At 44.2% G+C, this 47,326-nt stretch carries 40 protein-coding genes; 17 read left to right on the top strand and 23 right to left on the bottom strand.

Annotated features, from left to right (window positions below; all coding sequences use genetic code 11):
* The first annotated feature begins 409 nt into the window (after window positions 1-409).
* The 5 genes from SWH54_15585 (at window position 410) to SWH54_15565 (ending at window position 4,918) form a co-directional block, all read left to right on the top strand.
* A complete protein-coding gene (locus SWH54_15585; protein MDY6792683.1) occupies window positions 410-754 on the top strand; it encodes a Dabb family protein in 345 nt (114 codons plus the stop codon).
* Between the two features lie 180 nt (window positions 755-934).
* Window positions 935-1,654: a hypothetical protein gene (locus tag SWH54_15580; protein ID MDY6792682.1), complete on the top strand. Its 720-nt coding sequence runs from the start codon at window positions 935-937 to the stop codon at window positions 1,652-1,654.
* Window positions 1,655-1,938: 284 nt separating this feature from the next.
* Window positions 1,939-2,421 carry a DUF1566 domain-containing protein gene (locus SWH54_15575; GenBank protein MDY6792681.1) on the top strand — a complete coding sequence of 161 codons (483 nt, stop codon included), beginning with the start codon at window positions 1,939-1,941 and terminating at the stop codon, window positions 2,419-2,421.
* Window positions 2,422-2,449: 28 nt separating this feature from the next.
* Window positions 2,450-4,021, top strand: coding sequence for an adenylate/guanylate cyclase domain-containing protein (locus SWH54_15570; GenBank protein ID MDY6792680.1), 1,572 nt, complete (start codon window positions 2,450-2,452; stop codon window positions 4,019-4,021).
* Window positions 4,022-4,171: 150 nt separating this feature from the next.
* The gene (locus SWH54_15565; protein MDY6792679.1) at window positions 4,172-4,918 is read left to right on the top strand and encodes an alpha/beta hydrolase; all 747 of its coding nucleotides are present in this window, start codon (window positions 4,172-4,174) and stop codon (window positions 4,916-4,918) included.
* A gap of 521 nt (window positions 4,919-5,439) precedes the next feature.
* Here the strand turns inward: SWH54_15565 and SWH54_15560 are convergent.
* Window positions 5,440-6,483, bottom strand: coding sequence for an alpha/beta hydrolase (locus tag SWH54_15560; GenBank protein ID MDY6792678.1), 1,044 nt, complete (start codon window positions 6,481-6,483; stop codon window positions 5,440-5,442).
* A gap of 347 nt (window positions 6,484-6,830) precedes the next feature.
* Here SWH54_15560 and SWH54_15555 point away from each other — a divergent pair, with 347 nt between their 5' ends.
* On the top strand, window positions 6,831-8,030 hold the full coding sequence (locus SWH54_15555) for an aminopeptidase (protein ID MDY6792677.1): 1,200 nt from the start codon (window positions 6,831-6,833) through the stop codon (window positions 8,028-8,030).
* Between the two features lie 255 nt (window positions 8,031-8,285).
* On the opposite strand, the gene SWH54_15550 is transcribed toward SWH54_15555, so the two are convergent.
* From SWH54_15550 to SWH54_15530, 5 genes are all read right to left on the bottom strand, one after another.
* A complete protein-coding gene (locus SWH54_15550; GenBank protein MDY6792676.1) occupies window positions 8,286-8,657 on the bottom strand; it encodes a response regulator in 372 nt (123 codons plus the stop codon).
* 598 nt (window positions 8,658-9,255) lie between these two features.
* A complete protein-coding gene (locus SWH54_15545; GenBank protein ID MDY6792675.1) occupies window positions 9,256-10,107 on the bottom strand; it encodes a histidinol-phosphatase in 852 nt (283 codons plus the stop codon).
* 230 nt (window positions 10,108-10,337) lie between these two features.
* Window positions 10,338-10,835 (bottom strand): bifunctional nuclease family protein, encoded by a 498-nt coding sequence (locus tag SWH54_15540; protein MDY6792674.1) that lies wholly within the window; start codon window positions 10,833-10,835, stop codon window positions 10,338-10,340.
* On the bottom strand, window positions 10,825-12,276 hold the full coding sequence (miaB, locus tag SWH54_15535; GenBank protein MDY6792673.1) for a tRNA (N6-isopentenyl adenosine(37)-C2)-methylthiotransferase MiaB: 1,452 nt from the start codon (window positions 12,274-12,276) through the stop codon (window positions 10,825-10,827). The genes SWH54_15540 and miaB overlap by 11 nt, the downstream gene beginning before the upstream one ends.
* A 5-nt stretch (window positions 12,277-12,281) precedes the next feature.
* A complete protein-coding gene (locus SWH54_15530; protein MDY6792672.1) occupies window positions 12,282-12,509 on the bottom strand; it encodes a DUF4911 domain-containing protein in 228 nt (75 codons plus the stop codon).
* Between the two features lie 557 nt (window positions 12,510-13,066).
* Between SWH54_15530 and recJ the strand changes: the two genes are divergently transcribed.
* From recJ to SWH54_15495, 7 genes are all read left to right on the top strand, one after another.
* Window positions 13,067-14,791, top strand: coding sequence for a single-stranded-DNA-specific exonuclease RecJ (gene recJ, locus SWH54_15525; protein ID MDY6792671.1), 1,725 nt, complete (start codon window positions 13,067-13,069; stop codon window positions 14,789-14,791).
* 213 nt (window positions 14,792-15,004) lie between these two features.
* Window positions 15,005-15,427 carry a hypothetical protein gene (locus tag SWH54_15520; protein ID MDY6792670.1) on the top strand — a complete coding sequence of 141 codons (423 nt, stop codon included), beginning with the start codon at window positions 15,005-15,007 and terminating at the stop codon, window positions 15,425-15,427.
* Window positions 15,427-16,440, top strand: a complete 1,014-nt coding sequence (locus SWH54_15515) for an MBL fold metallo-hydrolase (GenBank protein ID MDY6792669.1) — start codon at window positions 15,427-15,429, stop codon at window positions 16,438-16,440. Before SWH54_15520 ends, SWH54_15515 begins: the two co-directional genes overlap by 1 nt.
* 314 nt (window positions 16,441-16,754) lie before the next feature.
* Complete coding sequence (locus SWH54_15510) at window positions 16,755-17,321, top strand: hypothetical protein (protein ID MDY6792668.1); 567 nt, start codon at window positions 16,755-16,757, stop codon at window positions 17,319-17,321.
* Window positions 17,322-17,374: 53 nt separating this feature from the next.
* On the top strand, window positions 17,375-17,989 hold the full coding sequence (locus SWH54_15505) for a hypothetical protein (GenBank protein ID MDY6792667.1): 615 nt from the start codon (window positions 17,375-17,377) through the stop codon (window positions 17,987-17,989).
* Between the two features lie 471 nt (window positions 17,990-18,460).
* A complete protein-coding gene (locus SWH54_15500; protein MDY6792666.1) occupies window positions 18,461-18,823 on the top strand; it encodes a PilZ domain-containing protein in 363 nt (120 codons plus the stop codon).
* Between the two features lie 146 nt (window positions 18,824-18,969).
* Window positions 18,970-21,825 carry a LamG-like jellyroll fold domain-containing protein gene (locus tag SWH54_15495; GenBank protein MDY6792665.1) on the top strand — a complete coding sequence of 952 codons (2,856 nt, stop codon included), beginning with the start codon at window positions 18,970-18,972 and terminating at the stop codon, window positions 21,823-21,825.
* A 93-nt stretch (window positions 21,826-21,918) separates the two neighbouring features.
* Here the strand turns inward: SWH54_15495 and SWH54_15490 are convergent, their stop codons facing one another.
* From SWH54_15490 to SWH54_15435, 12 genes are all read right to left on the bottom strand, one after another.
* Window positions 21,919-23,151, bottom strand: coding sequence for a type II secretion system F family protein (locus tag SWH54_15490; GenBank protein ID MDY6792664.1), 1,233 nt, complete (start codon window positions 23,149-23,151; stop codon window positions 21,919-21,921).
* A 111-nt stretch (window positions 23,152-23,262) separates the two neighbouring features.
* The gene (locus tag SWH54_15485) at window positions 23,263-24,924 is read right to left on the bottom strand and encodes a GspE/PulE family protein (GenBank protein MDY6792663.1); all 1,662 of its coding nucleotides are present in this window, start codon (window positions 24,922-24,924) and stop codon (window positions 23,263-23,265) included.
* Window positions 24,921-26,471, bottom strand: a complete 1,551-nt coding sequence (locus tag SWH54_15480; protein ID MDY6792662.1) for an AAA family ATPase — start codon at window positions 26,469-26,471, stop codon at window positions 24,921-24,923. Before SWH54_15480 ends, SWH54_15485 begins: the two co-directional genes overlap by 4 nt.
* A gap of 119 nt (window positions 26,472-26,590) precedes the next feature.
* Window positions 26,591-27,547 (bottom strand): tetratricopeptide repeat protein, encoded by a 957-nt coding sequence (locus tag SWH54_15475; protein ID MDY6792661.1) that lies wholly within the window; start codon window positions 27,545-27,547, stop codon window positions 26,591-26,593.
* Complete coding sequence (gene mshL / locus SWH54_15470) at window positions 27,544-29,073, bottom strand: pilus (MSHA type) biogenesis protein MshL (GenBank protein ID MDY6792660.1); 1,530 nt, start codon at window positions 29,071-29,073, stop codon at window positions 27,544-27,546. The genes SWH54_15475 and mshL overlap by 4 nt, the downstream gene beginning before the upstream one ends.
* Window positions 29,070-29,627, bottom strand: a complete 558-nt coding sequence (locus SWH54_15465) for a hypothetical protein (GenBank protein ID MDY6792659.1) — start codon at window positions 29,625-29,627, stop codon at window positions 29,070-29,072. Before SWH54_15465 ends, mshL begins: the two co-directional genes overlap by 4 nt.
* Complete coding sequence (locus tag SWH54_15460; protein ID MDY6792658.1) at window positions 29,624-30,916, bottom strand: hypothetical protein; 1,293 nt, start codon at window positions 30,914-30,916, stop codon at window positions 29,624-29,626. Before SWH54_15460 ends, SWH54_15465 begins: the two co-directional genes overlap by 4 nt.
* Window positions 30,916-31,266 (bottom strand): hypothetical protein, encoded by a 351-nt coding sequence (locus SWH54_15455; protein ID MDY6792657.1) that lies wholly within the window; start codon window positions 31,264-31,266, stop codon window positions 30,916-30,918. Before SWH54_15455 ends, SWH54_15460 begins: the two co-directional genes overlap by 1 nt.
* 322 nt (window positions 31,267-31,588) lie before the next feature.
* Window positions 31,589-32,245 (bottom strand): prepilin-type N-terminal cleavage/methylation domain-containing protein, encoded by a 657-nt coding sequence (locus tag SWH54_15450; protein MDY6792656.1) that lies wholly within the window; start codon window positions 32,243-32,245, stop codon window positions 31,589-31,591.
* A 695-nt stretch (window positions 32,246-32,940) separates the two neighbouring features.
* Window positions 32,941-34,068 (bottom strand): DegT/DnrJ/EryC1/StrS family aminotransferase, encoded by a 1,128-nt coding sequence (locus tag SWH54_15445; protein MDY6792655.1) that lies wholly within the window; start codon window positions 34,066-34,068, stop codon window positions 32,941-32,943.
* 182 nt (window positions 34,069-34,250) lie between these two features.
* Window positions 34,251-35,333 (bottom strand): mannose-1-phosphate guanylyltransferase, encoded by a 1,083-nt coding sequence (locus SWH54_15440; GenBank protein ID MDY6792654.1) that lies wholly within the window; start codon window positions 35,331-35,333, stop codon window positions 34,251-34,253.
* Complete coding sequence (locus SWH54_15435) at window positions 35,311-38,844, bottom strand: DNA polymerase III subunit alpha (GenBank protein ID MDY6792653.1); 3,534 nt, start codon at window positions 38,842-38,844, stop codon at window positions 35,311-35,313. Before SWH54_15435 ends, SWH54_15440 begins: the two co-directional genes overlap by 23 nt.
* A gap of 483 nt (window positions 38,845-39,327) precedes the next feature.
* Here SWH54_15435 and SWH54_15430 point away from each other — a divergent pair, with 483 nt between their 5' ends.
* Window positions 39,328-39,720, top strand: coding sequence for a hypothetical protein (locus SWH54_15430; protein MDY6792652.1), 393 nt, complete (start codon window positions 39,328-39,330; stop codon window positions 39,718-39,720).
* A gap of 61 nt (window positions 39,721-39,781) precedes the next feature.
* Here the strand turns inward: SWH54_15430 and SWH54_15425 are convergent, their stop codons facing one another.
* From SWH54_15425 to SWH54_15415, 3 genes are all read right to left on the bottom strand, one after another.
* Window positions 39,782-40,108 carry a hypothetical protein gene (locus SWH54_15425; protein MDY6792651.1) on the bottom strand — a complete coding sequence of 109 codons (327 nt, stop codon included), beginning with the start codon at window positions 40,106-40,108 and terminating at the stop codon, window positions 39,782-39,784.
* A 181-nt stretch (window positions 40,109-40,289) separates the two neighbouring features.
* The gene (locus SWH54_15420) at window positions 40,290-41,264 is read right to left on the bottom strand and encodes a THUMP domain-containing protein (protein ID MDY6792650.1); all 975 of its coding nucleotides are present in this window, start codon (window positions 41,262-41,264) and stop codon (window positions 40,290-40,292) included.
* Window positions 41,261-41,434 (bottom strand): hypothetical protein, encoded by a 174-nt coding sequence (locus tag SWH54_15415; GenBank protein ID MDY6792649.1) that lies wholly within the window; start codon window positions 41,432-41,434, stop codon window positions 41,261-41,263. Before SWH54_15415 ends, SWH54_15420 begins: the two co-directional genes overlap by 4 nt.
* A gap of 358 nt (window positions 41,435-41,792) precedes the next feature.
* Between SWH54_15415 and SWH54_15410 the strand changes: the two genes are divergently transcribed.
* The 3 genes from SWH54_15410 (at window position 41,793) to SWH54_15400 (ending at window position 43,879) form a co-directional block, all read left to right on the top strand.
* Window positions 41,793-42,149, top strand: a complete 357-nt coding sequence (locus SWH54_15410) for a helix-turn-helix transcriptional regulator (GenBank protein MDY6792648.1) — start codon at window positions 41,793-41,795, stop codon at window positions 42,147-42,149.
* 13 nt (window positions 42,150-42,162) lie between these two features.
* The gene (locus tag SWH54_15405) at window positions 42,163-43,203 is read left to right on the top strand and encodes a hypothetical protein (GenBank protein ID MDY6792647.1); all 1,041 of its coding nucleotides are present in this window, start codon (window positions 42,163-42,165) and stop codon (window positions 43,201-43,203) included.
* Window positions 43,204-43,288: 85 nt separating this feature from the next.
* Window positions 43,289-43,879 carry a YkgJ family cysteine cluster protein gene (locus tag SWH54_15400; protein ID MDY6792646.1) on the top strand — a complete coding sequence of 197 codons (591 nt, stop codon included), beginning with the start codon at window positions 43,289-43,291 and terminating at the stop codon, window positions 43,877-43,879.
* A gap of 35 nt (window positions 43,880-43,914) precedes the next feature.
* On the opposite strand, the gene SWH54_15395 is transcribed toward SWH54_15400, so the two are convergent.
* On the bottom strand, window positions 43,915-45,684 hold the full coding sequence (locus SWH54_15395) for a cobalamin-dependent protein (protein ID MDY6792645.1): 1,770 nt from the start codon (window positions 45,682-45,684) through the stop codon (window positions 43,915-43,917).
* Between the two features lie 318 nt (window positions 45,685-46,002).
* A complete protein-coding gene (locus SWH54_15390) occupies window positions 46,003-47,244 on the bottom strand; it encodes an MFS transporter (GenBank protein ID MDY6792644.1) in 1,242 nt (413 codons plus the stop codon).
* Window positions 47,245-47,326 lie beyond the last annotated feature (82 nt).

Here is a 47,326-nt window from a genome sequence, read left to right as displayed (position 1 = left end):
CTATGAAAGCCTTTCAGAATTTGGGTTTTTGGTTTCGTCACCATCTGTATACCCTTATTCTAAAGGCTTTTCCAGCTTTTTTAGATGGTTATTACTACTTTTTTTCGCTCAATTGGGGTGATAGTTAACTAGAAAGTATCATATATAAGACGCATTAGATGGGACCTTCTACCTCACCGTCAATAATAGCGGTTGCAGGGATATTTAAACAGTGATAGATTTTTACTGTTGAAATATTAAAAACATCTGATAATACACTCGAATTAAAAAATCAATCCCATTTAAGGGAAAATATAGTCTATTACGGGTTAAGGCGTGCGAGGTCCGAGTCACGTGTTGATAGTTGAAAACCACCCCTGATTATACCCTGTATCCTGTGTAACCCGAAACTCGAAAAAGGAGATCCATAATGATCAATCACGTTGTTTTGTTGAAGTTTAAACCGGAAGTCAAAGAAGCCGACATCGAGAATCTTGAAAAACTTATGGACAATCTGCCCAACAGTATTACTGAAATTCATTCATATGAATTCGGCCGGGATGTGGTACGTTCCGACAGGTCCTATGATTTTGGCCTGGTTGCGCTATTTGCCAATACTGAAGCACTCGGTCGGTATCAGGTTCACCCGGATCATTTGGTTGTACTTGAAAAGGTGAAAAATATGTGCAATAGCGTTATTACTGTTGACTTTGAAGGTTTGGATTTAAGTTCGCTGAGAAAAAAAACACCTGAATCGGATCGTATTGACTGGTAACGACTCATGCAGGCAGGCTGAAGCTGGTTGGGCTGAAAGTTGAAAGGACAAGCATCACACAATTGCCGCATTCTGGCGGAAATGTCTGATTTTTGTAACCAACATGGCTTCAAAATGCGCTTTTCCTGACCGTCGCAACCTTCAACTTATGTACCCGGGTATTTGCTGGTAACCTATGTTATGGAAATAATAAACATCCGCTATATTTTCACCTTGCCGGACAAAACAAAAGAAATTTTTAATCTTCAACTCGATGCTGAGTCGTTAAAATTACAGGGAAACATGCTTGACGATCTCCCCTCCTGGACCCGACTCGATTTCCACCAGTGCCCTCACTGTCCGCTTACCGCTGATCTTTATCCAAACTGCCCGTTATCTGTAAACCTGGTTAACATTGTCGAACGCCTTGGTCTCCTTATTTCCTACGATAAAATTCATGTCGAAGTTTCTACCAAGGAGAGGACGGTATCACACCATACAACTGCCCAGGAAGGGATAAGTTCACTGATGGGTCTGGTGATCGCGGTAAGCGAATGTCCACATACCGATTTTTTAAAACCAATGGCCCGTTTTCACCTTCCCTTTGCAAACGAGGAGGAGACAATATGGCGGGCCACCTCCACCTACTTGCTGGCCCAATATTTCCTGATTCTCCAAGGACATCGGATTGAGCTTGAGTTGGATGGACTTACCAGAATATACAACAATATTGAAAAGCTCAACGCCTCCATTGTTAAAAGATTACGCACCGCAGGCAAGAAAGATTCAACCATAAATGCCCTGGTGCATCTTGATATGTTTGCCAAGTACATCGCACCCGGTGTTGAGGAATCTTTACATAAAATCCGCCATATTTTTACACCGTTTTTAAAAAAGCAAATAGGAACCCAATATAAATAAAGTGCCATTAAATAAATAAGTTACTCCTTGACTCTTTTGTCACAATATAATAAAATTTAGCTTGCATTCAGTAAGAGAACTTTGCATAACAGCGATTTTTGCCATATTTCTGTGCCTGATAACATTTTTTTATTCCGCGAAATATTTTATAAATTCATATGGTTAATGTTTTTTCTTCTCCTGTTCGCATCCCGGGATGCTCGGCCTAAACTCGAATGCGAAATGGCAGATTGGGAAAATACCATTGTCGAATATTTCAGTAATTTTATAACAACAGAACAACTATGTGTCGAAAAATATTCTTTTACAGCCTAATGATTACCTGTCTGGTATTTTCATGCCATACCGTTATGGCCGGAGAACGTTTCACCGATAATGGCAACGGAACCCTCACAGACCATAAAATGGGATTGATGTGGGCTAAAGCTGACAATCAGGGAGATATCAACTGGAAAGATGCTAATGCCTGGGCCAAATACAACTTTGCATATACTGTGAGTCCCAATTATGACAACTGGCGCCTCCCGACCCTTGAAGAGCTTAAAAGCCTTTATGTAACGGATCCGAAATACAAAGGATACATGTCAGAATGTGGATTTTTAGTAAAAATCGTTCCGGAAATAAAGTTAAGCTGTATTTTGCTCTGGACTTCGGAAAAGTCAACAGGACCCGGAGTGGCTTTCAACTTCAGCAATGGAAATTCTTTTGCCATACCTGCCTATGATATCAATGGCTGCCGCGGGCTTCCTGTTCGTTCGTTAGAATGACCATTTTCAACCTTCGAAAGATTGGATCATGCCAAAGCTTATTATATTCTCCAGAAGCGGCAGAAACGAGGTTGAAATTAACGAACACTGCATTATCGGCCGCCACACCAATAATCATATCACCATACTCGACCCCGGCATTTCCTCCGTTCACTGCCTCATTACCTTCGAATTCAAACAGGGCTTCGTCATCAGAGATCTTGGAAGCCTTAACGGCACTTTTGTAAATAATAAAAAGATAGACGGAAAACTTTCGCTAAATGACGGTGATGAGATCACGCTGGGAAACACACGCTGCATCTTCAGCTCCAAAACTCCCGGCACAGCAGTACAAATTGTTGATGAGAATTCCCGAACCATACACAGTCATTTTAGCCCCGTAACTGAATCCGCCACAGAAAGGCCGTTTTTAAGTGAAAGGGACATACCTGACAAAGCGGTATTGCGTGCGGATTATGAAAAACTGCGAATCACACACGAACTGCAGCGCAGGATCAGCTTTGACATGGGCATGGACCATATCCTTAAACACGTCCTCAACTGTGCCTTTGAGGTTCTCGAATGTGATCGTGGAATCATACTCATGTCCCATAAAAATGGAATGTTAAAACCTTATGCTTACAAAACTAAATCTCCGGAAAACAGGTTTGTCATCTCCAAAACGCTGATTCGTTACCTGCAAAAAAATAAAAAAGGAATAGTATCTACAGACGCCATGACGGATGATCGCTTCAACGGTGCGAAATCGATTATAGAAAAAGGTACCCGCAGCACCATTGCAGTTCCTATTCTTGATCAGGCCACCATGATTGGTACCATCATTCTCGAATCCTCCACTGCGGTGAGTGCATACAATGCAAAAGACCTGTTCCTCCTGACAAACATTGCCAACCAAACCTACCAGTTTATCAAAACTTCAGAGATGGCAAAAAAGATTAGAGAAGATGCGATCACCCGGAAACGATTCCAAAGGCTTCTTTCACCCAATCTGGCCGAGATGGTCGTGTCTGGCCAGTTAAAGGTGGAAAAGGGTGGGGAAAGCCGCGTTGCCACCGTCCTGTTTGTCGACATTCGTGATTTTACCCTTTTAAGTGAAAACGCCCATGCAACTGAAGTGCTGAGGATGCTCAACGACTACTTCGAGATCATCGTGGATATTGTTTTTCATCATGAAGGTACGGTAGACAAGTTTATTGGAGATTCAATGATGGCAATATGGGGTGCACCGGTTGCTCACGGTGACGATCCGATCCGCGCCGTCAAAGCGGCCATAGACATACAGCACTCGCTGATTGAATTCAATAAAACCCGTGAGGCCGAAGGACAGTTCCAGATTCAAACCGGAATTGGCATAAATACCGGCACCCTGGTGGCAGGATACATCGGCTCCTCCCGTACCATGAGTTACTCGGTGGTGGGTAAAACGGTCAACACGGCATACAGGCTGTGCAGTGCAGCAAAACCCGGCCAGATACTTATTTCCCAGCAAACCCTTGAGCAGTTGGAGAATACGTTCGATATCACCGAGCTCGAACCGATTCCCGCCAAGGGCAAGTATGAACCTGTTCACACATTCAACGTACTTAATTTGAAACCTTAAATCATCAGCACAAAGGGTTTGGATACGGGTTTCCGGCTCAGACATTTGAAAAAACACTTTTCGACGGTCTCGAGTCGAAGCAGCAACATAAATATAGAGATGAGCATACACTCAACTAGCTATACATCCCTGGATCGGCCTGAGATCTTAATGGCCTTATTCCATCCGAGAGGGGAAGTAAAAACCAGCGAAACCGGGACCCACGGTATAGATATCATGATTCCGGTTGAAAAAGATGATAAAATAGGTGCCCGTTTTCATATGGCAGAAAAACAGGGTTCGAATATCCTCTTTTTTCATGGAAACGGTGAAATCGTTGCAGATTATAACGATCTCGGCCCCTTGTATAATAAAATGGGAATTAATTTTTTGCCTGTAGATTACAGAGGTTACGGCAGGTCCACCGGCAGGCCCACCGTTGCAGCCATGATGCATGACTCCCATACCATATTTCACTTCGTCAACAACTGGCTAGTTAAACATGGTTACACCGGCCCTATGATTGTTATGGGCAGATCTCTCGGAAGTGCGCCGGCTCTGGAAATTGCTGACCGCCATAAAGCGGACATCAGCGGGCTTATTTTAGAAAGCGGATTTGCCTGGACCGAGCCTTTGTTGCAAACTTTGGGTATTGATGCGGAAATGATCGGTTTTAAAAAAAAGACAGGCTTTCAAAACGTGGACAAAATCAAAACCTTTGACAAGCCGGTCTTAATTATCCACGCTACGCAAGATCATATCATACCTTTTTCTCATGGAGAAACCCTGTATAATGCATGCAGCGCATCCGACAAAACCTTGCTGAAAATTCCCGGGGCGAATCACAATGACATTTTCATACACGGTCTGACAGAATATATGACCGCGGTTAAGGCTCTTGCAGACCGGTTATGCTGAAGTAAATATTCACGTCCAGATGCCAACAGGCTAACCACCGCAAATGACGGGCAACTGGATCCTGGGTCCGCGATCCCACCAAAGAATTATTCCCGAATATGCTGTTTCTTATTAATTTTCCTGCCCGACTGTGCACAACGATGAAGCAAACCTAAGGTTTGACCGGGGAATCGCCTATTGGCCCGGTACCAGACATAACAACTGAGATCGGAATTCTACACGCCCCCTGTCTTCTTGGTTAAACCGATACAGGCAGAGACGATCAGCGCCGCCGTGGGATTCTTTCCCCTGGGGCTGGCTCAAATCTTATTGAAGCGAGATAGCTGCCGCATGTTCATTCATAGATAAGATTGTTATGTCTGGTACCGGGCCAATAGGCGATTCCCCGGTCGAACCGAGCTAAGATTGAAAAATGACTGTTTATTTCCCATGAATATATTCCGTTTTAAACGATGAAAAAATCGTCACCCCTAACAGGTAAACCGAATCCCCGGACAGCTGCCGCCGATCCCTGTTGGCGTTTACCCCTCAAGATACTCTGCGATCATCTGTAAAACTTTCGATTTTACCGATTCGTTTTCATTTAAGAGCTGATGTTTTGCGTTTTGAATCCATTTGACTTCCAACTTAGATAATTTCTTGTCTAAAAACTCCAGGTTATATTTCCAGTCAACCACTTTGTCTCCGGTTCCCTGAATGACCAGAACCGGCTTTGAAACAGACTTATACCCTTTTATACGCCTGTCCCACTTATAAATCGCATCCAACCATTTTAAGGGAAATCTTTCCGTCCTTAGCGGATCATTTCGGTATTTTTTAAGAAAGGCGGTATCTGAAGAATTTTTTCTGAATTTTCTCGGCAGGGATTTTACAAAAGGCCTGGCCAAAAAATAACCGACTTTGGTCATTTTCCATGATGTAAAGTGAATCAAAGGGGCCAATAGAATGACCTTTTTAAATATTAAATCCTGGGCACTGTTCAGGTATTCAAAGGCAATCGCACCTCCTGTGCTGTGCCCGATCAGGTGAAACGGTCCGGGCAGATCATGCCGACACATTTTTATAAAATCCTCCAGTACGATGACATACTCGGAAAAATCATTGATGGTCAGGCTCTGGCCTGAAGAAAAACCGTGGCCGGGCAAATCGTAAACCGCAACAGTATATTGTCGGTCCAGACAGTGCCGGATAAGATTTTTCATAATCCCGGTATGATCAAAAAAACCATGCAATAAAAAAACGCTCCCCTTTGAATCAACCGGTCTAAAAATATGGGCCGCTATTTTTTTTTCACCACTACTAAATGTCCCCCAAAAATGCTTGGTTTGTTTATAATCAAAATTATAATAACGAAAATAGCTGACTTCCAAAGGTGTATGCAAAGGATGTTGCAGAAAATTTAACGGCTTCATTTTTTCCTTTACCTGATCAATATTGCTTTCAAACTGGATGGGGCAATTGGTTATCGATTCACCGGAGGCGATTTTTGACAGAAGCAGAATTATTATGGCCAATACCAAAATGATGGTCCGGACAGCCCATGATTTTTCATATTTTATGTTCATATGAAAACCCTAACGACCAGAATATTATAAAACGCACATCGGGCAATACGTTGAATTGCCTTATATCCCAATTTGGATAAAAAAGCAAAACCGGGAAAATTCACCATAATAAGTGTTGAGACCCCCGGACGGCAAAACGCGAAAATAAATGAATAACAAAGGTATCCCCGGTTTTTGCCACTCAGCCGGACAGGATACATCGACGCTATTTTTTGAAGTTATTTTTCCACCAGCCCTAGGGATAATGATTGGTATTTTTCTTTATTTTAAAAGGGTATAATGTTACAGAACAGGTGAATACGGCAAGTGAGTGGTTGAAAAAAAATTAACCATGAAAAGGAGAAACCATGTTTACCGAAAAACAGCTCAACAGATATGCGGATGTCCTGCTATGGGCCATGAAAAAAGCCAGAACCGCAAAATTTAAAAAAAACGACATTGTGGCGATCCGTTATAACGCCCCTTCAATAAGACTTGCGGAAATAGTTCATGCAAAACTCCTTGATATTGGGTTGAATCCGGTTCTTCGCACCATGCCCAGCCCGACGATGGAAAAGAACCTTTTTGAACTTTCAAATCACCAACAGCTTGTTTTTATTCCACCCGGCGAACAAGAGCTTTATAAAAATCTGAACGGGTCAATTTTTTTGCATGCCCCTGAATCGATCACTCATCTGAAAAACATTGATCCCAAAAAAATAGGAAAAGTGGCCGTTTCAAGAAAAGTTTTTCGTGATATTCTTGATAAACGTGAACAGCAGGGACTTTTCGGATGGACATTGTGTATCTTTCCTACACAAAAGCTTGCAAAACATGCCGGCCTCTCTATGAAAGAATATACGCGCCAGATAATAACTTCCTGTTTTCTTAACAAAACATCTCCTATATCGCACTGGGAGCAAATATTCAACAATGCAGTTTCCATTAAAAAATGGCTAAACAGTTTAAAGGTAAAATTTTATCACATTGAATCGAAAAATGTGGATCTCAACATTTACCCCGGGGAAAAAAGAAGGTGGATAGGCTTGTCCGGCCACAATATACCCAGTTTTGAAATATTTCTGTCTCCTGACTGGCGAGGAACCACCGGGGTTTATTTTGCCGACCAGCCTTCATACCGAAGCGGCAATTACGTTAAAAATGTCAGGCTTGAGTTTAAAAAAGGCTCGGCGGTTAAAATCAGTGCGACCAAAGGAGCAGATTTTGTAAAAAATCAGCTGTCCATGGATAAAGGGGCAAACAAGCTGGGAGAGTTTTCCCTTACAGACAAAAGGTTTTCCAAGATTAGCCTATTCATGGCCAATACGCTCTTTGATGAAAACTACGGCGGAAAGTACGGCAACTGTCATATCGCAGTCGGTGCTTCCTATGCAGACTCATACTCAGGGGATGTAAAGCGCCTGTCTAAGGAGCGTAAGAAAAAACTCGGATTCAACGATTCTGCCCTCCACTGGGATCTGGTGAACACCGAAAAGAAAACGGTGACCGCCCACCTTGCACCGGGCAAAATCATCCGTATTTATGAAAACGGCCGGTTTTTATATTGATTACAAAGTTGGGCAGAAGTGCAGTTGTTTAAAAGGAATTGCCCCAGATCTCATTTCAGGTTTCTCAACCATGAAAGTGAGACCTTTGCAAAACGTCCCTTTTTGTCCAATCTCTGTGTCAGGCTCAGATTTTAATCCTCGAAATATTCTATATATTCCTGTGGTTAAAATCTTCGCCTTCCTTGACCTTAAACAAAAATGAACATTTTTCAAAGGTCTCAAAGTGGGGGAAATCAATAGTGCGGAACTTGAGTTTTAACCCAACGCGGCTATTTTCGAATTGAGCGGGATAAGTTCTTCCACTGTATTCATGAGGGCCTTTAATTGAAAGGGCTTTTCAAAAATGGTATCAAAGCGCTTGTCTTCAAATCCCCAGGGGGTTCCTGACATACCTATAACCGGTACATATTTTTTTGCAGAATCGCGTATGTGCTTGGCAACACCGTTACCATCTACACCTGGCATGCATATATCGGTAATAACCAGGTCAAAACAGTCGTTATCAAATTTTTGAATACCTTCGTCCCCATCACCTGCTGTGTCCACATCATACCCGTTCATTTCCAACAGCTGCTGTATTATATTTATGATTACTTTTTCATCGTCAATAACAAGAATTTTACACATGGGCCATCCTCGATATTGTGGGGTCGGTATTGAGTATTGACTAAAAATTTTTTACTTTTTGTATAATATATCTCTTTTTATGGTTTTGTCAACAATATATTGTATATGAATTCGTTTATCACACAATATGTTGTGCATGTTATATTCTGGAAGCATCAGTTAGCGGAGATAGGGTGTGAACCATCTCCGGCGTATGCCGGTAAAAAATATTTATAAAAATCCGCTTCAATTTTTTTTGAAATTTATGATACCGATTTATTTGTGTCAAACATGATTATACCGGTTTTCCATTATTGCCAAAAAGTCAGTAAAATATTTTATACTTAGCCTATATTATTATTATTTTTTTTGCACCGGCCTATAAACTTTTAAAAATCAACCCTTTTTGAAATCAGCCCTTTTTTAAAACCATTTTAGCTATTTCCCTTTACAGCCTCATTTATGAGCAATATTTTTTTCTGCTGAATTCTCGCGTTTTCTCTTATTTTCTCTTGTTTTCGAATTAATTGTACTAAATCTTGAAGCGAATTAAATTAATTGAGGATTTTCGGTAGGATACTGACTAATTGAAATTTAGCAAAAAAATAATATTTAATAATCAGCAGGGTGTCCGCCATTGTATATCAAACCCAAGGTCCTGTAAATTTTTTATCCCTTCTTTTACATGCATTCCCGCTGTTTCGACTCCGTGTGAATCATCACCGGGTACCACGGCGATCCCTAAATCCAATGCTTGAAGAAGAATTGGTCTGGATGGGTAGGGTTCACTGGCCCCTGCATATAACGCCCGAAGATTATAATCCATGATCAGGTCTAACTTTTTTATCAGCTTAAGGTTCCTTTGAATTCGTTTTTGTACCTCCGGTTTTTTCAGCCGGGCCTGATAATCCGGATCGAATATACGGATGAGGTCAAAATGACCGACCACTGCCGGTTTAAGCGCGTTAATCATTTGATACTGCTGATCAAAATACGCGCAATAGAGGGCCTCCAACCCGCCAACAATTCGAGCCGTCTCATTATACTGCTGTTTGGAATAATCAAAACCCATATCTCTTACATGGTGCAAAGACCCCACCATGTAATCGGGTTGAAAATTTTTCATCAGTTTTTTAATAAATGGTTCGAATCCGCTGAACGTTTCTGTTTCAAAGCCCACATAAATTTTTATCGATGAGGAATATTTTTTCTGCAGCTTGCGACAGGTGGAAATATAGTTAGAAAATCTTAGATAGGTTCCCTTTGCATCAAAGCCGGCCGCTTTTTCCTCAGGATACATCAATTCGTCAGCCAAAAAGGGCATATGCTCGGTTATACCCACCCAGGAAAAACCCCTTTTAATATAAGCTTTGATTATGTCTTCCAGAGAATCTTTTGCGTGACAACAGAATTCTCCGCTGTGCCCGCCATGAACGGAAACAAGTGCAGGTTGGTCGAGTAAAACCATCATATAAATTTGGCGTGGGCAACATCATCCTGATAATTTGCGATCGATGTTACTCAACAATTTGTTTTTATGCCGAAATAGTCTGCGACGTGTGGCTATGTTAATATAATCTGGGGTGACAACCCGTCACACGAAAGGTATAGCATGCCATATTTACTTTGAAACCCGGTAGGTAATTCGCTGCTCTGAAACAGTAAGGTTTGTTGGCATGGTTTTGAAAAGGTGCGTAGTCGTTACACCTTAAATTTACCAAAATCTTTTGGTGATAATTTTTCGAGATACTCGGCCCATTTTTTTCCTTCACTGCTCTGGTCAACAACTTCCGCAGCACCATCTCCACTCTTCGATTTTTCTATTACTTTATCGTCAATAAAGATCGGTGCATTAAATCGCAATGCAATGGCAATTGCATCGCTTGGACGGGCGTCCATACTGAAAACCTTTTCCCTGGAAGCAAAATGGATTCTGGCAAAATAAGTGCTGTCTTTTATATCACATACCTCTACTTTCGAAACTGCAATATTCAACATTTCTGAAAAATTTTTAAACAGATCGTGCGTCATGGGACGATCAAATGCAACGCCTTGCAGTGCCGAAGCGATGGCCGTGGCTTCCAGCAATCCAATCCAGATGGGTACCGTATGATCGTTATGTTCAGACTTTAAAATAATAATCGGTGTGTTCGAAGCCGGATCTACTGTCAGGCCCGCTATGCTTACCTTATGCAGCATAACTTTCTTCTCCTTTCAATGGGGTCGGTTCAAGCTTTAAGTACCTTCCCCAAAGTGAGTGTGAAAATGCTTTCTCAATTTCAACGTTCACCATACGACCGATAAAAGACTCGTCGTATGAAGCGGTAATTTTTTGTAAGTTAAAGTTTACAATTTTATTGCCTGAGGTCCGCCCTGTCCACTGAATATCATGGGAAAGAGAATCATTGTTTTTGGCTTTCTCTACCCCGGGAAAAACAGAAGACATTTTTTTACTGAACCCCTCAACCAGAATCTCCTGAGTTGACCCCACCAGTGCCTGATTCTTTTTTCTTGAAATAATTTCCTGCAAATCAAGCAGTCTTTTCAATCTTTCTTTTTTTTCCTGGCGCGAAATCTTTTGGGTAAATGAGGTGGCCTTCGCATTGGGACGATCAGAATACTTAAAGGCAAACAGTCCCTCATATTCCACGGTTGTTATTAAATCAAGCGTTTCTTTAAAATCTGCGCCGGTTTCTCCGGGAAAACCGACAATAAAATCCGAAGTAATTGAAATATCCGGGCAAATATTTCGCAGTTTATCTATTTTCTCAAGATACATCGTCCGGGTATATTTCCGGTTCATCCTTTTTAACACCCTGTCTGAGCCGGACTGAACGGGTAAATGTATATGTCGGCAAAGCTTTTCATTATCTTTAAAGGCCATAATAAGGTCATCAGAAAGATCTTTTGGATGTGATGTGGTAAATCGTATTCTGGAAATACCGGAAATTTGGTTGATTCGGGCAAGAAGCTCGGAAAATGAGCAAAGCCCTTCCTTTTTCCCGTAACTGTTCACATTCTGTCCCAGCAGGGTGACCTCGCGAACGCCGATATCCACCAGGCCCTCAATTTCCCTCACTATTTTTTCAGGACTTCTGCTCGCTTCTCTGCCTCGAACATAGGGAACCACGCAATAGGTGCAAAAATTATCGCATCCCTGCATAATAGTCACAAAGGCGGAGACTTTTCCATGCTGCGGTCTTTTTTCCGTTAAATTGGCAACAGGATCAATCTCTTCAATTTTTTCCGTCATGCCGATATCAACCATACGGATTTTTTTTGACTCCACCCGCTCGATTATTTCAGCCAGCCGGGGAATGGCATGTGTCCCGAAAACAATATCGACAAAAGGCACCCGCTGCAAAATTTTGCTGCCTTCCTGCTGCGCCACACAACCTCCGACCCCGATAATCAGACCCGGCTTTTTTCTTTTGAGACCGGCAAGGCGTCCTAAAAAACTGAACACCTTTTGCTCAGCCTTTTCCCGTATGGCACAGGTATTCGCTATGATCAGGTCCGCCTTCCCTAAATTTTCAGTCGTTTCATAGTTGAGTAATCTCAGGCTCTTGGCAATCTGGTCGGAGTCATACACATTCATCTGACAGCCGATTGTATTTATGTATAAATATTTGGTCTTCATTCAAATCACGTATTTTTAGCAGCAATTTTTTCAATCATAACACTTTTCTTCAGATCATGTAAAATCATTTCTGCATCAGCTTCGCATCCGGGTGCCATTTGGATCACCACAATTCCCTTTTCCGCATTGATGGTGGTGAGTACTGCCAGGCCTTCATAAGCTTCAAGGATAAACTTTAAAAAAGAAATTTGTTTTCTGTCAACACGGTAATACTGTTTGGTCGTTTCAACCATTTTTCTAAGGACCTGTTTTACTTTATTTAGAATTGATTGTGATAGTGGTCGTCATAAATTTTCCTACCCGACTGGTTACAATAAAGCATGAAACCAAAGGTTCGACCGGGGAATCGCCTATTGGGCCGTTACCAGACTTAACATATGAAATCGGTGTGTTACACGCCCCCTATCTGCTCAGTTAAACCCATACCGGCAGAGACGATCAACGCCTCCGTGGAATTCTGTCCTCTGGGGCTGGCTCAAATCTAATTGAAGCGAGATAGCTGCCGTACACTCATTTCCAGATAAGATTGTTAAGTCTGGTAACGGCCCAATAGGCGATTCCCCGGTTGAACCAAGCTAAGATTGAAAAACAACCGTTTGTTTCTGATGAATATGTTCCCTTTAAATTGAGTAAACTGTCTGAGTGTATTGGTCCGCCTGTATGGGTACCATATGGTAAACAGTACACCAGCAAATCTTTTGATTATCCTCAAACTATAACCACATACCATGCTTTTTCAATACAATTTAATTATTGTATGAGTCCTTATTATAAGATATACAGCGCAATTATGAAAAAAGACTGGCAAATCATTCAACCGGATATTCAATCCGTTGAAAACCTTGGTAATATTCTCAACTGCCACCGAATCACCGCCACCCTTCTAATAAATCGAAAAATAGAAACCGCTGCAAAGGCGTGGAAATTTCTTAACCCGTCACTGAAAAATATACGCTCACCCTTTTCCATAAAGGATATGGATACCGCCGTCCGTCGCATCTACAAAGCCATCACAAATGGGGAAAAAATTCTCATTTTTGGAGATTATGACGTGGACGGGATCACCTCCACATCCATTCTGTTAGACTTTTTACAAAATTCCGCTGCCGAGGTGGACTATTATATTCCCCACAGAACCAAAGAGGGGTACAGCCTACAGACGAATCATATTTCAGACCACGCCATACCGAATCACATAAATTTAATCATCACGGTTGATTGCGGTTCCACCAGCCATGATGCAGTGAAAATGGCACAGGAAAGCGGCATAGATGTAATCATCACTGACCATCATATTATACCAACTAAAGTTCCCCAAGCTTTTGCCGTAGTAAATCCCAAACGCCATGATTGTACTGCCGGTTTTGAAAATCTCGCCGGTGTTGGTGTGGTATTTTTTGTTATCGTCTGTCTTAGAAAGTTCATGCGTGACATGAATTTCTGGCAGGATCGACCGGAACCAAACCTAAAATCCCTTTGTGATCTGGTTGCCCTGGGTACCCTAGCGGATTCGGTACCCCTTATGGACGAAAACCGCATATTTACCAGCATAGGTGTCCAGATGATAAAACAAGAGAATAATCGTCCTGGAATCCGGGCCCTTCTTAAACTGTGTCACATAAAAAAAGCCTACATCAACTCCGAAGATATCCTCTTTAAAATTGCACCCCGTTTAAATGCCCCGGGTCGAATAGAGCATGGGAAACTTTCAGTTGAAATCCTGATCGCAAATCGGTTAAACAACGCGGTGCAACTGGCGACCACCCTTAACGATTTAAATACGTTAAGGAAGAAGATTGAAGACAAAATCTTAAATGATATTCAGGCTTACCTGGCTGAAAACCCCGGTGAACTGGATAAAAATTCCCTGGTTTTATCGGCCGCTGACTGGCACGAAGGGGTGCTTGGAATCGTGGCGGCAAAACTGGTGGATCATTATTTTCGCCCGGTTGTGTTAATAACTACAAAAAATGGTGTTGGAAAAGGCTCGGCCAGAAGTATTCCCGGATACAACCTTTATGAAGGACTTTCCGCCTGTTCCAACGACCTGGTTCATTTTGGGGGACATTCAATGGCCTCCGGCTTGACTATTAAATTAAAAAATATTGAACGTTTTAAAACCAACTTTGATAATGCCGTGGCTGCAAGCACCAAACCTGCTCATTTTACGCCCAAACTTTCCATTGATGGAGAACTTGCTTTTGATGATATTAGCGACAGACTCATTGATGAAATCGAATCGCTGGCCCCCTTTGGCCAGGGAAACCCTGAACCGCTTTTCATGGCTAAAAATGTAGAGGTTTTTTCTTCAAAAATTGTAGGAAAAAATCATCGGAGTATGCTGTTAAAACAGCCCGGCGGGAAAATGCCAAAAATTTTCAACGCCATTCATTTTAATGCGATTAATCAAACTCCTTTAAAGGACAGTTTTGACCGCATGGCATTCAGACTGCGCTGGAATCGTTGGAACGGACAAAAGAAGGTTCAAATTTTGGTCCAAGAAATATCAGGATAAATGCATCTTTAAATAATGTGACTTATAAACGGGTCCGGGTGTTAAAAATTTCATTGCAATTTTGTTTTTTTATCATTAAAATTTTTTTTAACTAGGCTGGATTTATTTTGTCACCAGGACACCAGATGCCAAAATCGATTCCATACACTGTCTTGGTAGCGGAAACAGCTTTCCCTTTTAACACAAAAAACAAGTAAAGAAAGGTTTCATAAAATGGCAAAGGTATTTAGGCCCAGCACACGGGAAGCAAGTATCATATCAAAAATAGAATCCTCCAAGGAGCATGCCCGAAGAATGGCTATTAGTGGAATTAAAGACTGTATCGATCCTTTGTCCAATGCAGTTGCAATGAAACTTTTGGATAACAGTCTTATTGAAACAACCAACAAAAACTCCCTGGAAGAACAGATAAAACAATGCCTTGATAAACTGAGCCGCGCAGACGATTTTGATGTGGACTACCAGATCTCGCCACTCAGAAACCTGGTGCCACAGCCCCATGTGGTAAGCCTTTATGTCACGTCTTTTGTGGTGGAACAGCTAATAAACCACAAGGATACTATTGACATTTTCGGCTCTGATGAAGAAATCTATAGTGTCATAAACAGACAAGTTACTAAATTCCTGCCACAATAATGCGCCCTTTATTTCATCCCAGGCTGGTTAATTCGGTTTTTGACGATCCGGGTCTTTTTATTCCATTTCTTTTGGAAAAACGAGCTGTCCTGTTTGATCTGGGTGACATCCATTCGCTCTCGGCAAAAGATATCCTTAAAATCAGCCATGTGTTTATTACCCACACTCATATTGATCATTTTTGCGGATTTGATAGACTGCTTCGTCTTTTTCTCGGTCGAGAGAAATTAATTTATATGTATGGACCGGCGGGTTTCCTGAAAAATATTGAAGGTAAACTCAGTGCATATTCATGGAATCTGGTTGATAGTTTTTCCAATCAGTTCGCCTTTCATCTGACGGAAGTACATGAAAAACATCTGATTACCAACCTGTATATGTGTCGCCATAAATTCCGTCCTGTCAGACCTCCAGAGAAAAAGCCTTTCAGCAGTATTCTGTATGAAGAACCGGCCTTGTCAATATCCACGGTCGTACTTGACCATAGTATTCCCTGTCTGGGATTTGCTATCAGGGAACGTTTTCATGTCAATATAAAAAAAGACGGTTTGGATTTTCTTGGTCTGGAAACAGGCCCGTGGCTTCATGAGTTTAAGCAGGCTTTATTCAACCACCGGCCCTTGAATTCGGAATTTGAAGTAAATATCAGCAAGGGAGTTTCAGCAAAAAAGAAATTTATTTTAGCTGATCTTGTTAAACAAATCGCTATCATAACGCCGGGTCAGAAAATAACTTATATCGCAGACGTGGTGTATAACGAGTCCAATACAGAAAAAATGATCGAATTTGCTAAAGATTCGGATCATCTTTTCATAGAGGCGGCTTTTCTTGATAAACATAAAAATATTGCCGAAACCAAAAATCATCTCACCGCCCGCCAGGCAGGCACGATCGCAGCAATGGCAAATGTAAAACAGTTTACTATCTTCCATTTCTCCCCAAGGTACGCCGGGCAAGAGGAAGAACTTCGCAAAGAAGCCCAACAGGCATATGACAAAGGTTCGACAGCCTGATTCTGCTTGTCAGTTTGTATGAAATGTTTTGCTTAATGCTGTAAACCCGGCACCATGTAAATTATAGGCTTTACTGAAGGGCTTTTTTATGCTATCTCCCTTTCGGTTTTTATGAAAAACATCCTGCTGTCTGGTTTATTAATTGTATAGTGGTTGTCAAAAAAACGTTCCGTTATCGAAACGTTTTTTTCTACAACCACTTATACCGCAATTTAATATTTCGAAACATATTTATGGCAAGCGGTATAACAATTTTTTAATCGGTTTCTTAACTATCGTCCTTTATTAACGACAAAAAAGAAAGGAGAGTAAAAGTGAAAAGAAATAATTGTTTGATGTTTGCATTTCTGCTGGTTTTGATTCTGCTGCTATCGGCATGCGGCAGTTCGATGATGATAAAGGCCAAACCTATGGCTATTCCCGAAAACAACGATACCATCGTCACATTTATTCGGCCATCTGTTTTTGGCGGCGCAATAAAATTCGGGCTCTGGGATAGTGAAAATTTTATCGGAATCCTAACCGCCCGTGCCTATGTTCAGTATAAAACCCATCCCGGAGAGCATCTTTTTATTGCCAGAGCGGAAAACTGGTCTTATGTAAAAGCAGATCTTGAACCTGGGAAGCATTATTTTATTTTAGGAAAAGTTTACCCGGGAGTCTGGAAAGCCAGGGTTGGCCTCGATCCGGTGAATAAGAACGATAATATTACTCAAGCTCAAATCGATAACTGGCTGAACGGACTTACACCAACCACTGTTATCCCTGAAAAGGCCGATTCTTACGCCGGACCGAGAGTTTCTCATGTGAAATCGGCCATTGAGAAATTCAAAGCAGGAGAAGTAAAATATAATGAACTGAAACCTGCGGATGGCAGATAATAATCCCTTTGGTATCATCTGATTCAAATTAACTTCTATTAGGGGCGACAAACATGAAAAAAACTTTAATGATCTGTATCGCATTTTGTGTCACTCTAATTTCAACACCCTGTTTTGCCGGTGCGGATTTTATTTTGGAATTAAAGCCCGCTTCATTATTGTTTAGTCCGGATGTTGATGGTTTCAAGGTCAGCCGAACTTCAGGTTTTACTTATTATTCAGATACCATCAGCGGAAGCGGCTCATGGATGCCCACATTGAAGGGGGGCTTGAGAGTTGACACTTCCGCCCTCGATATTGATTTAACAGGCGGATTCGGCTTTCTTTTAAACGGTGCTTTTCATTCATCCATGTATTTAGGGGATCTGGCTCTTCGTTTTAAAATTTCCAAACATGCGACCCTGGGCCCCCATGTCAGTGTCATTAAATTTAATCCAACATGGGATGGTGGCACATCTGACAGTAGCGATGTCAAGCTTTCCGACGAAACGGCGATTATGCCCGGCTTGTGTTTTACTGTAGGCGGCAAGAGAGCTTCTTTTTCTGCCAGTATCGATTATACCGATGCCTCTTTTGATGTCACCACATACAACGGATGGACTGCAAACGATAGCACTATAGATATATCAGGATTTGCCATACAACTCGGTGTACTCTTTAGTTTTTGAAAAATTTGTAAAATATCTGATCCAGGCGGTTTCGCATAGAGTTCATATTCAACCTGTGGTTTGTTGGTAATCATCCGGCCTGCTTATTGTCGTTGAATGATTGCGAAATGCGGCGCAATGCATCGGTTCGACTTTATGCGAAACCGTCGGTTTTTTAGAAGTTGCCATAAACAGTATAAAATAATCATCAAATAATCCTTGGGCCGTACAACCTTGACTTTTTCCGGTTGAATAACAGGTTAAAAAACCCATCTTGACAATTTTTAAAAACACATTGATGTTTGGATATCATGATTATATTTTATAGTGGTTGTTAAAAAATGCTTCATTATCTAAACGTTTTTTTCTGCAACCCCATATACCGCAATCTAATATTTCGAAGCATATTTTTGAAAAGCGGTATACTGCACGCATAGCTGAATTTCATAACTGTGATAAGATGCCTGCCCATTGCAGGCAGAAAATAGGAATATGCCGAAAACAGATAAAAGAAAATACCCGAGGGTAAAAACACGCAATGTGGTTTCTTATGTTTGCGTGGATAAAAAGGGCAATGAAATCGGCGAAGGAATGGGCGAAACTTTAAATATCAGCCAGGGTGGAATCCTCCTAAAATCAGTATCTCCCATTGAATCAGAATTTATTTTGCTCATGTCTATTGACCTGGAAAATAATATCATGGAAATAAAAGGAAAAGTTGCCCATACAAAAAAGGGTAACTCCGGTAAATATGAAACCGGCATCAGCTTTCTTGGCACACTAGATGAAAACGTTCAAATTATAAAGAAATTTGTAAAAGCTTACCACTCCCGAAAAAACAAAACCCCCTCCTGACCTTTTCAATTCCCTCTTATAAAAACCCTATTTTTCTGGTTTTCATTGACATTTATGTTATTTTTATATAAAATACACTAGGTTTTTAGATATTTTATCTCACTGATTCCAATTGCAGTTGGAACATACCCATTAAAGGTAAATCTGTGAAGGATATCATTTTACCTAAATTGTCATTTTCAAAATTAACCCATCGAGCAGGATTCACCCTAATTGAAATGGCAGTGGTCATGGTGATTGTCGGAATCATTATTTCGATTATGGCCACCGTTTTGCCCTCTCTCATTCATTCCGGAAAAATTAAGCAGGCACAGGCCGATCTTAAACGGGCCGACCTTGCCATACAGGGATATATCTCGGCAACGGGTAGATGCCCGTGCCCCGATACCAACGCGGATGGTGAGGAAAACCGCAATGACGGAGGTACCCAGGGCAACCCGGCCGATGACACCTGCGCTGCCTATGTCGGTCATTTGCCATATCTGACCCTGGGTCTTTCTACGCCGAACGATATCTGGGGAAACCCGATCAAATACGGGGTGTACAGTGATCTGATCACTTTTTCCACACCCACAGGGGGCAACTCATTTTGCACCGGGGTGGAAAATATTATTAACTACTATGATCCACAGGATGACAATCATCCTCCTGATACCTCCAAACTCTATACCACCGACGAAAACGGCCGGGACCCGAATAACAAGGCCTATATCCTGGTAAGCGGCGGCAATAAAGATCTTGATGGAGACGGAGCGGACGGCCTTTTTGACGGTAATAATGAGGGACGTGATCTCAAGTTTGATTTGCCGGACCGCGGCATATTTCACGGCGATCCCACCGGCAAACGGTATGACGACCTTGTGCGTGCGGCATCATTAAGCTATATCGCAGGTGCCGTCGGCTGCTCGGTGGGAGATACCGGAGGTCCCGGCGGCACCACGGCAGGAGAAAACACCTTTCCGGACGGATGCACCAACGGAACGGATGATGACGGTGACGGTTATATCGACTGTGATGACCAGGATTGTTACGGTGTGGCCGGGTGCGCCGCAGGCGGTGAGAATGTGACCATTACCACCAGCTCGATTCCTGCCGGCACCATCAACAGCAGTTACTCCGCCACCTTCCAGGCGACCGGCGGTATGACACCATATGAATGGACGTTGACCAACAACGGAGGCTTTTCCGGTCTTTTTCTTCATACTTACACCGGTCAGCTTTCAGGAGACCTGGATCAGTGTGAAGGGACCTACACCATCGAGGTACAGGTTGAAGATTCAACCCTTCCTTCCGATGGGGGTCCTAAAACCGACACCAAGCAGTTCACTCTTCAGGTTAATACAAATCTGAATGTATCACGCACCAGCGGCAGCGGGACATCCATTACCTGGGACAGCCCGACCCAGCATGAGTCTTTTCAGGCAAACGGCGATCATCTGGGGAACATTACCTGGAATCTTAATACCGGAGGAGCCACCGGCTTTTCGGTGGCTTCAACCGGAAGTGAAACCTGCGAAATAAGAAAAGACGGTGCAACCACCGCAGGCTTATATACCTTTATCCTGACTGCCACCGACGCACTGTGTCCGGGTAACACCGCAGACATTACCCTCAGTGTGGATGTCACTTCCGCAGGAGCAGTCGCGCCATACACCATCTCGCTTTCAGCCGAATGGCATATGGATGAATGCAGCTGGAATGGTACAGCCGGGGAGGTCATCGATTCCGGCACCAGTGCTTTGGATGGCACCGCACAGGGTGGTGCTGATACGATAGATATCGGCAAAATCTGCCGAAGCGGATCTTTTGACAGTACAAATTACGTGGATATGGGAGATATTCTTAATAATATTTTTGGTCCGGGCAACAACGAATTTACCGTAACCACGTGGATTTTTCCTTTGGCCTTAACCGCTGCTCAAACCAACCATCATACCCAAAACTGCTTTTTGGCAAAAGCTTCGGATGCCCATAATGACAATCTTGAAATCGGAGTCAATACAAACGGGACCTTACATCTCTATATTGATACACAGGGAAGGGATACGTATACGGATTTGGCCACCATCGGAAGCATTCCCCTTAATCTTTGGACCTTCATCGCGGTGACCTACAACAACGGTCTGGTGACTGTCACCATTAACAGCAACCGCTATCAAAATGCAACCACCTGGAGTGGCGGCGGCGACCTGGATAACGCCGCAGGTAGCCTGTTTACCATTGGCAGTTCTCAACATGTAAACAACTACTTTAATGGCTATATTGATGAAGTCATGGTCTTTTCAGCTGAACTGACCCAAAGCGAAATTCAGGATCTCTACACCATGACTCATGCCTGTTCCGGCAGCTGTTATACCAATCCGGTGGCCATATATTACATGGATGAATCCTCCTGGACCATCGGGAACCCCGATGTGCTTGATGCATCGGGAAATAATCACCACGGGACACCTCAGGAGAGCGCTGCTGGTGGGATAAATATCAATACAAACGGTAGATTTTACAACTGTGGCGAATTTGTCAGGGCAAACCGGGGGCGCATCGATATTTCTGGTCTGCCGGTATCCACTGCAATCGGAGACCGAACCACGGTGACTTTCTGGATGAACTGGACCGGCAGCAACTCTAACATGCCGTTGGGCTGGCAAACTTACGATCTGTGGCTCACCAGCAACCGTTTCGGTTTTAACACCGGCGGTGGGGATGTGTTTGGTATCAGCAACGCAACCGCCACCCTGGCCAACAACTGGCACCATGTGGCGGCAGTCTTTACCAACCGGGATCCGGCCCATAATGTTCTCTATATCGACGGCGTGCAGCAATCCATCAGCCTGCTCCAGGGAACCCAGAACACCAATAGATCAGTCGGTTCCAATTTAAGAATCAGCAGCTGGCTGAATAATACCAGTTACAGTTTCGACGGGCTCATGGATGAATTAAGAATATACGACCGGGGACTTTCAGGTAGTGAGATCGTGCAGGATTATAATATTACCCGGTAGACAATAGAAGATCGATTATTGGCGATGGTTGATTGTTGTTAACACGTTAGCGTTTTGAATGCTGAATAAATAGCTTTTAGTCGTTTTACTAATTCATCCGCTCACCTGGCTTACCAGGTCATAAATCGGGAGCAAAAGCCCCACGATAATCACCCCAAACAAAACACCTGCGATCACCAGTATGACCGGCTCAAGCATTTTCCCTATCACTGCCACCAGGGTTGAAAGCTTTTTTCGGTATTCCCCGGCCACAGAAGCAAGCTGCTCTGAAAGGGTTCCACTCATCTCGCCAATGTTTATCATCCGAATCACATAGGAGGGAAAAATAACCCCGCCTCTAAATGAATCGGTAATGCTCTCTCCCCTTTTCAGGCTTTTTCTTATCTCATCTAATTTTTCACGATAGATTTCATTGGCAATCGATTTTTTTAAAATCGTCATGGAGTGAAGTAAATCCACACCGGCATTCATTAATAAAGAAAAGTATTCACTTATAAAAGCCAGGGAAGAGGCGGAGATAATGGTTCCGGCAACCGGAAGTTTTAAAATCATCGCGTCGATACCTCTTTTTACCCATCTGCTCCCTTTATAGATAGCTAAAACGCTGAAAATCATGAGCAGTACCACAATCAGTATATGAACCAGGTAATCCCTGAAGAAATAGGAAACCTTCATTACAAAAACGGTAATTGCAGGAAGCTCAACTTCCATATCCCTGAAAAGGTCAATAATCTTGGGTGCCACATAATATACCCAGAAAATAAAACCGGCTCCCAATACCACAAACACAACCGCCGGATACATGAGGGCCTGTTTGGTGTCACTGACAATACCTTGCACCCTCTTTAGGTGCTGTGCCCCACTTTCGAGCATTTCATCGAGTTTGCCGGTCTCCTCACCAATTTTTATGAGATGGATAACAGCAGTGGGGAAAATATAACTGTACTTTTCTGCCGCCTCTGAAAAAGGGGTGCCTGCCTGAACACTTAAAATAATATTCTTTAAATCATTTTTTATTTCAGAGTGTTGCAGACTGTCTGCTATCTCTTCCAGTGCAGCGGTCAGGGTGATGCCGGATCGAAGCATGAGTGAAAGGTTGCTCAATAGTTCCGCCTGCGCCGATCTTTTTATTTTTTTACGAAACTGAAAAGAGCCGAGCTTGGTAATGAAGGAACGCAAAATTCCCAATTTCTTCACATACAGGGTCAGGCTGCCATCCCTTTCCAGGTGGGAAATAGCCGATAGGAGATCTTCATATGGAAGCTTGGTCGTACCTGAAAAAAGCTCTCCGGAAGGGGCAATCAGTTTATATCTAAAATAGTTCATTTTGTAATTTGTGATTGTTCAAGGTTAATAAACAACGAACCCCTTTCCATTCAACATTCGATGTTGGACGTTCGATGTTCGATGTTTATTTTTTCGTTGCCTTTCCCTTTTTCACTGTTGTCTGATAATCCCAAGTATACGCACCGCCTCTTCATAAGTGGTAATTCCCTGCTTTACTTTTTCAGTCATGATATCCAGCATGTTAATATGTCCGCTTGAAGCCGCTCTTTGTGAAATCATGCTCGGATCTGCCTCCTTTTCAATAAGCGTGGAAAGCTCTCGATTGACGGTAAGGATTTCATAGACCAGGGTACGCCCGAAATATCCGGAGTTGTTACAGACTTCGCATCCTTTTCCCCGGTAAAGCGTTTCAATGTTCGGATCGTTTAAATATTCCTTTTCCCATTCCTGCGGATGATAGGGCTCTTTGCAGGCATTGCAAACCTTTCTCACCAGTCGTTGACTAAGCACGCCTACCAGGGAATCGGCAATCAAAAAAGGACGAACGCCCAGATCTTTCAGCCGGGAAATTGCGCCTATGGCGCTGTTGGTATGCAGTGTTGAAAGGACCATGTGCCCGGTGGTAGATGCGGTCACCGCTGTTGAAGCCGTCTCCACATCCCTTATTTCCCCGACCAGTATGACATCCGGGTCGTGTCTTAAAAAATAACGGATGGCGCTGGCAAAAGTGTAACCGGCCTTTTCATTTACCTGTGTTTGTCGAAGCAAGGGGATATCATATTCGATGGGTTCCTCAACGGTGATTACATTTTTTTCCAGCAGGTTCAGTCTTCTTATCCCGGCATAAAGGGTGGTCGATTTTCCGCTGCCGGTGGGTCCGGTGAGAAGCACTATGCCAAAAGGCTCTTTGAACATATTTTCCACAATTTTGACATGTTCTTTTAAAAAACCCAGCTGTTCCATCCCCATCACGGCGCTTTCCATGGGCAGGATTCTTAAAACCATGTTTTCTCCCTGTGGAGAAACGATGGTGGATACCCTGAAATCATAGGTGTTGTTTAAAATAGTGGCGGAAAAACGGCCATCCTGGGGAAGTCGCTGTTCGGCGATATCCATATCCGCCTTCATTTTAAGGCTGGCAATCACCCTGTTTAGGGCAATCGGAAGGGATATTACGGGATTTTTAACTCCGTCTATCCTGAATGAAACGTCCAGAGACTGTTTCATGGACTGAATATGAATGTCGGTTGCCCGCATTTTAATCCCCAGATGAAAGATATGGTTGATCAGGTTGTCCATACCCCTTGCCATCTCTTTATCTCTGACAAGGACATTAATCTCGTTTTCGATTAATTTCTCCACGGGGTTTTCCAGAAAATAATAAAGCTTGTTCACCGCATTGATAATCTTAGATCGTTCTGAAATATAAAACTTCGGTTTCAGTCCGGTCTGCCTTGAAATTAACTGTCCGAGCTTGACATCCCGTGCGTTGTATGCAGCAACTTCAATGGTACCGTCCACCTGCCGCATCGGTAGAAAGGTGTTGTTAAGACAGAGATTTTTGTTAAACAATTTCAACACCGTGTTGTCGGGTAAAACCTCATCAACATCAACATATGAAATGCTGATCTGTTCAGCCAGGGTTTTAACTGTGTCGTTTTCGGTAACAAAACCAAGTTTCTCAAAAATTTCCCCCAGCCGGTCTTTGGTGATCCTTTGAATCTGAAGGGCATAATTGATATGATCCTCGGTAATAATCCCCTTTTCTTTTAAGATTTCACCCAGCTGCTTTTTCGGTTTTTCTGTGGTCATGCCTGGTTTGTCCCCTCCCTGTGGCATAAAAGGAATATGGTCCTCTTGTCAGGATAACCCGTCACCGGAAGGGCATTCTGTTGCTGAAAATGAATGACCGCATTCATCAGTTTTTTCCCCACAATGCCATCCAGATGATAGTTATACAGTTTAACCTTCGCCATTTCTGCTTGAAGCTTTTTAATTTCTTCCCCGCGATATGAATAGTAAAACTTTTTCAGCGTAAAGGCCGGTTTCCAGAAAAGAAAATAACCTGGCTTTCCGTTTACAGTGTTCGGGTAAGACAATACTCCGTATTTTCTTTTTACCCGGTCAAAAATATGTTCCAGTCGGATGAGCTGATATCCTGTCTGGTTGAATATGGTTTGAGCAACTTGCTGAAATCTGCCCGTTTCCAGGGCGTTAAAAAACGTATTCTTATGCACCGAAAGTTGATAGGCCTTTAAAAAATCATCCACCGGTACCGGAACACTTGCGCTCTTTTTATCTTTTTCCCCTGGGTGAGGTTGCACCGGCACTTCCCCGGCATTGGCAACCCCGGGCAAACTTTTAAGCTCTTTTGCCGACACCTCCGTTTTCCCCATGATACTTGTTTTGTGCAGCAATGGCGTCTCGGCCTGGGTGAAGAATATCAATCCTGCCAACAGAACCAGTGGTAATAATATGGCCACCGGTAAAACGGTTATCTTTTTGGCAAATCCGGATCTGCGATCAGGATTCAAATCGAGGTAGGCATCTTTAATAATCTGTCCGCTGATTTCAGCCGTATTATTAAGGAAGGCAACATACAGGCATCTATCCATTAAAATATTGATCTGCCTAAAGTTTCCCCCGGTATATTTTTGTATTTTTAAAAGCGCATTTTTTCTTATTTTGGTAAGCCCGCCACCTCCGGAAACGTTCAGCTTAAATAAAAGATATTTTTCCAGTTCTTCAAGTTTCAGGGGTCGGACTTCTTTTTTGATAATGATCCTGCTTTTAAGTTGTCTCAGCTCTGTTGAATTTAGCTTGTCCATCAATTCCGCTTGACCGACCAGTAGAATCTGAACCAGTTTCTGCTGATTTGCCTCAAGGTTTGAAATCATTCTAACGAGTTCAAGACTCTGGTGATTAAGATTCTGCGCATCGTCAATAATGATGGCACAATTTTTTCCTTCCCGGTTTTGCGCCAGCAGGAAATCATTTAACAGCATCATCTGCTCGCTGAAAAGAAGACTTGTACTTTCAATGCCGAAATCCCGATTTATTTCCCTTAGCAGTTCCACATCCTGGTATGAAGTATGAAAACAGAGTGAGGTTTCAATCCCTTTTTCTTCCAGAATACTTAAGATCCTGCGACTGATGGTGGTTTTTCCCAGTCCGACATCACCGGTGATCACCATAAATCCTTTACGCGAAATAATCCCGTGAACAATTTCCGAAAGAATCTCGTAAATATGCTCTGAAAAATAAAAATTTTCGTCATCAGGAGCCACCGGAAACGGATTATAGTCCAGTCCTAAAAAATCAAGATAACTCAATTCTTCATATGCGGCTGATGTTTTCATAATCGAAAACCTCTTTTATATAAGAGATAGCTGGGTGGTTAAGCCGGCATTGGGCCTTTTTGCCCCCACGGCTGGTCAAGCTGCCGCCGGGAAAACGCAATTTGAAGCCAACATACCACTTAACGAGACCTTAGCTTTAGCGTTTCAACTAATTCGGAGATAGCCGTGTTTTCCGGATAGATTTTCCTGAGCTTTTTCAACCGGTTTTCCGCCTTCAGAAATTGTTTGGTCTTTATTTCTACAATGGCCATATTAATCCCGGCTTCGACATCTTTTTCGTTTTTATCCAGGGCCGTTTTAAGAAAACCCGTTGCCGATGTATAATCCTGCCGGTTAAGAGCCCAGAATGCCCTCATCTTTAGCACATAAGTGCTGTCTTTGCCTTTCAGTGTTTCCAGCTCAGTCAGATATTTTTCCGTCAGAGAGATATTCCCGGCTTTGATGTGTTTATGTATCCGGTCAACCAGCCTGCTTATTTTTAGGCTTCTTTCAAGATTGGTTCGATGAATTCTTTGCCGGCGAATTTTTTCTTGGTGTTTTTTTTCTTCATCCCTTTGGGGAGAAAACGTTCCCTTTTGAGGAGAAGAAAAAACGGCTGGCTGTGGTTGAGCAAAATTATTTCCTTTTTCCGGCTGATTCTCCACCGTTCTGCGCGCTGCAATTTGTGGAAGCTTCATATCTCCTTGCAGCGATGTGTCCTGAGCGAGGGTATCTTTTCCGGCGGTATTCTCCGAATCCTTACTTTCTGTCTGGGCAGGTATATAGCCAATATTAACCGATTCTTTTCCCTCTCCTTCAGCGCTTACATCATCTTGTTGGTATTCTGAGCTTTGTTGAATTTTAAAAACTTTCGCCTGGGACGGATGCTTACCGGTTTTCTTTGGGCCGCGCGTAGCAAAGAAAACGCCACCCGCTGCAATTAAAATCAAAAGTACAAGGGAAATGGCAATCACCGGATTGAAAGATACCCCTTTAAAAGAATAACTTCTCTTCCTTTTTTCTGCTATCCCATTATTTTCTGATTCTTCTGCTGATTCGGTTTTCAGCTTTTTTAATGTTTTATAAATAACGCTCATATGAGTGACACGCTCAATATTATGACCAATTCCCTGCTTTGTTCGCTTTTGAACTCATTTTTAAAAAGATATCCCAGGCCGGGAATGGCTGAAAGAATCGGTACGCCCTTATTGTCCGTGGTAAGGTTTTTATCAATCAGGCCCCCTAAAATCACCACGTCGCCGCTGTCGAGTGAAATGGTTGTATTGATCTCCTTTACCCTGACTTCAGGCAAAGTGATCTTCTGATTCCCGATGCTGATCAGTTCAAGACTTTCCCGATCCACATCACTTTTTATGGGATTTATCATGAGGGATATTTTTCCCTCTTCGTCAATAAAAGGAATCACTCCCAGTATAAGCCCGTCAAAGACCTTGGAAACCTCAACTTCCGTAGTGGTATCGCTGTTGTCACCGGTACCGGTGGTGGTGGTTTCCGTACTTTTGGTATAGCTTATGGATGTCCCCACGCTGATAATGGCAGGTTGCCCATGTTTGGCCCGGATGGTCGGATTGGAAACCACCTTCATATCGCCGAAACCGTTTAGCGCATCTATGGTCACGTCAATATTAAAATGCCGATAGATTCCCTGAAGCGCCAATCCAATTTCTGAAACCCATGAGGTGCCGGTCACCCGTTTTTCCTTTGAATCTACTTCCTCTCGGACCACACTCCAGTCAATGCCGTATTTGTACTCGTCTGAAAGAATGACCTCTATAATTCTTGCCTCAATAAGTATCTGCCTGGAAAGCATCTCTTTGGCATGGTTGATCACCCTTGATATCATGTGAATGGTGGCCGGTGTATCCTTCACATAAAGGCTTCCTGAAATCCGGTTGATGGAGTATTTTCCACCCTGTGAAATCGTGCGCCTGACCATATCCTCTATCACGTCATAAGGGTTCCCCTTTCCTTTCTCAGCTCCTTTACCGGTGAGCTTAAATGTTCCGCTAAGCCCTTCCACACCGTCCTGTTCCCCGGCCCCTAAAACATCGCCCCCAACAATAAAATCGGTATCCATATAGGTATCGAGAAAATTCAACTTGAACATTTTCTCCTGATACGGATTTACCCGTATCACATTTCCGTCAACTTCGTAGTAAAGATCAAATGAATTTAAAATCTCTTTTAAGACCGTTGAAGCGGAAACTTTTTCAAAATTGATCGTCAGTCGCTTCTCCTCCACAGTGACTTCCGGATTAATAATCAGGTTCATACCCACTGCCCTGGACAAAGAATAGAGAATCAAGCGAAGATCCTCATTAATCATGGAAAAGGAAACCATACGATCTTCAAGAGGGTCGTAGGCCGGCATCACCGGTTTTATGTCAACTTGTTTCGGAGCAGTTTTTTCAATCGAGTCATGTAGCTTTCTTTGGATTTCATCCAGTTTGGCTGATTCTTCCTGAACTTTTTCCGGAACCGGAACGATGGGAGGCTCCTTGGGTTCCAGGACACTGGACGGCCCGAGGGAACATCCGGCGAGAAAAAGACCGGCAAGAAAAAAAATAGACATTATAGAAAATATATTGTTACAGCTTTTCATTTGTCCTCCACTAACACCTTTTTCTCAGCTTTTGTTCTTATTTTATCTTCATCAGGAAATACCCATTTTTTAAATCCCCGTTTTTCGATTAATACCCGGCCGGGCTCTATTTTTAATATGCGCCCACCATCTTTAAGGCGATCTCCTTCGCCGCAAAATATGTTATTCACCAAACAAAATCGTTCTGTATTGGAAGAAAAGGCAAATGTAAGAGAATAGTTCATCTCCACCGGCAGGGTGATTTGTCTTCCGTATGATGCAGGCTCAGATCTTTGTCCGGCTGCTTGAATGGATTGATAGCCGAACAGGATGAGATCCACAGGTGCTGCCTGGGGTCCGCCAGGATAAGCAATGCTTCTTAAATTTTTCCCCAGGCGATCGATTTCTCTTAAGGTGGCGCGTTGCGGAATGTTAATGTTCGGCATCGGCTTCATGTGGTGAAGGGAAACCTTGTCAGCTCTTTTCCAAAAGTCGCTCAGAGCATAAACAGCGGTGGCCACCACTACCAGCAAAAAAATGCCTAGGGTAACCAGTCCCTGGTATTTCCTTTTCATTGGATCCTCTTTTTTAATTTTATCATAAATTCGGAGCTGTTGATCTGAGTATCAAACCTGCTTTCAGTAACCGAATATCCTCTCTTTTTTAAAGACGTTAGAAAGTCACGGTACCCCTTATGGGCCATATTGAAAGGTGCTTCTACCCGTCCGAAAATCTCCAGCAGGAGTTCGCTGCCCGAATAATCAAGCTTGACCACATTAAATTTCATGTTCCTGGAAATAGAGGCGGAAATATCGTTAATGACTCTTTTATAGGAAGGGGATTTTTTATAGGAATCAAGCTGTTTTACAAACTCAAGCGTGGCTTTAAGTTTTTCCTCTTCAACCCCGGTTGGTATATCAAAATGAATCCCATCGATCTTTGCAGCCACCCTCTTTGCCATATCCGCCTGAACATCTGCCTGGTGATTATAATAAAAATACCCTCCGGCAAGCACCAGTGCTGCGATAAAAATGAGCAAATTGATATATCCGCACAATCTTCTCGTGTAATAGAGCACCTTTTCCCAGGGAGGTGAAATACTCTCCCGGCCGGACAAAGATTTCAAAGCCGTTAAAAAGGAAATATTTTTTACTGCGGAATTGAAAGTGATTGCCTCATTTTCAAAAGAATAAATTTCTCTTTGGGTATCAGAAGACCATTCAGGTAGAGAACCGCTGTCGATCCAGGTAAGCAGGAAAGTCTTGTCTGCCTTGATCCGGTGATCTCTTTCAACCGTATCTATATCTGTCTTAACCGTTTCCCAGAGATTGGAAATCTGTTCTGGTGAGGTGTCAAAGGCCACACAGCGGTTGGCATAATAAACTTTTGTACCTGTACCTATAATTAGGTCCGCAAAGCGGTTGTGCTGAAACACCACCACTACCGGTTGCGGTGATTTAATCTGTTTTAAAACGTGAAAAAGAACGGAGTATAGTGGAAAGATAATGATATTATCATCATGTTCCCGACTGTGTTCAACATAGCGGTTTAACAGGCGTGAAGGCAGGGCGGTAAAAAATATCTCGGTCGTATTGGCCCCCTTTTTTTTCTTCCAGTGGGAAAGAACCGAAACAGAATCATCAAACTCCCCTAACTCCTGAAGCTTTTTACGAACAATAACATCTACATACCTTATCGCCGCATCAACGGTCATTGTTCGAGAGATCGCTTCCTGCATATCGGTGATTAGCCATGTGTCTCCTTTGATATCTTTCAGGTCCACCACCTGGGACAGCTGATCACCGGAAAAAGTGTAGGTCAATCCATCCAGCTCAATTGCATATTGTTTTTTTGCTTTGATCATCACTTATGCCTGACCACAAATGCGCCGTTAAGTGTTAAAATGGCATCTCCCGGTTGATCTTCCCAAGATTCATCCGGTTTCACTTCAGCTTTCCGGGAAATTTCGTCATTATCCGATACATGGTTGGTTTTAATGTGGAGTGAAACAGGCCTGAAATAGTATGATTGGGTGTTTACACACTGGTTCACAATCTGTTCCATATCAATAAAGTCAATACCCTGGGCAATATTGACTTCATAGGTCGCCCACCTGCTTTTCTCAAGCCCCAGTGTGTCTGCCTGATCAATAAATCTTTTTACCCGGTGAAGGATGCGCTTTTTTTGCTCAAGCTTAATTTTTTCTTCTTCCATTAACCTTAGCCTGACGGTCAATGTGTCTACTTTTTCCCGGCCGACCGTATATCGGTTATATGCAAAAAAAGAAAAAATGACGGCAATAAAAAATAAAACAGCTAAGATTCCGGTGGTTGTGTTTGATCTGAAGAATTTTATGGCATTTACTCCTATATAGATTGATACGCTGGTAAAAAGTTTTTAAAAAAGCTCAGAATGGCCAAGCAAAAAATCTCATATACAAAGCGATATGGTTTTTTGGGAACGAGACCACCCAGTTGGGATGTCGAGCAGCCGAAAGACCGCACCAACGCAGTATGGGTGATTTTTTACCACGCCATTAAAAATCCATTTTCCAACGGGCCGCAGTCGCATCAGACGGTGTGGTGCCCCAGGCTTTGCCCCTGGTTCCGTCACCGGTAAAATCTCCCTTTGCCCCGTCCATCTCACCATCTATCATGGTGTCCATGGCAATACACAGTTCATTCGGTATATTGGAAATCAGCATATAGTTGTATTTGCCCTTTCGATCATAATCGAAGGCAATGGCCAGTTCATGCCCCTTGCCCGTGCTGTCTGAATATCGGTATTTCCATGCTTTTTCGGTATTGGTCTTGGGCGCTTCAAGGCCGATCTGTGCAAGTCCGTAGTAATGAGGTGGATTATGCGCCGTATCTCCTGATACCAGCGTATCGCGCCCCCTGTCTGACGGCGGGTTGCCACGATGGGCCGGGTTTGTATCGGGCTGGCGGTCGTTATTGGTATCCCCGAGTATTTTTCCGGTACGGTCATAAAAATTTAGATAAGACGTTCTCCATGCATTTAAAAACACGGAATAGATTTTTTTCTGTTCGCCGCTGCGTATGATATCCTTTCCCTTAACGATTGCTCCGATAATTATTCCTATAATAATCAGCACAATAGCCATTTCTATCAGGGTAAATCCCTTATCGTTTTTTAACACAAACTGATCTGAATTATTTCCGCTGTTCATCATTATTTTATTTCCTTTTGAAATGATTATAATTTTTAACTATTTTAACTTTGTCTAGTTATCAGATAATGATTGTTTTGTAAAGAAAAAAATACAACATCATGTATCCTAAATATTTTTAAACACAATATATTGATTTTTTCAGCCCCATTTCATTCTATGGCGGACAGTATATCCATTCCGCTATAACAAACGCAGCATTGACCTTTTAAGGTATAGCAATAGCCATGCCAATCTGAACAAGTCAGCCCAATTATTATAAATATATATAATAACAATAAGATAGAACTCGATGGAGGTGGGGGAAATGATTTTTCTGCAGTTTAACTGTGAATATAGTCAATAAAATAAATATTTTCCGCCAAAATATTGACGGGGAGAAAAAGGCACCATAAACTTCATAACTCAAATTTCGCACCCCTTATCAACGGTGGAGCCGGAATTGTTAAAGCGCCGATTGGTGTTAAGGGTGTGAATCGAGACAGTTATATTATTTCCTTCCAGGAGATATGAATTGAATCAGTTGCAGCGTGTCCGAATATTTGGGATACAGTCTATCTGTTGCTAAACAATATAACAGGGACGGTCTATCCCAAATATGCGGACATTGCGAAAAGGGGGAATAGATAACCCACATATCCCCTTACAGAAAAAAATATAACCGTTTCGATTCACATCTGATTTCAAGCGGTGAACGGCTAAAAGAATTCTTTGATCTTTTCCACCACATATGCCTGTTGATCATCCGTCAGCTCAGGGTATATTGGAAGGGCCAGCGTGTGCGAGCCTGCGTATTCGGAAACCGGGAAATCGCCCTGTCTGTAACTCAGGTAGGAAAAGCATTCCTGGAGATGCATGGGAACGGGATAATAAACCTCCGTTCCTATCCCGTTTTCCTGAAGAAACAGGCGCAGATCATCCCTTTTGTCCGGCACACTGATGACAAACTGGTTATAAATATGACGTCCCTGGCTTTCAAACGGAAGCTTTATACTGTCCAGGCCTGCAGTGGAAAACAACTGTCTGTATGTGGCTGCATTCTTTTGCCGCGAGGCTGTCCAGCCGTCAAGGTATTTCAGCTTGACTGAAATAACCGCTGCCTGAAGGGCGTCCAGTCGAAAATTTCCCCCGACAATTTTATGGTAATACTTGGGATGAGATCCGTGAACCCGCAGGATTTTCAGTTTTTCATATAATTGATCTGAACTGGTGGTCACCATTCCGCCGTCGCCAAAAGCGCCCAGATTTTTGGAGGGAAAAAATGAAAAACATCCGAAATCTCCCATGGAACCCGCCCGTTTCCCTTTGTACTCTGCGCCGATGGCCTGCGCCGCATCTTCTATTACAAGCAAATCGTACTGTTTGGCTATCTGTAAAATCGGGTCCATGTCCGCACACTGGCCATACAGTTGAACCGGCATGATGGCCCTGAGCCTTGATTTTTGATCCTTTGTCATTGCATCAATGGTGTTTTCTACTTCACCGGTTGAAATGTTATAGGTGTCCGGGTCTATATCCACAAAAACAGGCACCGCGCCGGTACGGGAAATCGAGCCTGCGGTGGCAAAAAAGGTATAAGGTGTGGTTATCACAACGTCGTCAGGTCCGATATCCGCAGCCACCAGCGAGATTAACAGCGCATCTGTTCCAGATGAAACCCCGGTGGCGTAGGTGGATGAGCAATATTGGGCAATCTCTTTTTCAAGTGCTTCCACCTTGGGCCCAAGGATAAAATACTGGCTTTCGTAAACCTCTTGGGTGACTTGTAAAATTTCCTCTCTGATCGACTGATACTGTGCTTTTAAATCAAGTAAAGGTACTTTCATCATAAATCTGGCTCCGTTCTCTTTGCATTTCCTCCTAAAAAGAAAAATGCATGGTTACAGGTTCGTATCGTTGATTAAAAAGTTTTACCACGGAGTTGCACAAAGCTTCACTGAACTTTGGTTTGTTGGTATCGGTGTAATTTCCGTGAAAATCCGTGGCAAAAGGCAAATTCAATTTGCCATCAATATTCTTTTCGTTTTTTTTTCTTCAGCTCCGCCACAACGGTTTTGACATCCTGAGTGTTCTCCATTGCTGAAACAAATACCGCATCGGATGTCTCCACCACCACCATGTCTTCAACATGATTTGCCACCACCAGCCTCTTGCTGCCAATCATCAAACAGTTTTTGGCCTTTTGGGAAATCACATCGCCCATCTTCACATTACCCTTAGCATCCTTTGGTAAAAAATCATACAGCGATTTGAACGATCCGATATCACTCCACCCGAAATCCGAGGGCAACACAGCTCCTTTGTCCGTTCTTTCCATGATGGCATAGTCAATGGATATATTGGGCAGTTTTTCATAATCCACCCTGGCCACCGGCTGTTTGCCCCCAACCAAGTTTCTCATTCTGGTAAAAAGCTGTGGCTCAAAGGCGTTAAATTCATCCAGCATGACAGATGCCCTGAAGGCAAACATTCCGCTGTTCCAGTAAAAGTTGCCAGCTTTTAAGTACTCTTTTGCCGTTGTTATATCCGGTTTTTCCACAAATCTCTTAATGGTCCGTGCCCCGTAAGCCAGCGCTTTCTCCCCTTCAATATATCCATAACCTGTTTCCGGGTAATGGGGCCTGATGCCGAAAGTCACCACAAAGCCCTCATTGGCAAGCTGTATGGCTGATTCAAGTTTATGTTGAAAAGCATCATGATCACCAACCACATGATCTGCAGGAAAAACACATAAAACCGCATCCCTTTCATCTTTGAGTATGTTTAACACCGCCAGCAATATGGCAGGAGCGGTATTCCTGCCGCAAGGCTCACAGATAATTTTACCGGCAGACGAAATGCCCGTTTCTCCCATCTGCCTTGCCGTCTCGTCCACCTGCTTGTCCCCGCACACAATTCTTACGTTTTCCGCATTGAGAACCGGAATGATCCGTTTGAGGGTGCTTTGCAACAGAGACTCATCCCCAAAAAGCTTAATCAGCTGTTTGGGCGAAAGCTCTCGTGACAACGGCCACAGGCGTGCCCCCACCCCCCCGGCAAGCAGAACCGGATAAACCGCATTTTTCACCTCATGCATGTCTATATCTCCCATTTTTCCGGTTTCCATTGAAATGGTTGGATTTAATTGCCGCAGACGCTTTTCTGCAGGTGGTTTCAATGGCATGATATCCCAGCAATCTCGTCACGTCACGGGTTAAGGGTAACCCAGCTTTCACTTTCAGCCTATCATCAACCTCAATGATGGTTTCTGCCTTTTCATCGCTGCGCATATGAACAAATGCCTTGCATGTCCCGGGATGCTTCTGCAGAACAGTCTTAAGATCTGTGAGCAGCTTCCGGTTTGCCCGGGCCATTTCCACATATAAATGAACGCTGGCTGTCCAGGTCTCCTCCGCCTGATCCACCGGGATGATGGTTTCAGCAATAATTTTTACGCTCTTTTCATCCTTTTGTACTCTTCCCTCAATAATCACCGGATTATCTTCGAAAAGCTGGTCGCTGATGAGCGAATAGACCGAAGAAAAAACAACGGCTTCAACAGAGCCATGCATATCCTCCAGGCTCACAAAAGCCATCAGGTCCCCTTTTTTGGTCTTGATCACCTTGGTATGGGCAACGATCCCTCCTATTCTGGCCATCCCGCCATCTTTTATCTCATTTATTGACACTGCATTGATGTTGGTAAATTTTCCCAGAAGATCTTCGTATCGGTTTAACGGGTGACCGCTGATATAAAAGCCCAGTGATTCCTTTTCAAAAGCCAGCCGCTTCCGCTCATCAAACTCTTCAATGGACGGCAAAACCGGCATATTGATTAACTGTTGGGTTTCTCCCGTATCAAACAGACTCATCTGGGGATCATTTCTTTCTTTTTGAACCCTCTGCCCGTAGTCCAGGGCATCTTCCAGGGAAGCCAGCATTTGAGAGCGCTTTGCGCCGGTAGAGTCGAATGCGCCGCATTTTATCAGACTTTCTACCACCCGTTTATTTACCCTTTTCAAATCGACCTGTTCACAAAACTCAAACAGGGAAGAAAACTTATGCTGGTTTCTGGCTTCAATAATCGCTTCGATGGCGCTCTCCCCTACGTTTTTTACCGCAACCAGCCCAAACCTTATCTTGGAGCCGGTCACCACAAATTTTTTATCACTCTCACTAATATCAGGGGGAAGAATCTCGATATCGTGACCTCGGCATTCCGCAATATATTTGACCACCCCGTCGGTGGAATGCATTTCACTGGTAAGGAGTGACGCCATGAACTCCACCGGGAAGTGAGCTTTCAGATAAGCGGTCTGATAGGCGATCAATGCATAGGCCGCGCTGTGGGACTTGTTAAATCCATACCCGCCGAACTTTTCGATCAGATCGAATAACATTTTTGCCTTGGCCGATGGGATATTGTTTTCCAGTGCCCCGCCCATAAAGCGCACCCTGTGTTTGGCCATAATGGACTGTATTTTCTTTCCCATGGCCTTCCTGAGATCATCGGCTTCGGCCATTTTATAATTGGCCAGCACCCCGGCAATCTTCATCACCTGCTCCTGATATACAATGACCCCGTATGTCTCTTTTAAAATCGGCTCCAGCTCGTCAACAATGTACTCCACTTTTTTCCTGCCGTGTTTCCGGTCCACGTAGTCGTCGATCATTCCACTTTCCATGGGCCCGGGGCGATACAGTGCCACCAGCGCGATGACATCATCAAAGCACTCCGGTTTCAACCTGACCAGAAGATCTTTCATCCCTGAACTTTCCAGCTGGAAAACACCGGTGGTGTCTCCGGATGACAACAGGCGATATGTATCGGCATCTGCTAAATCGAGGTTCTCCATGTCCGGTGGTTTTTTCCCCTGCCGTTTAATCAGCGACAGGGTATCGGCAATCACGGTCAGGTTGCGCAGGCCGAGGAAATCGAACTTGACCAAACCGATTTTCTCAACGACTTTCATGTCAAACTGGGTGACCACCTCACCCTTTTTCCCTTTGTAAAGCGGCAGGTATTCAACCAGGGGCTTGTCTGCAATCACCACACCTGCTGCATGGGTGGAGGCATGTCGCGGCAGTCCTTCCAAAACGCGGCAGATACTGATAAGATCTCCCACCTCGGGTTTTTCCTTGGCCATTCTGGCAAGTTTCGGCTCCTGTTTCAAGGCGTCATCCAGGCTGATGTTCAGCACATCCGGAACCATTTTCGCAATGGAATCTACTTCCCTAAGCGGGATATCAAGGGCACGCCCCACATCACGAATCACCGCCCGGGGTTTGAGCTTACCGTAAGTAATAATCTGTGCCACATAATCACCGCCGCCGTATCTTCCCACCACGTATTTAAAGATTTCTTCCCTGCCGTTTATACAAAAATCCACATCAATATCAGGCATGCTTTTTCGTGCCGGATTTAAAAACCGCTCGAAGATCAAACCATACTCCAAAGGGTCCAAATCGGTAATTCCCAGCGAGAACGCCACCAGACTTCCGGCGGCGGATCCCCGGCCGGGTCCCACCGGAACATGGTGGTCTTTGGCATACTGGATGAAATCGGCCACAATCAGAAAATACCCGGAAAATCCCATGTCTTTTATCACTGAAATTTCGTAATCCAGACGGTCTTGATAAACCTTTTCGTCCGCTTTGATGTTTTTTGCCCTTATGCGCCGAATGATCCTGCTGAATCCCTGGCGAACTCTTTCTTCAAACACCTCATCTTCCGTTTGATCTGCCTTTAAATCAAATTTGGGAAAATGATAGGTGGAAAAATCGAATTGGAGATTGCACCTGTTGGCAATATCAACGGTGTTCTCAAGTGCACCAGGATATTTCCCGAAAGATTGGACCATCTCTGGTTTGGATTTGAAATAAAGCTGATCGGTTCTGAATTTTAAGCGGTCGAAATCATGAACGGTCTTGCCGGTCTGAATACACAACAGCACATCGTGGGCACGAACGTCCTCTTTATTTAGATAATGGCAGTCGTTGCTGGCCACCAGTCCGATAGACAGCCTTTGGCTCATTTCCAACAAGCCCAGGTTCACCTTTTCCTGAACATCGATGCCGTTGTTTTGAACTTCAAGAAAAAAATTGCCTTCGCCAAAGATATCCAGATACCTGCGGACTGCATCATCCGCGTCATCGATCCTGTCTCTTCTAATCAGCGTGGGTATTTCTCCGTGAAGGCAGGCTGAAAGCCCGATCAGCCCTGTGCTTAATTCTGCTAAAATCTCCCGATCGATGCGGGGTTTATAGTAGAATCCTTCAAGCTGGGCCACAGTCACCAGCCTGCACAGATTTTTATACCCTTCCTGGTTTTCAGCCAAAAGAATCAGATGGGAAAGTCCTTTGTTGTCTTGGGGCGTTTTATCCTTCAGACTTCTGGGAGCCAGATAGCATTCGCATCCGATAATCGGTTTGATTCCCGCTTGATTTGCCTTTTCATAAAAATCGACCGCCCCGAACATGGTACCATGATCGGTAATGGCCACCGAGTGCATGGCGAACTGGTTTGCACGGTCCAACAGATCGTCTATCCTGATGGCCCCGTCCAGAAGACTGTACTGGGTGTGAACGTGCAGATGCACGAAATCGGGTGTTTCAGCTGTCATTTGTTTTTATGGTCTCACCACGGAAATACACGGAAAATCACAGAGATTTTAGAAAAATGACAATTTTTACATGCCTTGCAGCTCCGGCATATGGTTCAGGGGTAAATCTTGTTAATATTTAACCAAGGTTCGGGTTTACGTAAGGAAGGTAAAAAATTTCAATCCTCGCACTTTTCCTTATACACAATTTTTATATACATTTCCATTTAATAATTTTAAAGTCAAAAATTGATGGATTCGTTAAAAGTTCAAATCCCCCTGCTCAAAAACAGCGATACAATCAGGGCGTAAATTTTTTATAATCAAAAGAGGTAGTTATGATACTGTAAACGATCACAACATGCGCCACAATGACCCGCTGAGCTGAAGGAAGACACTTTTTGCGACGCCGCTAAATTTGTCACTGGCGCTCTTATTACCTTTGTGGTAAGTCAATTAAAATACCCTTATTCAAAACAGATGGTTTGGTAAAAGGAAAAAACGATGAAGAAAGTGTTAATTTTTTTTGCGGCCGGGTGCTTAGGTGCCCTGGCGAATAGCGTGGTGGTTTGGTTGTCCGGTGATTTAGGCATAACAAAATCTTTGGGTGTGTCGATTACACCTGCCTTAACCGCAAGTTGGTTATATCCACGCATTGTCTGGGGTGGTATTTGGGGCTTAATATTTTTCCTGCCCCTGGTCAATTCCAAACCATTTCTCAAAGGCACACTATTGAGTCTGTTTCCCACCATCGTTCAACTATTTATTGTTTTCCCCTATCAAGCGAAAAAAGGTGTTGCAGGCATAGAACTTGGTTTTCTCACCCCAGCCCTGGTCTTTGTATTTAACTGGGTTTGGGGCGTGGTCACTTCCTTAACCATTAGATATTCTAAGTAGAAAGTCTTTAAAAGGATCGCTAAAAAAACCTTGGGACAAAGAAAAGGTTTTGAAACCACCGCTAATCCATGGTCACATGTTCCTTCATCTCCGACAGGTTAATCTCGGTTTCTCCGGTGTGATCAATTTTTAAAGCACGATTTTGCCAATCCTGCGCATCAATTTTTTCCTTAATCCATTTGCCCCAAATTTCTCTTTGGGACGAGATAATGGTCGCAAAATTTTTCGACGAATCAAAACCGGATAAGGCCTCATCCTTGATCCAGACACAAAATCGGCCTTTTTTCATCCCCTGTTGGGAAACCACAAAAAAATAGCGAAACGTGGTGCTTCCCGGTTTTAATCCCTCCTGAATCTCATAATTTTTATAGGTCCATTTTTTCTGCATTTTTTCCTCCTTTTAATGACGGCCAAATTTAATAGACAGATTTTTAAATGGGTCGGAATGGTTGTATATACAAAGTGATCGCGGTTCCCCCAGCCAATTTCACCCTAAGCCTATCAGTCAAGCCAAGTAAACTGTTTGTTGCTGAAAAATCAGTCGGCCTGGTTTTCGCTTGCTGCGTTTGTCAGTACATGTCGTACTTAACCAGCCTCCCGTCAAGCCCGCCTGCCTTGATCGGCTTTTTCCAGGAGGCTTTCAGACCGATTTTTTTTATATAATCGCGCTCTCCGAAGTAAATATAAGCGGTTGAACCTTTGCATTTCTGCTTCAGAAAATCACCGAGATCCCGGTAAAATGCATCAAGGTTCTCTTCTTCCCCCAGACGAATACCATAAGGAGGGTTTGCCACCATCACCTGCCCCTCTATAGCAGGCAACTTTCTGAAGTCCGTGATTTCAATCCTTACATTCTTTCCGTAATGAAGCCCCATGATGTTTATCCTCGCCGCAGTCACCGCTTCTTCGGACAGATCACTGCCTGAGATCAGTCCCTGCGGCAATTCCCGGATGCCAGCATCGGCCTCTTGCTTAACCTGCTTCCAGATAGAACGGTCAAAGTCAGGCAGACATTCAAAACCGAATTTATTTCTGAAAATGCCCGAAGGAATACGACAGTACCGCATGAGCGCTTCGCACAAAAGTGTTCCCGGACCGCACACGGGATCATACAAAGGGCAGGATCCGGTCCATTTGGTAAATCTAATAATCGCGGCCGCCACGGTTTCCTGCATGGGGGCCGGTACGGTTTCCTCGCGGTACCCTCTCCGGTGAAGTGCGCCTCCCGACGTGTCGAGGCTTATGGTAGCTCTGTCATGCCTGATATGAAGATCAACCAGGATATCAGGATTCCTGATAGACACATCAGGGCGTTTTCCCGATTTTTCCTTGAAATAATCGGCCACCGCATCTTTAAGGCGAAGTGAGGCATACTTTGAATGAGAAATCGCACTGTCGGAAACAGTTCCCCAGACGGCAAAGGTGCTGCGATCGACAAAAAAATCTTCCCATTGTATCTGTTTTGCCCTCTGGTATAGCGTATCGGTATCATGACAATGAAATGATAGCAGCGGCGCCAGGCAACGTGAAGCCAGCCGGGTCAAATAATTAATTCGATACAGGGTTGATGTGTCCGCGCTAAAATAAATTCCGCCAAACTCCGGGGCAACGTCTTTGGCGCCAGTTCAGTCAGCTCTTCCGCCCCTGCTTCTGTCAGGCCTTGAGCTATTTTAACAAAATAAACCGAATCCCGCTGATACTGATATGCTGCCACCTGCGGTGTATTTCCTTCACTCTTTGAGATTTTTTCCTACGATAATTTTTTGTTTACCAAACCGACGCCATGGCAGATATGCTTATACCGATAATATGAGTTTAAAAAATCGCCACGGTACCTGCTGAAAGATTAGAGCCTACCATAAAATGAAACCCGACAAAAGCATATCTTTTGCCGACGCCCACTACAGCAAATTTATCTTGGTTCGTTCCGACCCACCCTCACCAGTAAAATCAACCCATGCATTCGCCATGTATGACACCCAACAACTTTTTAAACCCTTTTTTCAATTCATTGGGGAAAAATCTCAAAAAACAACTTGACAACTGTGTAATGTGTACTATATACTACACATATGAAAAATATATTCGGCAGCTACATCAGAGAAAAAAGAGAGGCCCTTAAAGTAAGGGACTCCCGCTACTCGCTCAGACAGGTGGCCATACGGGTGGGAATTGAGCCATCCTATCTAAGCAAGCTGGAGCGTGGAGAACAAAAATACCTGTCGGAAGAAAAAATTATCGCCCTGGCGAATGACCTTAATGAAGACCATGATATTCTGCTGGCTCTGAGTGGTAAGATTTCACAGGACATCCAGGAAATTATCAGAAAACGCCCCAAACTGTTTGCACAATTGATACGCGACCTAAAAGACATGCCGGATCAGGCGGTGGTGCGTATCGTTCGTGAAGTGCGAGACGGTAAGTGGTAACAGGAGGTTTATTATGATTGAATTAATCAATGATACCTTAAATTTTTCCTTTCCCGAGGTCCATCCAAATGCGCAGTTTGCCATCGATTTTCAACGGACTCTTAGGATCCCGGATGACGGCAACGATTATCCCCTTCCCCCGGGTTTGGGTAGATTTCCCCTGAAACATGTGGATGATTTCGGCCCCACCGTTCCCCCCTTATGGGTCGAGCATGGGGGAGTGATGCTGCCCATGTACCAGTCGGAGGCGTTGTGGCTGAGCTTTAATTCCGATTATCTTTCAGAACATGACACCTCTTACCCCTTTGCCATTAAAGTGGCCACCGGAAAGATCAATGCGGTGACCGGTGAAAACTGGTCCGAATGGCTGCAGCAAAAACCCCAGGACTATATGGTGTCCTCTGAACAACCCTGGTTGGACGGGTACTGTGTGGAAAAAGGATTTATCCGCCAGTTTATTGCCATGCCACTGGGCTCAGGCTACAGTGCGGAGGAACAAATCACCGGCGAGGCAGAGCATGGAGGGATCCAGCTTGTGATTTATCCCATGAAACGGAAGGTGTTTGAAAGGCGTTTTCCCCAACGGAAATTCGATGAGATGGAAGAAACGCTATTTGATACCACTGCGGTCTGCAGGGCAGTTGCACCCATGGCATCAGGTGAAATGGGCCTTGCTCCCGGCGGCCGCATGCGGCAGGAAATATACGATGATCCTTTTGATCTTAATGACTGGGATATGGACCACAAAAGCCGGTGTTTTGTCCATATTGCCAATTCTTTAATCTGGCGAACAATTACCGGTGAGACACCTCCAACCGTACCATTTACATCAAAAGAATATACAAAATTTGGCCTACCCTGGTTTGATTATTACAGCGACAACTCCACCGCCATTCCCGGAGCTGAAAAGCTCAACGGGTTGACCAGCGTGGCGGAAATGGGCAAGAAAAAAGGGGATGTTCCTCTTCCGGAAAACGAAAGCGTGACACCCGAACATATTGTGAAACTTCGTGGAGGCCTTAAGAAAGATCAGGTGCGGGAAGGCCGTTTTTAACCAAGGTATTTCACCCTCCGCACCCGGCATTAGCAGGACAACACAAAAGCGGCCGTCTGCAAAACAAGGAACACAGTGAACCGGTATGGATAAAAAAATCGATCAACTCCAATCGATCTATCAGGCCTTCGAAACACAGGCGGCTGATTATAAACAAAAGGCGGCCTGCCGCAAAGGCTGTGCGTATTGCTGCACCGATGCAGGACGCATCGATATCACTACCCTGGAAGGGCTGGTGATCCTGAAAAAAATCCGTAGCCTGCCCCGGGCCCGGCAACTCAAAGTAAATAAGGCCCTTGCGGCCGACTTAACCAGGAGGGAAAAGGGGCAGCGCTCGGCCTGCCCCTTTTTGATGAAAAACCAGGCCTGCATGATCTATCAAATCCGTCCCTTTTCCTGCCGCAGGATCTATTCTGTTCGCGAATGCAGCCCGGACCATCCACCCATGTTAAGCCGCCAGGTCATGAACATGGCGGAAAAGGCCATCCGGGAGCTTCAGATATTGGACGACACCGGTTATTCCGGTCATATCTCTTATATCATGCATATGCTGGCAGCAGCGAAATTTTTATCCACCTACCAGGCCGGTGAGCACAAACCCGAAGAGGTGATGGCCTTTGGCAAAACCCATGGTATCGTTATAAACTTAAATGCACAGATTCCTCATCCGCATTAATCAAACATGAATGGTTTGGTAAAAAGAGCATTCTACTACCCAGAGGCCGATTTGGAAGACGCATAGCTTCCGGGAGCGGGATTGGGCAACGGAAAGTTCATTCTGACGGCTTTTTTCTTTTCTACCACTTCCGCCTGTTCCAGAACCAATGCGGCATCGTTTTTCTCATAAAAGGTGTCAGGCTCATGAGCCCGTCCCTTTGTCAGCCGTCTTTCTTCATTGATCATGGCTGCCAGGCAGAATATGCCGATGAGGGGTGCCATGACCCGCGTTTTCCAGCCAAATTCCCGGTAAAGATCTTTGAGAAGTATTTTCAGCTGGTGGTGCACCGCCCTGTTTCTCCCCAGCCGTTTTTTCATCGCCCAGACCGCACCCGCGTAAGTGGTTCGAATGGGGGCGCTATCCCATCGATATCGTTCCCGAATCCGTTTATCCGGGTGGTTTTGGTAACGCTGCCAGCCTTTGAGCATGGTCCGTATCAGCCGGCCCAGACTGGGACCGTTGGACTCAAAGTCGCGGGTAAAGGCGTCGATTAAAAACCGTCCTTCCATCCCGTTGGCAATGTGGGAATGTCTGTAGTTAAAACGATACTGCCCGTGTGCGTCCGCCAGGGAAAAGTCAGATTCGTCAAACAGCGTGCCTGCCTGTTTATGGGTTTCATATAACGGCGTTCCCGGATTGGGTGTATACAGCATAAACTGATGAAAATCGGTTTTGTGGCTGATGGCATGGTCGATCATGGCCGGCATGTTTTCCGGGGTGTGGTTTTCCAGTCCGATAATGGTGGATCCCAACACGCGGATTCCGTGGTTTTGTAGCTTTCTGACCAGTTTACGTGTGTCGATGTCGTTTAATTTTCGATAATGATTGTCCTTTCCTTCCAGCCCCATCCACACCCAGATGATACCCAGTCCCACCAGCTGCTCCATGGTATAAGATTTGATCACCCTGGCCGAGCTGAACACATTGAGGGCCCATCCCTTTTGATGGTCCTGCATCAGTTCAAGCAGGCGAAGCGCGCGCCTGCGGTGAAGCAAAAAGTTTTCATCCAGTATGAAAAAGGAACGCACTTTGAGTTTGCGCTCCATGTCGCACATGATATCAAACAGTTCGTCTCCGGTTTTATAAAAATTAATAAACCGGCCTTTGCCACCGAACAGGGCGGAAGTGGAACAGAAATTACAGCCGATGGGGCACCCCACTGAAGGAATGAGGATGGCCGCCACATCTCCGGGCCTGTCTCTAAGCGTCACTCCCAAGATTCGCGCCCCGAAGGCCGAGTAGGCCATGGGATGCTTCACCGGTGCTTCGGGGTCCTGACCGATGAATTTCCGCAGCCAGCGAATGCCGTCGCCCCTGACGACCCGGTCCACCTCGACCATTTTATCAAGATTCTCCATGGAGGCAATATGGCCGCCCACCAGCACGGTTGCATTCGGCTGATACTCGCGAATCAACCGACACATGGCTTTCACTTTTCCAATATTCGGACCGATGGAGCTGACACCGATGATATCGTATGAATGGGTCTTCACTTCCCGGATAAAGCGGTCAAGGGATGGAAAATCGAGTACCGTACACGGCGCATCAATATTGGCCTGAATCATTAAAAGCGAGAAGCTGCGGTGAAACATTCGCAGTGAATACACCCCCTGCACGCGGGTGACCTGGTTGTGATAAAGTTCCATGGGATTAATCTTTCTGCTTCCATATTGGTCATCCTGAGCATAGGGACCGAAAACACTGGACAGTAGAATCCTGGCCTGGGTTCCAAGGGGGTGAATCGGGGGGGTGTTCATCATCATAACTGGCTCCTTGATATTTTAAAATTCTTTATCGATTTTGCGTCCGAAAGCATTCATCCATTGCTCGAACCAGGAGGCAATCTTGAATGCTTGGGTTAAACTATAGCACAGCGAATATTTATATCCATAATAATTATAATGTTTTACAAAAGTTTTACATAGAGATGAAGAGGTTGTCGTTCAACGGATGGAATTTGCAGTCTAACGAGAATTGGAGAGTATATTTTAAGAAACAGTATAGACGATCGGTTGTAATTTTACCCGGACCGCCCCCTGGGTCTGCCGTCTGATATATTTTGCCGGGTACAGTTTGAAATATTATCTCAGGGTTTCTCGGGATTGAACATATATCAGGGCCGTGGCGGCCAGGCATACGGAACAGACGATGAACACGGTTTGAAATGCCGCAGCGCCCAGGGTGGCCACCGGGAAAAAGTGTTGCATCATGGCGCCGAGACCCTGGAGGAATACCGCGGCACCCGCCATAGTGAAAAAGTTAATTCCCGTCATGGCCGCACCCGCTTTATTCAGCGGTACCCGTTCTTTAATATGGGAGTACATCACCATGCCGGAACTGCTGAATATGCCGCACAGGAAAAAAAGCGCATACAGTACCCCCTGATTGACGGATGCGGGTAAAAACGCCATCACCAGCAGTATGCCGGATAGCCCTGCCAGACCGCCTATCACCACCCCTTTGCGTGTTTTCAGGATCCGGTCGGATAGAATACCGCACACGGGTCCGCCGAAGATCAGGCCGATATTCATGAGAAAAATCATATTCCCGGTGGTGATGGCGGACAATCCCATCACATTCATCAGAAACGGCCCGGCCCACAGTGCCTGAAAGGCGGCAAAGATACCGTAACGGCAAAAGGTACCCAGGGAGATGATCCAATAGTCCCTGGTATGAAATAAATTTCCAATCCCTGACAGGGTATCACCCAAAGACGGCCGCAAATCCTCTTGTTTGGATGGAATGCTCGAATGGGGGCCGTCGGTCACCACGACATAGAAAATAATTACCAGCAGCAGGTTGGACCCGGAAAACAGCGTAAAGGTGATTCGCCATCCAAAGGTCTGCACCAGCAGTACCAGTGGGGTGGTCGCCATGATATTGCCGGCCGTTCCAATGGAGACCACCAGCGCGGCGAGGGTGGCAAATCGAACCGGGCTGAACCACATGGTGAGCAGCTTTAACGTCCCCATCAAATTGCAGGCCATACCGATACCCAGTAACAGGCGCCCGGCCATCAATCCGTCAAACGAATCCGCCCGGGCAAACACCAGGGCTCCCACAGCAGCCACCAAGGACAGAAAAGTCATGGTACACCGTGCCCCAAACCGATCCAGATAAATACCGATGGGGATCTGAGCCAGGGCAAAGGCATAGAAAAACGCCGCCGATATCAGACTTAACTCTCTGGTGTTCAACCCGGTGTCTGCAATCAGCTGAGGGGCGATGACGGCAATGGAGGCCCGATAAAACTGTGACAGCACAAACAGCAAGGATGCAATGGTGAAGATCACCCATCTTCTGATCGATTGTTTTTGTTCCATATCCACTGGTGTTCTAATTGGTTCTCCTCCCCAAGCTTTCAAACACGACTCTGATACATAAATTTACCAGATTGACTATCAA

The sequence above is a fragment of the Thermodesulfobacteriota bacterium genome (assembly GCA_034189135.1).
In the GTDB taxonomy this organism is placed as follows: Bacteria; Desulfobacterota; Desulfobacteria; order Desulfobacterales; family JAUWMJ01; genus JAUWMJ01.
Note: the sequence above shows the minus strand (reverse complement) of the source record. Positions and strands in the feature narration are given on the sequence as shown.

What these genes read in the sequence shown, in the direction of transcription:
- SWH54_15585 (MDY6792683.1), top strand. Translation starts at nt 410, where the DNA reads ATGATCAATCACGTTGTTTTGTTGAAGTTTAAACCGGAAGTCAAAGAA.
- SWH54_15580 (MDY6792682.1), top strand. Translation starts at nt 935, where the DNA reads ATGGAAATAATAAACATCCGCTATATTTTCACCTTGCCGGACAAAACA.
- SWH54_15575 (MDY6792681.1), top strand. Translation starts at nt 1,939, where the DNA reads ATGTGTCGAAAAATATTCTTTTACAGCCTAATGATTACCTGTCTGGTA.
- SWH54_15570 (MDY6792680.1), top strand. Translation starts at nt 2,450, where the DNA reads ATGCCAAAGCTTATTATATTCTCCAGAAGCGGCAGAAACGAGGTTGAA.
- SWH54_15565 (MDY6792679.1), top strand. Translation starts at nt 4,172, where the DNA reads ATGGCCTTATTCCATCCGAGAGGGGAAGTAAAAACCAGCGAAACCGGG.
- SWH54_15560 (MDY6792678.1), bottom strand. Translation starts at nt 6,483, where the DNA reads ATGAACATAAAATATGAAAAATCATGGGCTGTCCGGACCATCATTTTG.
- SWH54_15555 (MDY6792677.1), top strand. Translation starts at nt 6,831, where the DNA reads ATGTTTACCGAAAAACAGCTCAACAGATATGCGGATGTCCTGCTATGG.
- SWH54_15550 (MDY6792676.1), bottom strand. Translation starts at nt 8,657, where the DNA reads ATGTGTAAAATTCTTGTTATTGACGATGAAAAAGTAATCATAAATATA.
- SWH54_15545 (MDY6792675.1), bottom strand. Translation starts at nt 10,107, where the DNA reads ATGATGGTTTTACTCGACCAACCTGCACTTGTTTCCGTTCATGGCGGG.
- SWH54_15540 (MDY6792674.1), bottom strand. Translation starts at nt 10,835, where the DNA reads ATGCTGCATAAGGTAAGCATAGCGGGCCTGACAGTAGATCCGGCTTCG.
- miaB (MDY6792673.1), bottom strand. Translation starts at nt 12,276, where the DNA reads ATGAAGACCAAATATTTATACATAAATACAATCGGCTGTCAGATGAAT.
- SWH54_15530 (MDY6792672.1), bottom strand. Translation starts at nt 12,509, where the DNA reads ATGGTTGAAACGACCAAACAGTATTACCGTGTTGACAGAAAACAAATT.
- recJ (MDY6792671.1), top strand. Translation starts at nt 13,067, where the DNA reads ATGAAAAAAGACTGGCAAATCATTCAACCGGATATTCAATCCGTTGAA.
- SWH54_15520 (MDY6792670.1), top strand. Translation starts at nt 15,005, where the DNA reads ATGGCAAAGGTATTTAGGCCCAGCACACGGGAAGCAAGTATCATATCA.
- SWH54_15515 (MDY6792669.1), top strand. Translation starts at nt 15,427, where the DNA reads ATGCGCCCTTTATTTCATCCCAGGCTGGTTAATTCGGTTTTTGACGAT.
- SWH54_15505 (MDY6792667.1), top strand. Translation starts at nt 17,375, where the DNA reads ATGAAAAAAACTTTAATGATCTGTATCGCATTTTGTGTCACTCTAATT.
- SWH54_15500 (MDY6792666.1), top strand. Translation starts at nt 18,461, where the DNA reads ATGCCGAAAACAGATAAAAGAAAATACCCGAGGGTAAAAACACGCAAT.
- SWH54_15490 (MDY6792664.1), bottom strand. Translation starts at nt 23,151, where the DNA reads ATGAACTATTTTAGATATAAACTGATTGCCCCTTCCGGAGAGCTTTTT.
- SWH54_15485 (MDY6792663.1), bottom strand. Translation starts at nt 24,924, where the DNA reads ATGACCACAGAAAAACCGAAAAAGCAGCTGGGTGAAATCTTAAAAGAA.
- SWH54_15480 (MDY6792662.1), bottom strand. Translation starts at nt 26,471, where the DNA reads ATGAAAACATCAGCCGCATATGAAGAATTGAGTTATCTTGATTTTTTA.
- SWH54_15475 (MDY6792661.1), bottom strand. Translation starts at nt 27,547, where the DNA reads ATGAGCGTTATTTATAAAACATTAAAAAAGCTGAAAACCGAATCAGCA.
- mshL (MDY6792660.1), bottom strand. Translation starts at nt 29,073, where the DNA reads ATGAAAAGCTGTAACAATATATTTTCTATAATGTCTATTTTTTTTCTT.
- SWH54_15465 (MDY6792659.1), bottom strand. Translation starts at nt 29,627, where the DNA reads ATGAAAAGGAAATACCAGGGACTGGTTACCCTAGGCATTTTTTTGCTG.
- SWH54_15460 (MDY6792658.1), bottom strand. Translation starts at nt 30,916, where the DNA reads ATGATCAAAGCAAAAAAACAATATGCAATTGAGCTGGATGGATTGACC.
- SWH54_15455 (MDY6792657.1), bottom strand. Translation starts at nt 31,266, where the DNA reads ATGGAAGAAGAAAAAATTAAGCTTGAGCAAAAAAAGCGCATCCTTCAC.
- SWH54_15450 (MDY6792656.1), bottom strand. Translation starts at nt 32,245, where the DNA reads ATGATGAACAGCGGAAATAATTCAGATCAGTTTGTGTTAAAAAACGAT.
- SWH54_15445 (MDY6792655.1), bottom strand. Translation starts at nt 34,068, where the DNA reads ATGAAAGTACCTTTACTTGATTTAAAAGCACAGTATCAGTCGATCAGA.
- SWH54_15440 (MDY6792654.1), bottom strand. Translation starts at nt 35,333, where the DNA reads ATGGGAGATATAGACATGCATGAGGTGAAAAATGCGGTTTATCCGGTT.
- SWH54_15435 (MDY6792653.1), bottom strand. Translation starts at nt 38,844, where the DNA reads ATGACAGCTGAAACACCCGATTTCGTGCATCTGCACGTTCACACCCAG.
- SWH54_15430 (MDY6792652.1), top strand. Translation starts at nt 39,328, where the DNA reads ATGAAGAAAGTGTTAATTTTTTTTGCGGCCGGGTGCTTAGGTGCCCTG.
- SWH54_15425 (MDY6792651.1), bottom strand. Translation starts at nt 40,108, where the DNA reads ATGCAGAAAAAATGGACCTATAAAAATTATGAGATTCAGGAGGGATTA.
- SWH54_15410 (MDY6792648.1), top strand. Translation starts at nt 41,793, where the DNA reads ATGAAAAATATATTCGGCAGCTACATCAGAGAAAAAAGAGAGGCCCTT.
- SWH54_15405 (MDY6792647.1), top strand. Translation starts at nt 42,163, where the DNA reads ATGATTGAATTAATCAATGATACCTTAAATTTTTCCTTTCCCGAGGTC.
- SWH54_15400 (MDY6792646.1), top strand. Translation starts at nt 43,289, where the DNA reads ATGGATAAAAAAATCGATCAACTCCAATCGATCTATCAGGCCTTCGAA.
- SWH54_15395 (MDY6792645.1), bottom strand. Translation starts at nt 45,684, where the DNA reads ATGATGATGAACACCCCCCCGATTCACCCCCTTGGAACCCAGGCCAGG.
- SWH54_15390 (MDY6792644.1), bottom strand. Translation starts at nt 47,244, where the DNA reads ATGGAACAAAAACAATCGATCAGAAGATGGGTGATCTTCACCATTGCA.